Source organism: Hafnia sp., from assembly GCF_036648275.1.
GTDB lineage: Bacteria > Pseudomonadota > Gammaproteobacteria > Enterobacterales > Enterobacteriaceae > Hafnia > Hafnia alvei.
The window spans coordinates 1-57671 of sequence record NZ_JAVXIQ010000014.1 but is presented as its reverse complement, the minus strand read 5'-3'; the positions used below and the strand labels follow the sequence as shown (position 1 = coordinate 57671).

Sequence of the window (57671 nt, the reverse complement as noted above, 5' to 3'; positions counted from 1 at the left end):
GTTTAAGTTTTTATCGGGCGTTGAGCAATTTTTACCGCAAGAATCTGAAGGGGTTTATCCCTCGCATTGGCGTATTAGCCAGCAGGTGTTAACGCAGGTAAAAATGCTGATGGCAAAACTCGAACAAACACCGGCCAGTGAGCGAGCCGAGGATATTGCGTTACATGAAAGCGTCTTTATGCAGCTTATTGTGCAGCTTTGGCAGGGATGTTCTGCTCAGGTGGGAGACGATCAAGAAGGGCGTTTACGCCAGTTATTGGACTGGTTGCAGCATCACTACGCTGAATCTGTTGAATGGACGGAATTAGCTGACCGCTTCTCTTTGCCGCTTCGCACCTTGCACCGCCAGCTTAAAAACCATACCGGCATGACGCCGCAGCGCTATCTGACTCGCCTGCGACTTTTGCAAGCTCGTCACCAGCTTTGTCACAGTGATAGCAGCGTGACGGATATTGCCTATCAGTGCGGTTTTGGCGACAGCAATCATTTTTCTACGCTTTTCAAACGCGAGTTTGACCAATCTCCTCGAGCTTTGCGTTATCAGGGATAACCATCTAATCACGTTAACCCAAGTGACATTTTGTTACTTAACGGCGAAATACAATGTGCGGAATCGAGAAAGCCGTCAACGTAAAACCATGATGATTCTGTAATACTTTCTGGCTAAATAAGCGTGGGAGGCGGGGAATGCGAAAGCCGTTAGTGCTGGAGAATCGGGATTATTTCCCTTCAGAACAGATGCCGGTCGCGGTTGCGGATCGTTATCCACAGCAGGTTTTTGCCGAACATTCCCACCAGTTTTGCGAGATCGTGATCGTTTGGCGTGGCAACGGTTTGCACGTTCTCAACGATCGCCCATATCGGATAACCTGCGGCGATATTTTCTATATCAACGCCGAGGACTGTCATAGCTACGAATCGGTTAACGATCTGGTTCTCGACAATATTATCTATTGCCCCGAGCGCTTACGTTTAAACGCGCAATGGAACCTATTACTGCCGCCGTTTGATGAGACTACTCGACAAAATCATTGGCGTTTAAGCACCGGTGGTTTAGCGCAGGCGAGGCCGATTATTGCTCAGCTGGCGCAAGAGAGCCGCAAAACCGACGCACTTTCGATTCAGTTGACTGAAGCTCTGCTGTTGCAGTTAGCCATTGTGTTAAAACGTTATCGTTACACGGCGGATAGTGTCTATTTGCTACCGGCTGGCGAACAGCTTGATTTGCTGATGGCTTCGCTGCAAGGTGGACTCGACAGCCATTTTGATTTAGCGGCTTTCTGCGCAGAGCATCAGCTGATTGAACGCTCGCTGAAGCAGCTATTTCGCCAGCAAACAGGGATGTCGATCAGTCATTACCTGCGTCAGCTGCGTTTGTGTCAGGCTAAGCGATTGTTGAGGCGCAGCGACTATCGTATCAGTGAAATTGCGACGCGCTGTGGCTTTGAAGACAGCAACTATTTTTCCGTGGTGTTTACCCGTGATGCTGGGCTAACACCACGAGAGTATCGCCAGCGCTTTGTGACTGAACCAGAGCGAGCGATATAACCCCTTCATACTTGAAGCAGCTCCCATTATTTGGGGTATAAACTCGAGTATGACATTAAATTTTTTGCGGCGATTTTCGTCATCATAAATAGCGGTGGCCGTGATTCGGCACCGCTAACCAGATAGGGCAGTTTGATGAAACAAATTAAATTAGGTGGTTCTACCCTGCATGTTCCTGCCATTGTGGTGGGCTGCATGCGTATGGATGAGTTGAAAGCCGCAGAGGCCGAAACTTTTGTGCAAACCGCGCTGGATTTGGGCGCAAACTTCTTCGACCACGCAGATATCTATGGCGGCGGCGAATGTGAGCGTATTTTTGCTCGCGCAGCCAAACTCAATGATGACCGTCGTGAGAAGGTCTTCTTGCAGTCTAAATGTGGGATTCGTAAAGGGTTGTTCGATTTCTCTAAAGAGCACATTTTAAAATCAGTAGACGGCATCTTAGAACGTTTAGATACCGACTATCTCGATATGCTGCTGGTACATCGCCCCGATGCGCTAATGGAACCGGAAGAGGTGGCTGAGGCGTTTGATCACTTACTGAATACCGGCAAAGTGCGCCGTTTTGGTGTCTCAAACCAAAGCCCAATGCAGATGGCTTTACTGCAAAAGTTTATGAGCCAAAAGATCTTGGCGAATCAGCTTCAATTGAGTATTACCAATAGCGGTATGATCCGCAGTGGTATTAACGTCAATATGGAAAATGCGTCGAGTCTCGATCACGACGGTGAAGTATTGAATTATTGCCGTTTAAATGACGTGACTATTCAGGCATGGTCTCCGTTCCAATACGGTATGTTTGAAGGCGTATTCCTCGGCAATCCTAAGTTCCCAGAACTGAATCAGAAAATTGATGAGATTGCGGCGCGTTATGGCGTATCAAACACCACTATTACAACGGCGTGGATTTTGCGTCATCCAGCCAATATGCAGATGATTTCAGGCACGATGAGCACTTCGCGTCTCAAGCAAATATGTCAGGCGTGCGATATCACGTTAACGCGTGAAGAATGGTATGAAATTTATCGCGCAGCCGGTAACGAGCTGCCATAAGCCTTGACGCTATTATAGTTCTAGAACAGCCAGTTTTCTGGCTGTTCTCTCGAGACAACAAACATCCTCCTATTTTATTGCCACCTCTTATTACCACTTCTTATTGCCACTCCTTAACGCAACTTCGTTTAACGTTTCTCATTCTCTATTAATTATTAATACACGTATGTGGTGTTCTGGTGTGTATTAATTTTATAGGAAAAACTATATCTAAGTATTTTCCTATATTAAGAAATGGCGCGACTAGGATGATTCCAAATACTTCGCGAGATTAAAATAGTGTATATGGCATTGTTGCGAGTTTTAAATACGTACTTAAACCTCTTTTGCTGTAAGGCTTTTAACGATTAATGGGATTTGATAGCATTTTGTTCGTCCGATGGAGCAGGATAATAATTATGATAAACACATGGCGTCTTTAATTATTTAAAAGGATTTATACCAATAACACAGAGAGCTTCTATTGTCGCTTGGATTGCGTCCTGTGGCTTAAATGCTCTTTATCTTTTTTTAGGATATTTATATTACGCAGGAAATTTTTATGAAATTGAATAAAGTTGCTTTAGCCGTAGCATTTACCGCTGCTGTAAGTTCTATGTCTGTTCTGGCTGATACTACCAATGGCCAAATCCAATTCCAAGGTGAATTGGTGAATACTGCCTGCGGTTTATCACCTAATTCTAGCCCAGTATCTGTCGATTTTGGTCAGATCCCTGTTTCAGCTCTGGCTAACGGTGCTCATGCAGGTAACGTGCAGAAAAACATCGAATTGCAGGATTGCGATACTACCGTTGCGACCAGCGCCGTTGTTTCTTACACCCCAACTAGCGTAAGCCCAGCTGATGCAACTCTGGCTGCGTTCACTTCAGGCACTGCGTCTAATGCGGGTATCGGTCTGAAAGACAGCGCCAGCCAGGATGTGGTTTGGGGTCAGGGCACCACGGCTGTACAGCTGGTGAACGGTACTAACACCATTCCATTCGTTGCCTATGTGAAAGCAGACAGCGCGGATCAGACTGCAAACCCTGTAACCGCAGGTTCTTTCCAGTCAACCATCAACTTCCAGATCGCTTACCAGTAATCTCCTAGAAGTGGTGCATACGGGGGGCGTATATCCCCCGTTTTCTACCTGTGAAATATTCAGTAGGGATAGCGAGATGATGTCAGGAATAAAGAAAAAAATATCAGTGATGCTTTTTTTATATGCGCTGTTTTTTTCCGCTGACACGCTGGCATCCAGTATTACACCAGGGAAAGTCGAAATGTCTGGTGAGCTGATTGAAACTGCCTGTGGCATTGATCCTCTTTCACGTGAGATCTGGGTTGATTTTGGCGATGTATCTGCTCGTGACATTAATATGGATAGCGAAAGTCACCTAACAAAAGATTTTAATATTCATCTTACTGGGTGCAGAGTTATTAAAAATAAAGTGGCTGCTGATGACAGCTTTCCTTATGCCACTATCACATTTATTGGCAATTCTGATCCTCATGATCCGTCAGCGCTATTAGTTACTGGAGAAGGGGAAGGATTTGGTATTCATTTACGTAATCAGCATGGAAGTATGCTGACAATAGGGCAACCTTCTCCCGGCTATGATTTAAGTAACGGGAGTAATATTCTGAGATTTACCGCCTCGCTGGTTCCGGTTAATAAACATATTAAAGCCGGTGAGTTTTATGCTATTGCTCGTTTTTTTATTGATTATAACTAAAAAATTAACCAATGCCATTTGGGGTATTCGGCGTATTCCGTCGATTAATTCGGGATAAATTGTCATGTCGGTAACACTAAAAACAAAATTAAAAATAGTGGCCTTAAAGGTGATTATTTTCTGCTATGCCAATACGGTATATGCAGACGATCTCGTTGAGTTTAATACCGACGTATTGGATGCGTCCGATCGCACCCATGTTGATTTATCCCGTTTTGCTTCAGACAACTATGTTGCCGCAGGTGATTACCTGTTGGATATCAAAATTAACAGCCAGCCGATAGGCCAAGACAAGGTGCATTACGCGCTATTACCCGATGGTAAAAGTACGCAAGCCTGCATCAGTCAGGCCGTGCTGGATAAGCTGGCATTGAAGGAAGAAGCCAGACTCAAAGTTGAGCAGGTTTCAGAAAACTGTTTTGTTTTGCAGAGCCTGCCGGGGGCTAAGCTCAGCAACTATGCGGGAACACTGGATATTACGGTGCCGCAGGCGTGGATGAAATATAACGATCCCAATTGGACGCCACCAGAGCGCTGGGATAACGGTATTGCTGGCGTCATTTTTGACTACAGTCTGACGGGCCAACTCACTCATCAGCTCGATCACAGTGAAGATTACAACTCCTTGTCGGGCTATGGTCAGGCTGGGTTCAATGTGGCTGGTTGGCGTTTTCGCAGTGAGTATCAAACCAGCTACTACAACTCAACTCACCAATTTGATTTTGATTGGAACCAGATTTACGCCTACCGTCCGCTGCCTATGATGGCGGCCAAACTGACGCTGGGCGAAATCTACCTTAACTCGCAGGTCTTCGATACGTTGCGTTTCACCGGCGTCAATCTGTCCAGCGACGAGCGTATGCTGCCGCCAAGTCTACAAGGCTATGCGCCAGAGGTGCACGGCGTGGCACGCACTAGCGCTAAAGTAACGGTAAGCCAGAGCGGCCGAATAATCTATCAAACTACCGTGCCAGCCGGTCCATTCAACATTCAGGATCTGAGCAGCTCGGTGCGTGGAACGCTGGACGTTAAAGTTGAAGAGCAGGATGGTTCGGTATCCACCTTTCAGGTGAATACCGCCAATATTCCTTATCTCACGCGCCCAGGCTACGTGCGTTACAACATCGCCGCGGGGCAGCCTTCCCGCTATACCCACCAAACTCAAGGGCCCGGCTTTGTCTCGGGGGATTTCTCGTGGGGTATTTCCAACGCGTGGTCTCTGTACGGTGGTTTGCAAACGGCGGGTGAAGAGTACAACGCCATGTCGATGGGGATTGGGCGCGATCTCAGTATGTTTGGGGCTATCTCCGTGGATGCCACCGAATCATGGAGCCAAAACCGTGATGGCGAGCGCCTGAAAGGAACGTCGTACAAACTCAGCTACGCCAAAACCTTCGACGAATACAACAGTTCCATCACGTTTGCGGGCTATCGATTCTCGCAGCAAGACTTCCGCTCGATGGCGCAATACATGGATGAACGGTATCAGGATTACGACCATGTTGGGCGTGAGAAAGAGCTATACACCATCACCGGTAACAAAACGTTCTGGGCTGATGAGCCGAGCAAAACGCTGACCACGTTCCTGACCTATACCCACCAAAACTATTGGGATCGAAATAGCCAAGATCGCTATGGCGTGTCACTGGGACGAACTTTCCGCGTCGGTGAAATTAACGGTATTACGGCCAATCTCTCTGCGTATCGCACCGACTATAAAGATCGGCGTGATGACTCTATTGCAATTTCAATCTCTGTGCCAGTTGGTGATAGCCGCTGGGCCGGTTTGGATATGCAAACCAATAACGGCAAAACCAGTCCGATGATGTCGTACACCGACAATAGCGACAATAACAACCTATGGCGAGTGCGCGCAGGGGCCAGCCAAAGCGGCAACGCCAATATGGATGGTTATTACCAGCACCGTTCGCAGATGGCCGAAATCAACAGCAACCTCAGCTATCAGCAAAGCCATTATGTGGCGCTAAGCAGCACGCTGCGCGGTGGTTTCACGGCGACACGCCATGGTGCCGCACTGCATAACAGCGGAGCCACGCTTAATACGGCTCGCATGATGGTAGATACCAACGGTATTGCAGGTGTTCCGCTAAACGGAAGCAAATCGCGAACCAATCGATTTGGTATCGCGGTGGTGCCCGACGTTGTCAGCTACAACAGTTTTGATACCCGTGTTGATGTGGATGCGATGGACAGTGACATCGAGCCATCAAAAGCCATCAGCACGACCACGCTAACCGAAGGCGCTATCGGCTACCAGTCCTTCGGGATGGCAAAAGGGATGAAGATGATGGCAAACATTCGTCGCTCTGATAGCAGTACACCGCCATTCGGCGCTGAAGTCTTTAATGACGACGGTGTCAGCGTAGCGATGGTGCTTGATGACGGTCAGGCGTGGCTTGCCGGTGTTAATCCTGATGAGACGCTCAAGGTGGTCTGGAACGGAAAAACACAATGCAAGATCACTATTCCGGCAAAGGCGTCGAATTATTCGAATTCTGTTTTGCTGCCTTGCCATTAAGCGATGCGGCTAAATCGAAGCAACAAATCTATGACGAAGCAACAAATCCATTACTGTCATAAAAGGCTAAAAATGAGCATGAAGAAAAAAAGCGGATGCGGCTGGATAGCGGCGATGGCTCTGACGGTTCTGACCGGCTACGCACAGGCGGGCGTTTCACTGGATCGCACGCGGATCATTATTACCGAAAAAGAGAGCTCATCGAGCGCCAACCTGTCCAACACGAGCCCAGATATTCCTTTTTTGGCTCAGTCATGGGTAGAGGACGCGGAAGGTCACAAGATCACCTCGCCGTTAATGGTTTTACCGCCGCTACAGCGAATCAACGGTGGACAGAAGGGGATTGCCCGCGTGACCAAAACCGGTGCGATAAACACGCTGCCTCAGGATCGCGAAAGCCTGTTTTATCTCAACGTGCGTGAAATTCCGCCTAAACCGAATAAGCCCAACATGCTGCAACTCGCTATGCAGTCACGTATCAAGCTTTTCTATCGTCCGGCGGCAATTATCCCTGCCAGCAAAAATGAGATCTGGCAAAACCAAGTGGTGTTCCAGAAAAGCGGCAGCACGATGACGGCGCAAAACCCAACGCCGTACTACGTCACGATTATTGGTTTAACGAATAGCGCGGGCAGCAAAATAACTCGCTTCCCAGGAATTATGGTTGCCCCGAAATCGAGCCTTGATTTTGCGGTTACCGATGCGTCGGTGAGCGCGTTCTCCATGATGTATGTCAATGATTATGGCGGCCATCCGGAACTGAAGTTCAGCTGTTCAGGCAGCACCTGTAAAGCGTTGCCTAGCGCGCAGCAGGAATAACCATAAGGACCCGACAATGCAAAATCGATTAGCGTTATGCGCATTTCTGGCACTGGGTGTTGTGTTTCAGGCTCAGTCTACGGTGCCGTTGTTGCCACAACATCAAGATCGGGATCATGCCGGTGAAGATGGCGGCATTGTTCGGTTCCATGGTTCTGTGTATGCCTCTCCATGCGTGATGGCGGGGGAGAGCCGGATGCAAGACATCGATATGGGCGAAATGACGGCGCGTAGTTTTCATCGTGCTGGCGATCACAGCCAGCCGGTGCTGATCAAAATCTATCTACGCGATTGCCTAAAGGGGGCATCAATGGCGCGGAGTAGCTTGGCTTCTAAGACGACGGGAAGCGATTGGCGAGCCTATACCACCGGCGAGCAAGCCGTGCAGATGACCTTTATTGGTGAGTCCGATGTAGCCGACCCCGCGCTACTACACACTACCGGTATGGTGCAAGGTGCAGGTATTCGTTTGATGGATATGTCAGGCAATAAGCTGGCGATTAATCAGACCCAGACGCCTTCTTTAGTGAAATACGGCGATAGCGTATTGACCTTTATGGCCGCATTGGAATCGACGGGAAACTCGGTCACCGCCGGTGAATTCCAAGGATTGCTGCGCGTGAAAATGGAGTATTTGTAATGAAACTGTCTGGCCTATTCTCACGCCAAACGTGCGTTACGTGTGCGCTCGCTCTATCGCTACTTCCCGCTGGCGCGCAGGCCTATATCGATGGAGAAATTATTCCGGTCGGTGGCCCGCATCAATACAACATCGATGTGGGAAATCAGGATATTACCTCTAACGTGGCGGGGTCTCTGATTAGCTCTGAGTTCGCATTAGGTGGGCTTTATGCCGGGACAGCCTACTGCAATACGCCGATGACGAATCAGCCGGTATTTTTCACCTCGCGTGCGACGTTGGCTGAATCAGGCAATAACCCAGGCTATCTGCGTTTGAACGACTATATGGATGTCAAAATTGAAATCTACATCCGTGGTAACCGTCTCGAATACCTGCCAGTTCCCTTCAACAATGAAAGCAACCGCGCATATCAGAATACCTGTGCGCCGCCATCAGTGCAGTACACCGATTTTGAATCCGGGTCGAAGGGGCGTGTCACTTTTATGATCACGAAACCCATTATCAACGGGGTCAATCTGGTCGGGACGCAAATAGCTGAGTTATATGGCCGCATTGGCTCAACGGCCTCCGGTATTGGCTCAGTGCCGATGTCAGTGATTTATATCAACTCGGGTGTTCTTACCGTGCCAGATAAATGCGTGGTGAATCAGGGAACGCCTATCGTGGTGGATTTCGGCACCATTCCAGGTACGGGCAGCAAGCTCAATGGCAATAACTACAGCCATAACGTCCCTATTCACGTGAAGTGTGAAGGCGGAAGTTTTACCACCGGCAGCCTGAATATCAAACTGGCTATTCAGCAGGCCAGCCCAGCCAGCTTTAACAGTGATTATCTGGGAACCACCGGTTCGGGCGATCGTTCAAATTTGGGCATCAAGCTGACAGATCAAAGCGGTTCGACCATCACGCCGAATAGATTTTATAACGTCCCTGGTTTTAACAATAACGAGGGGGATTGGAACCTCATCGCAGCGCCGATTGCAAACGCCGGAACCAACATTGAAGAAGGTGATTTTCAGGCTTCCGCAACCGTTGTTGCAGAGTTCCAGTAAGGAGAAATTATGCGTCTGATGGAACTTGCTGTGCTAGCGACGCTGATGTTCAGCAGCGCGGTTGAAGCGACGGGAGAGCTGGTGGGGGGCGCGATGACCTTTAAAGGCGTGGTTGTTGCTCTGCCTTGTAGCATTGCTCCGGGATCGGAAAAAGTGCCGGTGGACTTTGGTGAGATTTCAACCAAGTCGCTTTATGCGACGGGGAAAACCACACCCATTGCGTTTTCGATTGTGTTAGAGGACTGCAACCCCAGCGTATTTGACTCGGTAACGGTCACCTTTGACGGCGACCGGAATTCGAATATGACCGATCGTTTGGCTATTAAATCCGTGGCACCAAGCGGCGCGAGCGGCGTAGGAATTGGCTTAGAAGAAAGCGATGGTTCACCAATTCGGCTCAATACGCCAACCAACGCAACGGCTATCACCGATACCGTAATGCAGTTGAACTTCCAAGCCTTCGTGGAAGGCGAACCACAGGCGTTAGCGAATGGAACGCTAACGACCGGTGCTTTCACTGCAACAGCTAACTACACGTTAAATTATCAGTGATTTGCTGAGAAGGTATTTATAAATGAATTATCAGTGCTTTTTCTTTGATAAAAATATCTTTTTCTCTCAAGGCTTGAAGTCCGTTATTCAGGATGCTTGTGATGACTCAATGCGAGTCCAATTTACCAGCTCTAATAATATACATCAGCTCGTTGAGGTGCTTAAACAGCAAAGGAATGAACGAGAACAGCGCTGGGTGATTTGTGATTTTGAAAGCTTTCCTCAGGGGCGGTTTAATGTGCTCAATATGATCAAGATGTACTACCGTCATCATCGACAGAAACTCGTTATTTTATTGAGCGAAAATAACATCCCGCTTTTTTTTGCGCTGCACTCGCTATTACCTGGTGCACATTGGCTATTAAAAAGTGAATCTAAACAGAATGTGAATCTATTTTTTAATGAGCTGAAGTGTAGCGAAATAGGACAAACTGTTTTTAGTCCCTCATTGGTGAGCTATACCCGAATGAAATGGTTAACCGCCGACGCAGGGTGTTATATCTCAAGCGATGAGTGGTGGCTCATGGAAGAGATATTTAAGGGTAAATCACTTTCGCAGATAGCGAACGAAGTCAATATTAACGTTCGAAGGTTGAGTTATTACAAACGACGTTTAATGAAGCGGCTTAATGTCACCAGCAATGTCGCTTTGTTCAATGTTTTTAAATGTATTGTGGCAACACCTCGGAATGACTGAGTTATCAACGATTTTTAAAGATTACTGGTGCAATGTTCATCGGTAGGTACATGCAATTCATTGCATATTTTTAATAAACTAAGGTAAGGATTATATATGAAACACATTAATGCAGCGGAAGCCGCACAGATCGTTGGTGGCAACTGCAAAACGTGTAGCAGCTCTTATGAAACCGTAGTCATTGGCGGCGTAGCATCTTGTAAGTTAGTGACAGTTTGCACTGACAAACATGGTTCAACGACCACCATGAAAGATGCCGATATGAACCTGTGCCGCGTGCCAAATCGTTAATCTCTCTAGTTTTCTAAATAAATAGTTACCAATACATGGAGAGTTACTCTCCATGTATTTATTCGACGATCAATTTTGGGGCATTAAAGTTATGCAGTTTAAACGCACGACGGTTATTAGCTATTCATTGCTGCTTGTCATTGTCTCATCTTTGATGACCGTGTTGTTTTACCATGTATTTGTGTTTAAGTCGTTTTCCAATGATAGCGATAATCAAACGTCGCCACAGAAAGAGTTAACTATTGCGCAGGCAGAGAAAAGCCCAATAAAAGAAAATAATAGCATTATTGAAGTGATGTCCTATGGCTGTCATTACTGCGCCGCGAATGAGGATAATGTGAGGGAGTTCGTTAAAAAACTGCCCGCCAGTGTGGTATTTGAATCAATACATATCAATACGGAAAAAAGTGGATTATCTGCCTTTGCCCCTATTTTTGCTACGCTGCAAGAAATGGGCGTAGAACCTGCCGTACGTGATAGTGCATATAACGCTATTATTGCCCGAGGTATTAACCTAACGGATACAGCAGAATTAGATAAATGGCTGGTTAAAAATAGCATCGATATTGCTGAATATAAAAAAGCACGAACTAGTGAAGCTGTTAAGCATCGATTAGATGAAATGTCAGCCATCACAGATTTTTACGATATTACGGCAACGCCGATTTTTATTATTAATAAGCGTTTTGTTGTCGCTCAAGATAGTTCTTTCCCTGAATTCTCAAAACGTATGTTGAATTTGCTCGGAAAGGATAAGTAATGGCGATGACCCGGTTTCTGCTGGTGTGGATCGTTTTCTGCACCAAAAATATTGGCGGATATTTGCATCAAGTGACTCATCGCTTACTTTCCGCGCTGAAAACATTCTTTTGCTGGGTGCTGCGTTTTTGTAACGTGCGCCTTGTGCTGGCTATCGCTCGCGGGCTCTGTTTTTTGGGCGTGCTTGGGCGTGAGTTTCGTCATCAGAATCCGGTTGCGACCCAGAACTTTCACTGCTTAACGGGGCAAAAAGGGCGCATCGATGCGTCATGGATTGCGGTTCGGCGCAAAATTCTAGAGGCCAGCGCAACGTGGGCACAAAACCCAAAGGTGCTACAGCAGCTAGCCGCCTGTACTCAACAGCTCGATGAGGCCGTGGCGCCGCTTCGCCTGCGAAAAAACGCGGTCATATTGGCGCCGCTGCACAGTATTTCTGATGTGCTCGCTGCGATGGTAGCCGCTGGCGTAACACCGGGGCGTGCCAGCGTTATCGTGTCTTCCAGCGCTGAACAGTACAACGCCCGCGCGCGTGCCTTAGGGGGCGTGAATCTTTCCTACTGCTCTATTCATCAAGATAGCAAACAACTGGCTTCCAGCCTGACTTCGTTGCTAAGCGACGTCGCGATGGGACAGCAAAACCTCATCATTTTTCCCGATATTACGCCGGACTATACCGTGCAAACCGAAGAAGCCGCATCGGGGAAACTACGCTGTCGGCTGTTTGGACGTGTTGCGGGGCTGCATAGCGGTATTGTGCGTTTGGCGCGGGCAGTTTCTGCTCAGGTGGTTTTCTACCATCTCTATGAGCAAGACGGGCTGCGTATCCATATTCATGAGCCGGTAAAAGCGCGCGATGTGGCGGAGAAACTGCCAGAAATTATCGAGCAGGCGCTGCACGAATATCCACATGATTGGCTGCTTTGGCATAGCCACTCTCTGTATTTTATCAATCAATAACTAATGATGATGAAACCAATAATACCCGATCTGATTTTTCAGGAAGAGACCAACGAATGTGGGCTGGCGTGCATTGCCATGCTGGCGCAAACGCAGGGACGAAAAACCGATCTGGACACGCTGAGAGCGCGTTTCCCCGCGTCGGACCATGGAACTTCACTGAACGATTTATCCACCATTCTGGCGAGTCTTGGCATTGCTTCGGCTCCCGTGCTTTTTGAGCACCATGAGCTCAGTGAATTGCCTCTACCTGCTATTTTGCACTATGGCGCGAGCCACTATGTCGTGTTGGCCTATCGCAAAGGTCAGCAGGTGTGTGTGATGAATCCCGCGATTGGCCAGCAATGGTTGCCCTTTGCCTCGCTGAAAACTGAAATCAGCGGCTATGCACTCATTCTCGATCCACAAACGCGGGTTACCGCGGAACAGAGCGCCGAAACAGGCACGACGAAAAGCGCATTGCCGCATGCGATGAGTTTGAAAGAAACGGCAGCGGTGCCCGGTATGTATGGGCTGATGTTGATAACGTTTTTGGTTTCTCTCACGTTATTCCTCATGCCTTCGATGGTCAGTAACGCCATCAATCAGGCATTTGCTGAGGTGGGTAACAGCCGCTTTCCTTACGGTTGGTTTATTGCTGCGTTTATTGCCTCAACGTTGCTGGCGTTAGGTGTACGCGTGATCAGCGAGCGCTTTATCAAGCGTTTTGTCCTGCTCAACAGCAGCGTGGGTTTTTCGCGGCTGCTCGCCAATCCGCTGCGGTTTTTTGAAAAACGCGCACCGGGCGACATCTTTAGCCGATTTATCGCTTGGCAGGGCGGGCTGTTGCAGAAAATCGAGCTGGATAACGGTTTGCGAAGTGACTGGGTTATCTGCCTTATCGCGTTGGGCATTATGTTTTGGATTGCTCCCGTGTTGGCGCTGATTTCAGGCGTTGGGGTGATAGCCATGGGGATGATCAGTATCTGGGCGGTGCTGCGCGATCGTTGGTATACCCAGCAGTTGCAGCTCAAAAGCGCAGTGCTCAATGACTTTTTCATGGAAACGTTGCAAGGCGTTTTAACCATCAAAACGGCCGGACTTGAGAGCCAGCGCAAGGCCCAGTTTGCATGGTTCAGCCGCGATTTGTTTGGCTGCTTGCAGCGGCAGAAGGTCTATCAGCAGGTCAAAGAGGGGCTGTATCAACTGGTGGGCAGCCTTGAGATGGTGGTTTTCATGCTGGTGGTTCTGCCCATGGTGAATAACAAGCAGATCTCTTTGGGCGATTTTTTTGCCTATAGCTTCCTACGCCAGATTTTTAGCTCTTATGTGACGCGTATTTTCTTTTCGATTATTCAAAAATCCCAGCTGCATGTGATTGATACCCGCGCTCACAGCCTATTTTCGGCCGATGAAGATCAACATGCGATACCGCAAAGCACCGAACTGAGTACGGTAGCGCCGCATGTGCGCTTCGAGCGGGTACGGTTCTATTACGATCCGGCGAAAACGATTTTCGCGGGTATTTCTCTCGATCTGCCTGCGGGATCGCAAATCGCGATTGTCGGCGAGTCGGGGGCGGGGAAAAGTACTTTATTGCGACTGATCGCGGGCTTGTTCTCCCCTCAAGAGGGGAACGTGTTGGTTGATGGAAACGCCGTTCTCGCTCAGCAACTGGCATCGTTAGTGTGTCTGCAAAGCCAAGAAGACATTCTGTTTAATGCGTCCGTTTTGGAAAATATCACCCTGTTCGACCCTCATTATCGCGACAGCGATCGCGGGCGTATTGAGGAATTACTCACCTCGCTGGCGCTGTATCCGGTGATCCATCAGTTGCCCGGCGGTATCAATGCGCTAATCCGTGAAAGCCATGCCGCGCTTTCGCTTGGACAGCGTCAGCGCTTGCTGCTGGCACGTTCGCTGTATAGCTCGCGGCCAATTTTGCTGCTGGATGAACCCACGGCCAATTTGGATAACGAAACGGCACGCACCGTTATGGCAGCGGTTCAGCAACATTGCCGTAAAACCGGCAAAACCTTGATTGTGGTCACTCACAGCCAGCACATTCTGCCGCAGTTTTCGCAGGTTTATCACCTGTCCGACGGCGAGCTAACGCCTATAGCGCCGGTTGAGACCAAATCGATGGTTAACGTGGAGCTTTTGGCATGAAGCAATGGCGCTCTTTTGTCACCTCGCGCTGGCTGCTCGCGTTGCTTGCCGGAGCGATCATATTGCTGACGGCGATCGGCCTGTCGCAGGGTTTTTCTGCGCCAGAACCGGTGATGACCGAGCAGGTTGACCGGGGCGACATTGAAAAAGTGGTTTTGGCGACCGGTACGCTTAAGCCATCTATGCAGGTCAATGTGGGAGCTCAGGTTAATGGGCAGCTACGAAAGCTGTATGTTCGTCAGGGCGACAAAGTCGAGAAAGGGCAGTTGCTGGCGGAGATCGACCCCACGCTGCAAGAGTCCGATCTGAGTAATGCAACGGCGCAGTTAGCCAGCGCTAAAGCGCAAAAACTGGCCTCGCAGGCTATGTTGGTGCGCTATCGCCAAGAACTGAACCGCCAGCAAGCCATGATGCGCGATGGTTCCGGCGTGCGAAGCGATGTGGAGCAGGCGCAGGCGCAATATGACGCTCAGCGTCAGCAGGTTGAGATGAATGATGCACAGATTGTGCAGGCCGAAATGGTTGTTAAAACTGCCAACGCGAACCTGAGCTATACCCGCATTGTTGCGCCTATCAGCGGCGAAGTGCTGGGCATTGTGACCAATGAAGGACAAACCATCGTGTCATCACAAACGGCTCCCACCATTCTGGTATTAGCCGTCCTCGACAAAATGCTGGTTCAAACGCGAATCTCAGAGGCAGATATTCAGAAAATACAGCCCGGTCAACCGCTGTGGTTTTATGTAATTGCCAACCCTGAGAAACGATACACCAGCCAAATGGGCTTTGTTCAGCCCGCTCCTCAAGAAGCTTTGGAAGAGCAGGCAAATGGGAATAGTGCGGCAAGCCAGCAGGCCAACGCGGTGTATTACAACGGCACGTTTGCCGTTGATAACGCTCAGCGCGAGCTGAAAACCTCTATGACTGCTCAGGTGTTTGTGCGCGTTGCCGAGGCGAAGAATGTGTTGCGTGTGCCGGTTTCAACGCTGGGGCGGGCGCTGAGCACCGACAGCTACCTGATTACCGTACTTGAAAACGGTAAGCCACAGCAGCGCAAGATCCGTATTGGCATCAACGATCGTCAGTTTGCTCAGGTGCTCGAGGGATTACAGCTGGGCGACCGCGTAGTGATGCCAGCGGATGGTGCACAGGGATGAGTGCGATGGCGAAGATGAACCCCATTATTGAGCTGCGCCACGTGTACCGCGAGTTTGTTGCCGGTAACCAAACCAACGTGGTGCTCAATGATATTACGCTGACGATTTCGCAAAGCGAGATGGTTGCCATTATTGGTGCCTCTGGCTCAGGAAAATCGACGCTGATGAACATCATTGGCTGCTTGGATAAATCCACGCGGGGCGAGGTTCTGATCAACGGGATCAGCGTTAACGAAACGGATAGCGATCGGCTTGCTGAGCTACGTAGCTGCTACCTTGGGTTTATATTCCAGCGCTATCACCTGATGCCTTATCTGACCGCAGAAGAAAACATCGCTATCCCTGCGTTGTATACCGCTATGCCCGAAAATGAACGCAAAGCGCGTATTCAAATGCTGGGGCAAAAATTGGGTTTGAAAAGCCGCTTGGGTTATCGCCCAGCGCAGCTTTCTGGCGGGCAGCAGCAGCGCGTAAGCATTTGCCGCGCGTTAATCAATGGCGCACAGGTGATCCTCGCGGATGAGCCGACTGGCGCTTTGGATAGCGTTAGCGGTAGGGCTTTGATGGGCGTTCTTCACCAGCTGCATGCGGATGGGCATACGGTCATTATTGTCACGCACGATCACGGCGTCGCTAAACAGGCGCAACGCATCGTTGAAATCAGCGATGGCCGCATTATTGCTGATGAAATCAATCAGTCCTGCCCAGAAGATCGTTTGGCGCAGCATATTCCTGTAGTTCGAGATAACGGGCGAGCTTCACTGTGGCGCAGCATTCATGAATCGATGCGTATGGCTTGGCGTTCCCTATTGGGGCATCGCATGCGCACTTTTTTATCCATGCTTGGCATCATCATTGGCATTTCATCGGTGGTGTCTTCAATGGCCGTGGGGGAAGGGGCGCGCCAGACCATCATGAATGAAATTGGCAAGTTAGGTAACACCACGCTAGAAATTCGGCCGGGTACTGGCTGGGGCAGTAAGCGGCCTGATATGGAACGTGCGTTGTCGCTCAATGACGTAGCGAGTCTGCAAAAGCAGCCGTGGGCTGAGGGGGTATCCCCGCAGGTGAGCAGCATGGCTACCGCAGTGCGCAAAGGTTATGACTCGTCAATGATGTTATCCGGCGTATCACAGGATTTTTTTGCGCTACAGGGCATTCGTTTTATTCAAGGCAATGGGTTTACCGCTCGTGATGTCGCCGAAGGTGAACCGGTTCTGGTGCTGGATGAAACCAGCCGCGACACCCTGTTTCAAGATGGCGAAGATCCGCTCGGCCAAATTGTGCAGATTGCTGGCGCATCATGGCGCGTGGTGGGCGTGGCGGTGAAACCTGGGCCAAAGGTAGTGGGCGGGTTTATGGCGGGATGGCTGCCTTATACTTCGCTGCAACAGCGTATTTCCGGTGATAAACCTTTAGAAGCCATCGTTCTACGCTTTCAAGAATCCTTAACGCCTCAGGGCGCGATGCAAACCGTTGAGCATCTGCTGACGAGTGAGCACGGGAAGAAAGACTTCTTTTCTCAGACCGACGATCAGCTCACCAAGGCGATGCAGAAAACATCCGATTCGATGTCGCTGTTGATCACCGCGATTGCCGCTATTTCACTGCTGGTGGGCGGCGTTGGGGTGATGAATATCATGTTGGTTTCCGTAACGGAAAGAACCCATGAAATTGGGATCCGGCTTTCGGTGGGCGCTCGTCCCTCCGACATCATGCACCAGTTTTTAATCGAAGCCGTGATGATTTGCACTTTAGGCGGCCTTGTTGGAGTGGGTGGCTCGTGGATTGCTGCTCAGATATTTGCCCTGATAACCGATGAGTTTTCGATGGCATTTACTTGGCTTCCGGTGGCGATCGCGTGCGCATTTTCTGCGCTCATCGGTTTGACCTTCGGCTATTTTCCAGCACGCAGTGCGGCGAAACTCAATCCCACTGAGGCACTGGCTCGCGAATGAAACTTCATTACGTTATCTCCATCATTTTGCTGTTATCTGGCTGTGGCAACCTGACGTGCAGTGACTATCAGCGCCCACAGATCTCTTATCCGACGCAGTGGCAGAAAAAAATGGCGCAAGATCCCAACGTGTTGGTTTCGGGCTCTGCAAACTGGTGGCAAGGGTTTAACGATCCGCGTCTGACGCGGGTGGTTAATCAAGTTCTCGCGAGCAATAACGATTTAGCCGCCGCGGCGATTACGCTTCAGCAGGCGCAGGTTGCTGCTGGACTCACCAACACCAATTTAACCCCAGACGTTTCGCTCGGAGGATCGGCCAGTAATAGTCAATCGGTGCGTCATCACTCGGCGGCGCAGGAGAGCTACGCGGCGTCTTTGTCGATCAATTATGAGCTGGATTTGTGGGGGAAATTAGCTCGGGTGCGTGAGCAAGGCGAGTGGCAGGCCACCGCGAGCGAGCAAGATTATCGGGCGACGGTGCTATCAACCATTGGCACAACCGCGCAAATTTACTGGACCATCGCGTTGCTCAATCAGCAGATCGGCAATTTGCGCGATAGTTTGGATATTGCCGAACAAACGCTGGCGCAGATTGAGTCTTGGCATGCGGTGGGCAAAGTCGGTTTGCTCGACGTATTGCAGGCGCGCCAAACGCGCTTAAGTCGCCAGAATTCATTGCGGGCGCTGTTGCAGCAGCGCGAAGCCTCTCGCAATGCGTTGGCACTGCTTCTTAACCGTCCCGCAGAACAGCATGCCGATGAACTCGCCACGCTTGATACCGATCAGCGGGTAGCTATTGCTGCGGTAACGCCGCTGGCGGTCATTAGCCAGCGTCCTGATATTCAGGCGGCCGAGTCTCGGTTACGTGCGGCGCTGGCGGGCTACGACGCCGCGCGTCTGAGTTTTTATCCTTCGCTCTCGTTGGACGCGACTATGAACGCTGGAAGTCAGGTTTTCAGCCAATGGTTTAACAATCCTACCCGCACCGTTGGCAGCTCTGTCGCCCTGCCATTTATTCAGTGGAACACCGTGCAGCTCACGATTGAGCAGTCGAATTTACAGATCAAGCAGGCGGCAGTGGCGTTTCGCCAGACTGCCTATACCGCGCTTTCTGAAGTGGATAACGCCATGGAGCAGCGGCTGAGTGCGGATGAGCAGCGTGGCCGTTTACAGCAATCGTTAGCGTTAGGTAAACAGCGTTTAGCGTTGACTGAAAGCCGTTATCGAGCAGGTGCCGTGGATTATCAAACTTTGCTCGATGCGCAGGATGTACAGCTCACATTGGAAAACAGCCTGACGCAGGCGCAGTACGACTATCTCTATGCCACGCTACAGCTATGGCTGGCACAGGGCGGTGGAAATTCGCAACCAAGGACAATCAAAAATGCAGCGTAATAATGAGATGAGACGCGTTGTGGTGACCGGCTATGGCGCAATCACACCGCTGGGCTCAAATGCGCAGGCCAGCTGGCAGGCCATTATGGATTATCAGTTGGGCTATCGCTACGTGGATAAAACCGAACTGGGTATCAAGGCGCATTTTCTGGGGCTTATCGCGGAAGAGCCAAGTTTAAAAGGCGTTCCAGCCGCGATCCGTCGGCGCTTGCCGCGTTTTGCTCGACTGACGCTAGGCGCTGCGCGTGAGGCGATGAGCATGGCATTTGGTGAAAACTCGCCGCTTGATTTTTACTCCCCCCTGATGTGTGGCGCCATTATGGGAACCGGCTGGGGTGGACTCGACGAAAGCTATTACGCTGCCAGAGAGTTTGCTCTACAGGGCGTGTCCTCTCCGTTCAACTGCTTTTACACCATGCCGAACGTGACGTCGGCTGCATGCAGCCAATATTGGAATCTGCGTGGCTACCAAAATACCGTTGTGGCCGCGTGCGCAACGGGAACAGTTGCTATTGGCGATGCATTCGAGGTTATCCGTAGTGGCCGCGCCAATATGATGTTGGCCGGTGCCGGTGAATCTCTAACAGGCGACGGTGCGGTGTGGAACATCGACGTGCTCGGCGCTCTGTGTCACGAGCCGAGCGATCTCCTGCGTGCAAGCTGCCCATTTAGCATCCAGCGTAACGGTTTTGTGCTTTCAGAAGGCGCCAGCGTGCTGTGTTTGGAAGAAAGAGAAAGCGCGTTGGCACGAGGGGCCACCATTTTAGGCGAAGTCACCGGATACGGTAATTTCTCCGATGCCTTTGATTTTACCTCTCCGGCGGAAGACTGCGTTGCCCGTGTGGCCACGATTAAGCATGCGTTAGAGCAAGCGGGTCTGGCACCTGAAGATCTGGACTATATCAATGCCCATGGCACCTCTACACCGCTTAACGATCTCAATGAAACCCAAGCGCTGAAACTGGCGTTAGGCCAAACGGCGTATTCGATCCCAACGTCGAGCACCAAATCATATTCAGGCCATTTGATTGCTGCCGCAGGCGCTTTTGAAGCCATTATCTGTTTACAGACGATGCAGCACCAGATTATGCCCGCAACCGCGAATCTCACTGAGCCTGATCCTTTGTGCGATCTCGATTATATCGCTGAAGGGCATCGCGCTGGGCGAGTGACGCGTGCGCTGAACCTGAGTTTTGGCTTCGGCGGCGCGAATGCGGCATTGATTCTGGAGCAACACGCGTGACTTCCGTTCAATACACTTTGGCAGATGCCAACCGTTGGGCCGAATTTTCCGGTGACTATAACCCGATTCATTTCGATCTTGAGCAGGCACGGCGGCGTGGTGAAGGTCTTCGGGTTCATGGGATGCGCGCACTGCTGGATATCAAGCAGGAGATTGCGCGTGCGGCGTTAGGCTTGGATGAGTCTGCGGCTTATCTACGCTGCGTCGCGCGATTACGTCAGCCGGTGTGGTGCGATACGCCCTATCAACTGATCAGTGCAGGACGAAAGGCTTCCATCGTTCATCCTGATTCAGGAACTGTGAGCATGTCATGTCAGGTGAGCGCGGTGCAGTCTTTGGTCGATGGTGATAATGGGGAAAGTGGAACACTTGAGGCTGTGGATATCATCCGTCACGGGCAGACGTTTTCTGCCTTACAGCCGCATGCCCAGCAGTGGCAATTTTTAGATGCGCTGCTGTTTCGTTACCTGATCCATGATAGCGGGCTGCTGCGCCAGCAGGTGCTTTGTCACTATTTTCCAGAGAACGCGCAGGCATCATTTGAGGCGATTTTTACCCAGTTTCCTGTGGTTCAGACTCATCAGGAACTGGTGTTCGATCGACGCTTGCTCGCGTCATGGGCAAATCCGATTTCACCTGAAGCGTTGGTCATCAATATTGAGCCCGCGTTACTCATCAACGATGCACCGGGAAGTGCGCTGGTGCGTATTGCCGCAAATACGCATTATCAAAATGCATTCATCAGCAATGCGATTACGTTAAAAATTGGCTAATTAGCCGCTGAATAATAAGGGAAAAAACATGAGCCAGTATGATGTTATCTATGAAAAAGTGAGTGACATGATTGCCGATGCCAAAGATTTAGAGTGCGAAGATATACAGGCCGATGCGCCCCTTGCTCTTCTTTCTCTGGATAGTTTGGACTACGTAGAATTGATCATCTTAGCTAAGCGAGAATTTGGTGTGACCTTAACCGCCGAACTCTTTATTCAGCATCCCAATATTACCTTGCGCGAAGTGTGTGAGTTTATTGATAAGGAGTCAGTGGCCTAACATGACGCAGAAATGGGTATTGATCACCGGCGGAAGCCGCGGAATCGGGCAGACGCTGGTCACTGAATTACTGCCGCGGTGGAATGTGGTGTTTACAGGGCGCAGCGCTGAAAGCTTGGTGGGAACGCAGAGACGAGCCGAAAATCTTCAAACTGATACATGGGTACAAGGCTATGCCTGCGATGGGAAAAATGAACAACAGGTTGCGCAGTTGGCTCAGCGATTAATCGATAAATTTGGCGCGCCGAGCGCTGTTATCCACAATGCTGGCGTGACGCGAGACGCATTGCATATCCATCAAGATGCTGAGATTTGGCGAGATGTGCTGGAGACGAATCTGGTGGCGATTATCAATTGGAACCGCGTATTGCTTCCGGCGATGATGCTGCAAGGGCAGGGGGCAATAGTATTGATGTCCTCAGTGAGCGCTATCAAGGGAAACCGTGGACAGACGGCCTATGCAGCGAGCAAAGCGGCGATGATGGGGCTTGCGCGTTCGTTGGCGTGCGAAGTAGGGCGTTTTGGGATTCGAGTCAACTGCTTGGCGCCAGGCCTTATCGATAGCGGTATGACTCAAGCTATTCCTGAATCTAAGCTAAAAGCAATGCGTCAGGAGATCCCGCTGCGCCGCTTGGGGCACCCGCACGAAGTCGCTAAAGCGGCAGAGTTTTTAATCGGTGAAAATAGCCATTATTTAACGGGACAAACGCTTATTCTCGATGGCGGGCTGTCCGCTTAATGGCCTGAGTAGATCGATTGATTAAGCCTGTTTTATTCATGCTTTTCGCGATTTAACGCGTGGTTAAGTTTATCGATATGTTGCACCAATGCGCGTCTTTCTCGCGTCGTTACCTGATAGATTTGCACTAACATGGCGGCATGATCGCTGGTTAGACGAAACAGGGCTGGCGAAATTTCATTGTGCCGTACGGCCAGTTTTAAATCTGCGATAAGCCCATGGGTAGACAGTTTTTTTTCTAGTACCAAAGCGGTTCGATGGCTGACGTATAAAATCTCTTGCTCGGCAGGGCCGCTTGCTCTTTCCTCTTTAGAGGATGACTGCATCATGCACCATTCAGCGATGTCACTCATACCTTCAATGGGCTGAAGTATCTCCCAAATATGCAGAGGGGAGTGCGGTGAACTTCGATCGAGACTGCCAATGTTGTGTAAAAAACCAGCGATTTCTGTTTTTAGGCACTGTGTGGGGGTAATACCCGATTCTTTCGCCAGATAACCGGCGAGGCGCCCTACAACCAGTGAATGGCAATCATCATCTTCGCTGAACTGATCGATGATAAATGCCAGTAAGTTCATGATATCGCGGAAGTTATGCAGCGAGATTGTATTGTTATGAATCCGAGGGATTTCTCTAATGTAATCAAGATAGTTAGAGGATTGAATGACAGACCAAAAAACATCACGCGCAGCGATTTTTGTAAAGGCTTGAATAAATTCAGGTTTATACAATACATTGATACCTTCCTGAATTTTCTTTGTTAGCACATCACGCAGAGCAAACAGATCTTGGTGGCGATATTGTGCCAGAAGCACATCAATACGATCGGCCAAGTAGATAATATGGCTTTCTTCGGGAACCTGCTCACCGTCAATAATGCTGCCGGTGCCGTAATCCCAGCAGGTGTGATGATAGCGGACAAAATCACTAAGCGGTTTGAATAGCGGAATATGAGCTAATAACAAACCACCTATAAGCGCATGATTGTTATGATCATTATCATAATAGCTGAGCGGCGCTAGCCTGGATTGCTCATTCAGGCCGCCGATATCATGTAATAGCGCAGCCAGCAGCGTTTGACGACAGCTTGCGGGTGAGAACGAAGCTTCTTTGGCTAAATGCCATGCGATGAATGCCGTTCGAACATGATGCATGTTCAGTTTTGGGTTTATCATATCAATGGTTTTAGATATGCAGGCTAATGTTTGTATTAGGTTTATATCCATGATTATTTTTATTTGAGGTGAGTGATTTTTAAAATATTACATTAAATAATAGTAACTTATCTTACATGGCAGCCATACTGAGGAAAAATTGAGTTACCGAATAGCATGACGCCATCATAAGATTTATTAATGTATATGATGCGATTTTTGTCACTGTTACTAAAAAAAAGGTCAGAGGCGGTATTATCATCAAGGTTATCGGAGTCGTACCGAGAGGTGTTTATCGCAGTAACTTTATAGAGGTGAAAGGTTTTATTGTAGGCTTTGTAGGTAATCTGGATGCTTCGCGAAATAATGTATCGCTCATTGTTGCGGGTTAATAAACCATCAATATTGATAAAGAGATAGTTTTGTGATGTCTCTATCGAGAGCATACCCGTTGAGACGGTATGCATATCGTTAATGTTTTGCTCAATAGAGAAGTCTGCGTCGCAGATAAAACTATCGGGTGCATGATATTTTAATACGGCCCATAAAATCACCACTGTAGAGCAGAGAAATATGATAGATATATAAATTTTCTTATGCATTTTTCTTTTCTCTATAATAGTGGCTTGTACACCTTTTCTTTTCTTCATCACATTCTGTAATGAAAATCTGGATGTTGGTTCCTAGAACACTATTTCGCTGTTTTTTATAAATGTAGAGCTTTTTCTTACTTGAACAGTCAAGTTTATCTAAGGACAAATGTCCCAACTGCCCATTATTCATCACATCATTAAACGGAAGGTTTGAAGGTATAAATATAATACAGCTTTCTTTCGTGAACTTTTTAATTTCTACCTCTTTATTGTTAGCAGCGAGTTTAATAATAACCGTGAGTAACAAAAAAAGAAGGGTGATTATTGTTGCTGATATTGGTATAGGGCGCAACCAAGAATTCGATTTTTCAGTTTTTTCTTGCTTTATTGGTGTAGGTGTAAAAAAAGAATTGTATTCTTGATCGCACGTAATGATCGCATCTTCAGCAATTTTAAAACCAATTCTTGGCACGGTAATGATGATGTTTTTTTGAATGCCGAGATGGCTCATATTTTTTCTTAACGTAGAGATATACTGGTTGAGATTGCTGTTAGATGCTCTTGCGCCATATTTATCAAATACGGACTGAAATATTTCCCCGCGAGAGAGAATATCACTACGGTGATGCAGTAACTCAGTAAGTAGACGATTAGAGGTTTGTGATAGTTCGATACAATCTCCGGTAATAATATTGACCAGTGACGCATCTTCAGTATCAAAGGTGACAAATCCCTCTATATCGAACCTCATGTTAATCTCCATACTAAATCAAGTTTTTTTAGCTTGGTTAGGTTTTTTATATAAAAAACACATAAATAGTGGGTAAAAATATCGTTATTATTGATTTTTTTGACTAATCTTGCTGCCTATACGGGCGAGAAGCATACTGGGGTTCATTTGATAACAAGGAGCTCGGCAAATGAAACTTGAATCTTATTCTTCTCATCCTTCTTTATTGTTCCAAGGACAACGTGTTCCACAGGATAATCTTAGAGTGTTGGCGGCAGCAATGAATTTAAGTAACCACATGATGGTTAGCGTGCCGGAACAGGGATTGATTCTCCGCTTATTAGAACGAGATAGAACAGGGGGGCTATCTACCAGGCAATTAGCCGAACTATGTGAAGTCTCGATTTATAGAGTCAGGCATTTGCTTCTTCCTTTGGAAAAAGAGGGGAGAATTGCTAGGGATAAAATGCAAAAACACCATCGGTGGTTTTTATCTGAAGAGTCTGTAGAAATTGCAAACGATTCTAACAAGGCGGTTTTTTGTTTGCAACAATGAAGGTTAACTCGGAATCATCACCTTAATATAAAAAAATTAAATAATAAAGATCTCGCAGGTTTACAAGAATGTTCTTATTTTATGATTTTTGCCATGTGGCGCAATGTCGCTAGTGTTTTTTAATCATGTTTAATATTGTCATTATGTGTTTTTTCTGAAATGTAAATATTAAAAGATGCCTTTTTTATTTTTTCATCAGTCGAGATGAGAATGAAAACTAGAATTTTCACTCTGTATTGATGTTTTACAGATTTCATTTGATGATTTTGATAAAAAACTAATATAGCTTTAATGTTAAAATTGCCAAGTGAGAGTTTGTTTAACTTTTATAACATTAGGCTAGTGAGAGGGATGCTTTTCTGACAAAAGATGAAATGTGCCCTTTTTTTATGGCAACGTGTGCCGTGAATATGACTGCCGCGCACGTTGTTATGAATTTTCTCACGCTGAGTGGTTGGTTAATGAACTGCTATAAGTTTAGGTGCAGAATTGTATATGCATCAGCCAGAGTTTAACTCTCTAGCTGTTTTGTATTTCACTTTCAAGCAAGGCGGCGTAGTATCTCCACCTTGATTGTTTTCTAACCACCATTTCATATGATTCAAATATTGCCGCTGTCTGAAGTTCCAGAACACTGTGAGCTGATAACTGATTGGTTATTCACGTCTTTCGGCAGTGAAAATAGCCGAGATTTTTTTGCCAGTATTGTGTGCAGCAGTCTGCGCGCTGAAGGCTTGCCGATAACCTTTGTGGCTTTGCAAGACAATCGGCCAGTGGGTACCGTGGGATTGTGGCGCTGTGATTTGATTAGCCGCCAAGACCTATTTCCATGGCTGGCCGCGCTCTACATTGATGAAGGGTGGCGTGGCCAAGGATTAAGCGTTCAGCTACAGCGTTATGTGGAGGACTTTAGCCGTCGAGCCGGATTTAAAGAACTTTATCTCTACGCGGCCTTTGCAGATTATTACGAACGTTTTGGCTGGCAGTATATTGGCGACGGGCTGGACTATCCTGACCAGCCCGTGCGTTTGTATCGGAAGGAGATCTAACTAAACGATTTTCCTGATCGTCTTTCTAAGCCGCCATGCCAAGGCCGACAATATTGGCTGCTAATATGATGATTAGGCAGCCAATACACAGTACGCTGACTGGCTTTTTGCTCTGGCACTTCCACTCTTTCAGCAACAACCCCACAATGCCGCCGCACAATACGTAGAAGCTCATGTGCAGCATCCAGCTCATATAGTCGTATTGGGCCGGAATTTTGGCGTGTCCCCAAGCATAGAAGAAGAATTGCAGATACCACATGGTACCGCCCAGCGTGGAAAACAACACGTTAACCACGATAAGCCTTTTCGCCAAAGAGAAGTCTGCTTTAATTGAGATGTTTTTCATGGTGGCTAAACGAATGAAGCAGTAGCCGAGGTTGATGACGGCTCCGCCACCCATAATGATTACATAGCTCGGCAATGCAACATAAAGAGAATCAATTCCCAATGCAGCTGCGGCCTCATGCATTGGCTTCGCAGCATCCATGGCAAACGACATCCCCGCAGAGAAAATCCCGCACATGACGGCGAGTATCAGGCCTTTTTTCAGATTGAACTCTTCAGCACGGATCCCTAAGGCACGTTCTTTGAGTAAGCCAGCATAGCTGACCGTTGCCACCCCAATCAGCGCAACTAACACGCCCAGCAACGTCATTCGTCCACCGGGCGTTCCGAATAGCACGTCGATACGGCCTTGAATAATCGGGGTCATCAAGGTGCCAATAATGAGCGTAATACCGATGGCAATGCCGATCCCCATCGACATGCCGAGGTAGCGCATCGTCAGGCCATAGTTGATGTTGCCGATGCCCCACATGGCGCCAAATAAAAAGACGGGAAGCAATACCGAGAAGCTAAACGATCCGTAATAAGCCCAGAAGTTAGGTAGCAGGATGTAGCTCACTAACCAAGGCAAGACCAGCCACGAGACAAACCCGCCGATGGACCACATGGTTTCCCACGACCAATTTTTTACCTGTTTAAACGGCGCATAAAAGCATGCGGCACTGGCCGCGCCAACCAGATGCCAGATGATTCCCAAAACAATAGAGTCGTTCATTCGTCCTATCCTTTTTGTTATAGATGAGAAGTGGCAATGGGAGGCATCAGTGTGTAGGGCGCCACTTCTCTGACGATAGGAGTCTAAATAGTGTGCAGATTTCACACCTTCAGATAGCTGCCGCACAAGGCTTAGGGATGGCAGAATTTAGCAGGTTGGACTGATGGCGATCACAAAAGCATTTAAAAGCAGAGGGTTATTACAGTGCGCATGGTAGCCAATGGAAATCGCCGCATATTGAAGGAATACTATGAAATATAAGAACTTTCTTATGAATATAAATTTCCTTAATCAAAATTAGCTTTTAGCTAATAAGCTATTTATGATTGCCAGCGTATACCTGCCATATTTCAAGCTGCATTTTGTTGGCTGGGGTCACACTCCCGAATCGCTGATGTGACACCTCAATGCAATTCGAATTATGTTAGGTACAATCTATTTTTTGGTGCGTCGGAAGCCATTAGGTATACTCTATGGCTAACCTGTCGAGGGATGAGAAACGCGATGTCTGATTTGGAAGTGCAACTGCGTAATTCGCTAGCGGCTTTGGATGATCTTAAAGAAAGCTTTGAGCAACAGCGTCTCGTATGGCAACAAGAATGCGAAGGAATACGCATGCAGCTCGAACAGGCGCGTCAGCGCGAAGCTGCTCTCCTGCTTAAAAATGAACAGCTGACACGCAAGCTGGTTGAAATGGGCTCTTTGCCAGAAAATAATCCGTTGTTAAAGCAGTTCAAGATGGTTGGAGCACATATCGAGGCTTTAGCTCAGGAGGCGACTGCATTTAATAATTATATTTCTTCGGTGTCGGCGCCAGAAACCCACTAAGGGAAATCCTGACTGACGTGATACCCAAGCCGCTCATCATGAGCGGCTTTTTACGTTATATCCCGCCCAAAAATGCTGCAGCTCGTGTGCCCATCGTCTATGGTTTATTACGATCGAGAGCGACGTATATGGATTAGAACTCGTTTAACTCTGTTACATATTCACATTGCTAATAGGGGCAAATTGGATATTAATAGACACATTATTACGAGCGTTTTTTAGTCAGTCGGTACTGCCGCCTGATGTATTCATTAAGAAGGTGTTTATGGAAGGTATCAGTATTACCAAATTGTTGGTGATTGCGGTTCTGGTTATTCTGCTGTTCGGTACAAACAAACTGCGCACTCTGGGCGGTGACCTAGGTGCTGCCCTGAAAGGCTTTAAGAAAGCCATGAATGACGACACAGCTAAACCAAGTGCGGATGCCGATAGCACCGCACCTCGCGTTGACCATAAAGACTAATTCGGTTTTTCAGCCTTCGCTGAGTGACCAATAAAAAAACCGTAGAGAGTGAGCCCTCTACGGTTTTTTCTGTTCTGTTTGCCAAGTATTGAGGTTGTAGTGAGTTTCACCGAGACCTCATAATTCTGGCTGTCAGTCTGTTCTCTTGTAAAAAAATATTTCTACGGAAACAGACTTATCTTTACTTAACTTCCACGCCCTTGGCCTGCAAATCAGCATGGTAAGAAGAGCGCACGAATGGACCACAGGCCGCATGGGTAAAGCCCATCGCCATCGCTTCGGCTTTCATCTCTTCAAACTCATCAGGGCTGACATAGCGTTGCACCGGTAAGTGGTGGCGGCTAGGTTGTAAATACTGGCCCAGCGTTAACATCGTCACGCCGTGCGCACGCAGATCGCGCATCACTTCAATGATTTCTGCATTGGTTTCACCTAAGCCAACCATCAGACCCGATTTGGTTGGGATCTCTGGGTGTGCAGCCTTAAAGTTTTCCAGCAGTTTCAGCGACCAGTTGTAGTCGGCACCCGGACGTACTTGGCGATAGATACGCGGTACGTTTTCAAGGTTATGGTTGAATACGTCCGGCGGTGTTTCCGTCAGGATATCCAATGCTCGTTCCATACGACCACGGAAATCAGGCACCAGCGTTTCAATGCGGATGGTTGGATTTTTAGCGCGTATAGCACGAATACAATCAGCAAAATGCTGAGCACCGCCGTCGCGCAGATCGTCGCGGTCAACGGAGGTAATCACCACGTAACGCAGGCCCATATCGGCAATGGTTTGTGCCAGCTTTTCGGGCTCGTTAGCGTCTGGCGTTACCGGTCGTCCATGTGCCACGTCGCAGAATGGGCAGCGACGGGTACAAATAGCGCCGAGGATCATAAAGGTTGCCGTGCCGTGGTTAAAGCATTCTGCCAAGTTAGGGCAGGAGGCTTCTTCACAGACCGAGTGCAGGCCATTTTTACGCATGGCCGCTTTAATGCCTTGAATACGACTGGAATCCGCAGGGAGCTTGATTTTCATCCACTCAGGTTTGCGCAGCAGTTGTTCTCTTTCGACGGCCACGGTTTTTACCGGAATCAGGGCCATTTTGTCTGCGTCACGGTATTTGACGCCGCGTTCCATCAGAATTGGTTTACTCATAATCTTGCGGGTTCCAGTTGCTTGACTCGACTGATTGATAGCCAAGTATTTGAATAAATTGCTCGACCAGCACCGGCTGTACATCTTCAAGCGTAACGCCGGGGTTGAGTGCGCTGATCTGTGTCATTTGCATGCCAGCATAACCGCACGGGTTAATTCGGCTAAACGGGTCGAGATCCATGGTGGTGTTCAGTGCAAGCCCGTGGAAAGAACAGCCTTTACGGATGCGTAATCCCAGCGAGCAAATTTTTTGTTCTCCAACGTAAACGCCTGGGGCGTCAGCTCTCGCATGAGCATCAATATCGAATTTCCCCAAGGTGTTAACCACGGTTTGTTCAATAGCCGTCACCAGTTGGCGCACGCCGAATTTGTTTCGTTTTAAATCGACAAGAACATACATAACCTGCTGACCGGGGCCGTGATAGGTGACTTGTCCTCCGCGATCGCTTTGGATCACGGGAATATCACCAGCGGCTAATACGTGCTCAGCTTTGCCAGCTTGGCCTTGGGTAAATACCGGATGATGTTGAACCAACCATAGCTCGTCGGGCGTGCTCTCCGTTCGCTGGTCGGTAAAGGTGTGCATAGCTTGTGATACGGGAACATAGGGTTGCAACCCCAGTTGACGCAGTATGATCTTGTCTTGTTGCAAACGAGTCATCATCCGGTTACAGAATTGGTAAAGCCATTATACCGAGATGAACCCTCAGCGACCAGTGCTGATCGTCCAAAAAAGAGCGGCCCGATAGGGCATTTGTGCCATATCGGGCCGTTTCTCCTTCATACTTGAAAGGAGGTAATCGTTAAAGAACTGTAATTACAATACCATACGGACGATTTCGATTTTGCCCAGTTCTTCGTACAGCGTTTCTACCTGCTCAATATGGGTCGCATTAATGGTGATGGCGACAGAGTGGTAGTTACCTTTGCTGCTTGGTTTAACCTGCGGCTGATAGTCGCCGGGTGCATGGCGCTGCACCACTTCGACCACCTGATCGACCAGCTCAGGCTGCGCTAAACCCATGACTCTATAGGTAAAAGAGCATGGAAAATCGAGCAGTTCATTCAGTTTAGTTTTCATGTTGCGCTCCAGCGTTTTACTTCAATCTATAAATTATAACTCCCGCCGAAGCGGGAGTTATTGTTATTCATTATATGGGGATGGATTTTCCCCATTTCAAGAGGCCGGATTAGCCGAACCAGCGATGGAACATCAGTTTGATGTGATCGACCATACGGCTGAAGAAACCACCTTCTTGAACTTCATTCAGAACCACCAATGGGCGCTGCTCGATGGTTTTGCCATCCAGTTGGAAGTTAATGGTGCCTACTACCTGATTTTTAGCTAAAGGCGCATCAAGTTCGGTTGAGTTCAGCGTGTAGCTTGCTTTCAGATCTTTCATGCGACCACGAGGGATAGTCAGATAAACATCTTTATCAACGCCCAACTGCGCACGATCGGTATCGCCGAACCAGACTGGCTCAGAGGCGAACTCGCGGCCTGCTTTCAGCGGAGAAACTGTCTCAAAGAAACGGAAGCCCCAGGTCAGCAGTTTTTTGCTTTCGCTTTCACGGCCTTTGCTGGTGTGTCCACCTAATACCGCAGAGATCAGACGCATCTGACCTTCGGTGGCGGAGGCAACTAAGTTGAAGCCAGCGGATTCAGTATGGCCGGTTTTGATGCCGTCAACGTTCATGCTGGTATCCCACAGCAGGCCGTTGCGGTTCATCTGGCGAATGTTGTTAAAGGTGAATTCTTTCTCTTTGTAGATAGAGTATTCATTTGGTACATCACGGATCAGCGCCTGACCAATCAACGCCATATCGCGCGCGGAGCTGTACTGACCATCGGCATCCAAACCGTGAACGGTCTGGAAGTGGGTGTTCTGAAGACCTAACGCTTTAACGTAGTTGTTCATCAGCCCCACAAAGGCGTCTTGGCTACCAGCAACGTAATCAGCCATCGCGACGCAGGCATCGTTACCAGATTGCAGGTTGATGCCACGGATCAGCAAGGAAACCGGTACGCGGTCGCCTGGTTTCAAGAACATCAGCGATGAACCTTTGAAAACAGGGTTGCCGGTTGCCCATGCATCTTGACCCACGGTCACAACATCTTGCTCGGTAAATTTACCGGCTTTCATTGCCTGACCGATAACATAGCTGGTCATCATTTTTGTCAGGCTAGCAGGATTACGGCGTGCATCGGCGTTAGATTCAGCCAGAACTTTGCCTGAGTTGTAGTCAATCAGAATATAGGCTTCCGCATCGATCTGCGGCACGCCTGGGATCATAGTCTTAAGGTTGATGTCATCAGCATGGGCAACATTGATCATGCCAATGGCGAGAAGGCTGCTGAGCGCAATACGTTTCATCGAACGGGAAGTGAGATTGTATTTCATGATAAGGACTACAACATCCGTGAATTAAGTGAAAAAAACGAGCCACACTATAACAGAAGCCGATTTACGGTTCATGCCAGAACGGCTACCAATCGAGTCTCTTTACATAAGGAATGTGTGACTAATTATTGCATAGCCCGCCATTTCGGCGGGCATTTGAGATTACTGCGCGCTAGCAATGAATGACTGTTGCTGTGCTTCGCTGGCTAAACGTTGCTGAAGTGCCGCAGCTTCTTGACGGCTTGCGAACGGCCCCAATTGCACACGGAACATAGCGCCGTTGGGTGATACTTTACCCGGCACACCAAATTGCTGGCTTAATTTCTGTTGCCATTGCTGAGCGCGAGTACCGTCGCTTACCGCACCTACCTGCACCACAAATTTTCCATTAGCTGATGCTGCCGGCGCTGAAGACGCTACCGGTGCAGCAACGGCTGCAGGGGCTGAAACAGGTGCAGGTGCTGCAACGGGTTCACTGCCTTCTAACACGCCGGTGCGTAACGGCTGTGGAGCACCAAGGAAGCCGCTGGCGTTACTGGCTGGCGCAGAAACCGGCATATCACCGTCTGATTCCAGCGCTGCTGGCGTTGGGTTCGCTACGGGGCGTACCGCAACCGGCATATCCGAAGGCGATGGGCTCATTGATACCTGCGTGGTTTCCTGTCCGATAGTTGGACGAGAAGGCAGCGCATAGCTCTGTTTGGCAATCGTGGTACCAATCGTTCCTGGCCCAGACATCGTGCCGTCTGGTGCAACGTTGATGAAGTCGATGCGAACTTTGGTGTTATTTGAGATGTTTAAGCGATCGGCTGCGGCGCGAGAAAGGTCAATTACTTTGCCGGAAGTGTAAGGGCCACGGTCGTTCAAACGTACCACGAGGCGACGCCCGTTAGCGAGGTTGGTGACGCGTACATAGCTTGGCAGAGGCAGCGTGGCGTGGGCCGCAGTCATCGCATTAGGATCAAACTGTTCGCCGATAGCGGTCATATTACCGCCGTTTTCTTCACCGTAGGACGTTGCATAGCCCACCTGTGAGAAGTTTGACGGGTCCTGCACCACTTTGTATTTCGTACCGTTAACGCTGTAATCCTGACTGGTTGCAGGATTAAAAGGTTCGTAGCGTGGTTCTGCACCGCTAATTTCTTCTACCGGGCCGTTATACGCAGGCTGCTGAGGAGCCGGGGTCTCGGTGGTTGTGGTGTTGGTACAGCCTGCCAAAAACAGACTGAGTAAACCAGCACTAAGCCATGATTTATGCGCCATTCGCATCGCGACCTCTATAGGTTCTTAGATAACATTTTTCTGTGAGTGTGGATCGACATAACGATACCAAACCCGGCCATGAGAACGATCAGGGCGGAACCGCCATAGCTGACCAGTGGCAAAGGTACGCCAACCACGGGCAAAATTCCACTGACCATACCGATATTCACAAAAACATAAACGAATAAAATCAACATTAAACCACCAACCATCACGCGGCCAAAGGTGGTCTGCGCTTTGGCTGCAATCATCAGCCCGCGCATGATGGTGAGCAGATACAGCCCCAGAAGTACCAAGACACCGACGAGGCCTAGTTCTTCCGCGAGTACGGCAAAGATAAAGTCAGTGTGGCGCTCAGGCAGGAATTCGAGCTGTGACTGGGTGCCGTGCAGCCAGCCTTTCCCACCAAAACCGCCGGAGCCAATGGCAATTTTAGACTGAATAATATGGTATCCCGCGCCCAGCGGGTCACTCTCAGGGTCCAGCAGCATCATAACGCGAGCCTGCTGATAATCGTGCATCAGGAAGAACCACAAGATGGGGATAAAGGCGGCAACCAGCACTACGGCGACCAAAATCAACCGCCAGCTTAGACCTGCTAGGAACAATATAAATAGCCCCGAAGCGGCAACCAGAATTGAGGTACCGAGGTCAGGCTGCGCGGCGACCAGCAGCGTTGGCATGAAGATTAAGATTAAGGCAATGCCGGTATTCTTTAGCGATGGCGGGCAGACGTCGCGGTTGATAAAACGTGCCACCATCAACGGCACCGCAATTTTGGCAATCTCAGAAGGCTGAAAACGGACAAAGCCCAAATCTAACCAGCGCTGCGCCCCTTTACTGATCTGACCGAAGGCATCAACCAGAATCAACAAGATAACGCAGAATACGTAAAGGTACGGCGCCCAGCTTTCATAGACGCGCGGGGGAATCTGTGCCATGACCAGCATGACGCACAGCCCCATGAAAATCTGGCCGATTTTACGTTCCATCATGCCAACGTCTTGGCCGCTGGCGCTCCACATAACGAAGGCGCTATAGGCTAAGATTGAAAGAATGCAGAGCAAAAAGGGCAGGTCGATATGCATCTTTGCCCAGATAGAACGTTTCTGTTGGTTGTCTGTCATGATTAACCTGTATGCCTCATCAGTCGCCTTCAACGCCCGGAGGCGGCGCATTTTCACTTGGGAGCGTCGTATTGTTATCGCCTAACATGATGTGGTCGAGGATCTGACGCACGATAGTCCCGACAGCGGGTCCTGCGCCACCATTCTCAAGAATGATGGCGACTGAAACCTGTGGGTTATCGTATGGCGCAAATGCTGTCATCAGTTTATGGTCGCGCAAGTGCTCGGCTAAAGTGTGGGCGTTGTAGGTCTCATATCCAAAGACCTGCGCGGTACCTGATTTAGCGGCAATCTTGTACGGTGCATTGGCGAAATACTTATGTGCCGTTCCGTTGGCGCGATTGGCGACGCCATACATTCCATCTTTGGCTATTTCCCAATAACCGGAATGTATATCACCAATCTGTACTGCATCCTGCTGTTTGTACGGTACCAACTGTCCGTTGATACGCGTGCTGTTCAGCAGGTGAGGAACTTTCATATTCCCGTCGTTGATCAGCGTGTTTAACGCTTTAGACATTTGGATTGGCGTTGCCGTCCAATAGCCCTGACCGATTCCGACTGGAATGGTATCACCCTGATACCACGGTTTTTTATAACGTTTTTGTTTCCATTCGCGCGTCGGCATCAGGCCTGAACGCTCTTCTGACAGATCGATGCCCGTGTATTGTCCGTAGCCGAATTTGCTCAGCCACTCAGACAGACGGTCGATGCCCATATCGTAGGCGACCTGATAGAAGAAGGTATCCGCAGATTCCTCTAGTGCTTTGGTGACATTCAGACGGCCATGGCCCCATTTTTTCCAGTCACGGAAGCGTTTTTCTGAGCCAGGCAACTGCCACCAACCGGGATCGAACAGGCTGTAGTTTTTGGTAATGACGCCCGCGCTAAGTGCTGAAACGGCGATATACGGCTTAACGGTTGAGGCCGGCGGGTAGAGACCTTGCGTGGCACGGTTTATCAACGGGCGATTCGGGTCATTCAGTAAACGCTGATATTCCTTACTAGAAATTCCGTCCACGAACAGGTTTGGGTCATAGCTTGGGTTTGACACCATCGCTAAAATCCCACCGGTACGCGGATCGCTCACCACCACGGCGGCACGGCTTCCCACGAGGAGCTGCTCAAGATAACGCTGGAGATTCAGATCCAGCGTTAGATAGATATCTTTACCCGCCTGCGGTGGCTGCTCATGCAACTGGCGGATCACGCGCCCACGGTTGTTCACTTCAACTTCTTCATAGCCCGTTTTGCCGTGCAGAACGTCTTCATAATAGCGTTCTATGCCCAGCTTTCCGATGTCATGGGTCGCAGCGTAGTTGGCCAGCTTGCCGTCTTTGTCTAAGCGGTCAGCGTCTTTTTCATTAATTTTAGAGACATAGCCAATGACGTGGGTAAGTGCCGAACCATAAGGATAGAAGCGGCGTTGGTAGCCTTTAACTTCAAAACCGGGAAAGCGGAATTGGTTAACGGCAAAGCGCGCGACCTGAACTTCGTTGAGCGCAGTTTTCACCGGAATAGAGGTAAATCGACGCGAGCGTTTGCGCTCTTTCTGGAAGTTATCAAGATCCTCGTCGGTGAGATCGACGATAGAACGTAAAGCATCAAGTTCTGCCTTCAAGTCATCGACTTTTTCTGGCATCACTTCAAGCTGATAAATTGTGCGGTTAAACGCAAGAGGTGTGCCGTTTCGGTCATAGATCATGCCGCGGCTAGGTGCAATGGGCACCAGTTTGATACGGTTCTCGTTGGAGCGGGTTTTGTAATCCTCAAAGCGCAGGATCTGAAGATGGTACAGATTAAAGACCAAGACGCCAGACAGAATCAATATGCCGAGAAATGCAACGAGAGCACGGCGTATAAACAGGGCGGACTCTGCTGAATAATCACGAAAAGGGTTACGGTCTATTTTCATTCCATTCCGTCGTGTTCTGGGTGATTGCTTGGATAAATAAGAGAGCTCAACGGCGAAGCTTGTGGCTAGCGCCGTTGATACTGGCTATTCACGATGATACGGATGGTTCGTCGTGATGCTCCATGCGCGATACAGGCTTTCTGCAACCAGAACGCGCACCAGTGGATGCGGCATCGTCAACGTGGATAGTGACCAGCTTTGCTCGGCGGCAGCCTTACACGCCGGCGCTAATCCCTCAGGACCGCCGATGAGAAGGCTAACATCACGGCCATCTTGCTTCCAGCGTTCTAGCTGCGAAGCAAGCTCTGGCGTATCCCACGGTTTTCCTGGGATATCGAGCGTGACGATACGGTTTCCTTTACCCACGGCGGCTAACATCATCTCGCCTTCTTTTTCCAGAATGCGTTTGATGTCGGCATTTTTACCGCGTTTCCCTGCCGGAACTTCAATCAGTTCGAACGGCATATCCTTAGGAAAACGTTTGAGGTAATCGGTAAATCCCGTTTGTACCCAGTCTGGCATTTTGGTACCCACGGCGACCAGTTGCAGCTTCACCGATTAACTCCAGAGCTTTTCCAGTTCGTACAGGCGACGACTTTCTTCCTGTAAAACGTGAACAATTACGTCGCCCAGATCGACCACGATCCACTCAGCGCCGTTTTCGCCTTCGATACGCGGAGGCAACAGGCCAGCCATACGTGCTTCTTGTACTACGTGAGTAGCAATAGAGTGAACATGGCGGCTAGAAGTACCGGTGCATACGATCATGCAATCGGTGATGCTTGATTTGCCAGCGACATCAATAGCGACGATATCCTGAGCTTTCAAATCATCAATTTTATCAATAATAAATTCTTGGAGCGCTTTACCTTGCAAAGGTTCCCCCTCGGGTTGGAGCAGTATTGCTCGGAATAACGTTTTCAAATCAAATCGTTTATTCGGGCAATCAAATCTTTAAAGTTAGAACCACGACATATCACGTAACGAAATGGATTCGGTTGTGATATCGGTTCTGCGAAAATAGGCCGCGGAGTATAACACGCGACCAGAGCTAACGGTACAGCCCCTGTAATTCGATATAGCGTTGAACCGCACGTGGGAGTAAATCATCACAGCTGATGCCTTGATGGCGGCGCTGACGAATATCCGTTGCTGAAATAGCAAGTAGAGGCGTATCAGCAAGATAAATACAGCCGTGGGGCCGTTGGCTGAGTTGCGCCGCATCGTAAACGCGATGTTGCTCGAGCCAGTTTTGCAGTTCAGGTGTATCAAGACGATCGGAATATCCCGGACGCGCGCATACCAGCAAGTGGCAGTAATGCAGGATTTCTTCCCAACGATGCCATTTATGCAGCGTCAACAAAGAGTCTTGGCCGATGATAAAGGCTAACGGCGCAGCAGCGCCTCGCTCTTGGCGAACTTCAATCAATGTATCAATGGTGTAGGAGGGCGTCGTGCGGTGCAGCTCTCGTTCATCAACCGAAAACAGCGGATTGCCGGCGATAGCCAACTCAACCATCGTTAAGCGTTGCTGCGCATTGGCCTCTGGCTGAGGACGATGCGGAGGAACATGATTGGGCAACAAAGTGACATTTTGCAGGCCAACTTCCTGCGCCATCGCGGTGACCGGCTTAAGATGCCCATAATGAATGGGATCAAAAGTACCGCCAAAGAGCGCGGTTAAGCGATGTTTAGCGGTAGCCTGCAGATGTTCATTCGGCATTGAGCATACTCTCCGGCAACGATTTTCCGCAAAGTAGCAGCGTTAGCGACTCCAGCTCACTCCATACGGATTGGCCGTAGTCTTGTTTGAGAATGACTTCAATGTGTGACAGCAGTGCGATGGCCTGATGAAGTTGCTGAAGACTAAGAAGCTGTAACGCCTGAGTTATCGCCGGCCTACGATTCTGCCAAACCTTGTGCTGATCAAACAGATTGCGCAGCGGCGTATGGCTCATCTGGCTTTTTAGCGTCATCAGCAGCAAAACTTCCCGTTGCACGGTGCGCAGTAAGATCATGGGCTCCATGTCTTCTTGGCGTAGCTGCTGCAAAATATGCCATGCACGTTTGCTTTTACCGGCAAGAATAGCGTCCACCCAGTGGAATGGCGAAAAATGAGCCGCATCACTAACGGCTTCCTCAACGCGAGGCAGCGTTAATTTTCCGTCAGGGTAGAGCAATGAAAGACGCTCTAAAGCCTGAGATAGCGCTAATAAATTGCCTTCATAGCAGTAACAAATTAGCTGGTTGGCCGCTTCGTCTAACTGCAAGTTCATCTGTTTGGCGCGGGTGGCAACCCAGCGCGGTAGCTGTGCTTGCTCTGGCGTTTGGCAACTGACCATAACTGCATTTTGGCTAAGGGTTTTAAACCATCCGGCATTTTCTTGTGCTTTGGTTGGTTTATTGCCACGGATAATCAGCAGCAGGTCGGAATGCAGCAAGGTAGACAGCTTGGTCAGCTGTTCGCCCATTGCGGCATTAGCGCCGTTTTCTGGCAACGTCAGGGAGATAATTTGGCGGCTGGCAAATAGGCTCATGGCCTGAGAAAGGCTAAAGATGCTTTCCCAATCGGTATGAGCATCAAGCGCGAAGGTGAAATATTCAGTAAAGCCATGTTCTTGCGCCTGCTGGCGAATGAGATCAAGGCTTTCCTGTAAGAGCAACGGTTCGTTGCCCATAACTAAATAACAAGCGCGCAGCCCCTCACGGAGCTGCGCGGCAAGTTGTTCAGGATAAACGCGAGTCATTGTGCGCTAATACTGCCTGTAGATTTAATCGCGGTGGTTGGCACAGTGGCACCGGTGTTGACTGAGTTAAAGTCATTGGCGCTTTGCACTTTTGGCGCAGCCACTTCTGCATTCATGCGATTGTCGTTGTTTTGCAACTCAGCAGCATGAACAGAGAGCAGTTTACGAACCAGCTGTTGTGCCGCCTGATCGCGCATTTCCTGACGGATCATCTCCTGCTCGGCATCTTTCGCCAGCGCAGTTAACGGGTTGTCGAAGAACGAGCGATAAACGCGCACGGTCAATGGATAGAGATCGTGTCCACGCACTAACACCTGTGCGTTTACATTCAGCACCATCTGGTATTCAGCCGTTTTACCATCTTTAAAGATCGACACGGTTTCTTTGGACTCGCTGTTACCAACAATACGCAGTGATGGCAGTTTATCTGAACCATCAGCCGGTTTTGCTGCGGTCGCAGAGTTATCCACGATGCTAGCGCTGTTAGTTGTTGTAGAGCCTGTCGTTTTCGAGTCGTCAGCTTTAGGATCGACGATAGTAATACCGCTTAGGCGGAGCTGTTCACGAATAGAACGTGACAGTGGGCCATACGGGTCGCTAGTGTCAAACGTGATTTTCTGGAATTCGGTTGGCACCGACGTGTTACCACGCAGATGGAAACCACAACCGGCGGTAAGTACCGCCAGCCCCAGAACAGCAACTTTTAACAACGACGTCATAGTACGATGTCGCACAATTCCTCCTCGGCTCAACCTACAACTAGGTTCAGCAGTTTACCCGGAACGTAAATCACTTTACGAATGGTCACGCCGTCGAGATATTTGGCGACCTGAGCTTCTTGACCTGCAAGTTCGCGAACCTGTTGTTCAGTGGCATCAGCCGCAACGGTTACCTTGCCACGGACTTTACCATTAACCTGAACCACGATCAGCTTAGAATCTTCTACCATCGCTTTTTCGTCGGCTTGTGGCCATGGAGCAACGTCGATATCGCCTTCGCCGCCCAACGCTGTCCACATTTCGAAGCTGGCGTGCGGGGTGAACGGATACAGCATACGAACCACGGCCAGCAGAGCTTCCTGCATCAGCGCACGATCTTGCTCGCTCTCTTGTGGAGCACGAGCCAGCTTGTTCATCAGTTCCATAATAGCCGCGATAGCGGTGTTAAAGGTCTGACGACGGCCAATATCATCGCTGACTTTAGCAATGGTTTTGTGCAGATCGCGACGCAGCGCTTTCTGATCTTCGTTCAGGTTTGCAGCGTTCAGCTCAGCGCATGCGCCTTTCTGTGAATGTTCGTAAACCAGTTTCCAAACACGTTTCAGGAAGCGGTTAGCACCTTCAACGCCTGATTCCTGCCATTCCAGCGTCATTTCAGCCGGAGAAGCAAACATCATGAACAGACGAACGGTATCTGCGCCGTAACGCTCAACCATGACCTGAGGGTCGATGCCGTTGTTTTTAGACTTGGACATCTTGCTCATGCCAGCATAAATAACTTCGCGGCCTTCGTTATCAACGGCTTTGGTGATGCGACCTTTTTCATCGCGCTCAACGGTAACGTCAACAGGGGAAACCCAGTTACGCTCGCCGTTTACGCCGGTGTAATAGAAGGCATCAGCCAGAACCATACCCTGACACAGCAGACGTTTAGCGGGCTCATCAGAGTTGACCAAACCAGCATCGCGCATCAGTTTATGGAAGAAGCGGAAGTACATCAGATGCATGATGGCATGTTCGATACCACCGACATACTGATCAACCGGCAGCCAGTAGTTAGCGGCTTCTGGATTCAGCATGCCTTCATTGTACTGAGGGCAGGTGTAGCGTGCGTAATACCACGATGATTCCATGAAGGTATCAAAGGTATCCGTTTCGCGCAGCGCTGGCTGGCCGTTAACGGTGGTTTTTGCCCAGTTTGGATCGGCTTTGATTGGGCTTGTGATCCCATCCATCACCACATCTTCAGGCAAAATAACCGGCAGTTGATCTTCAGGCGTTGGAATGACGGTACCGTCTTCTAGAGTGACCATTGGGATTGGCGCACCCCAGTAACGCTGACGAGAAACACCCCAGTCGCGCAGACGATAGTTCACTTTACGCTCACCAACGCCTTTTTCGACCAGCTTGTCTGCGATGGCGTTAAAGCCAGCTTCGTGGCTCAAACCGTCAAATTCACCAGAATTGAACAGCGCGCCTTTATCGGTCATGGCTTCTGCATGAACGTCAGGCTGGCTACCGTCCAGATTCAGGATCACTGGCTTAATCTGCAAACCGTATTTGGTAGCGAACTCCCAGTCACGCTGATCGTGAGCAGGAACGGCCATCACGGCGCCGGTGCCGTATTCCATCAGAACGAAGTTTGCTACCCAAACTGGCAGTTTTTCGCCCGTCAGTGGGTGAATCGCAAACAGGCCGGTGGCCATGCCTTTTTTCTCCATGGTTGCCATTTCTGCTTCGGCAACTTTGGTATTACGGCATTCGTCGATGAATTGAACCAGTTCAGGGTTGTTAATCGCGCCAAGCTGAGCCAGAGGATGACCCGCAGCGACGGCAACGTAAGTTGCACCCATGAAGGTATCTGGACGCGTAGTATAAACGGTCACTTTCTCATCGTTGTCTGCGACGTCGAAAGTAATCTCGACGCCTTCAGAACGGCCGATCCAGTTACGCTGCATGGTTTTGACCTGCTCAGGCCAGTTTTCCAGCGTATCAAGATCGTTTAGCAGTTGGTCTGCATAAGCGGTGATTTTGATGAACCACTGTGGGATCTCTTTACGCTCGACTTTGGTGTCGCAACGCCAGCAGCACCCGTCAATAACCTGTTCGTTGGCCAGTACGGTCTGGTCATTTGGGCACCAGTTAACGGCTGAGGTTTTCTTATAAACCATGCCTTTTTCGTACAGCTTAGTGAAGAACCACTGTTCCCAACGGTAGTAATCAGGATCGCAGGTCGCGATTTCACGGCTCCAATCGTAGCCGAAGCCCAGCAGTTTAAGCTGGTTCTTCATGTATTCGATGTTGTCGTAAGTCCACGGAGCAGGTGCTGTTTTATTCTTAACCGCAGCGCCTTCTGCTGGCAGACCGAATGCATCCCAACCGATTGGTTGGAGAACGTTTTTACCCAGCATGCGTTGGTAACGGGAAATCACATCACCGATAGTGTAGTTACGCACGTGACCCATGTGGAGTCGGCCGGATGGATACGGGAGCATAGAGAGGCAGTAATATTTCTCTTTACTTGCATCTTCGGTAACCTGGAAGGTTTTCTTTTCATCCCAATGGCGCTGGACGTGTGATTCTATGTCCTCTGGACGATATTGCTCTTGCATGGCAGCTGGGGGTCCTGTTGGTTAAAAACAGCAATACCTCTTCTCTTTCGGGGTCAGCGCTGTTGGCTGTTACCGAAAGACGTTGGGTATACGACTGTGATCTTTAAAAAAACGTTTTTTTATGAAGTTTGGCTTTAGTACCGATCGCCATAGAATAGCCGATAAGCGCGGCGTGCAACAACCAAGAAGCGTCAACAAGAGGGCAATTCTTTGTGATTAAGGACAAAAGCGTTGTGTTGCGATGCCGATCACAGCCTAAACATCGTAGAGACTCAGGTATTTACGTCTAAAATGATTGTAGGTTAGGTTAAGGGTACGAATCAGATCACATTCACGTCACGCGGAGGTTTGGTATGAACAAGGTTGCTCAGTATTACCGTCAATGGGTCGCGGCATTAACCGAACGATTGAAAAACGGCGAGCGTGACATTGATGCGCTGATTGAGAGCGCGGAAAAGCACTTAAATAAGGCTGAAGATCTCACGCATGATGAAGTGGAGCAGATAAAACTCGCTGTGCGACGCGATCTGGAAGAGTTCGCCCGCAGCTACCAAGAAAGCAAAGATGAGCTGACCGATAGCGTATTTATGCGCGTCATCAAAGAGAGTTTATGGCAGGAACTCGCCGATATCACCGACAAAACTCAGCTCGAATGGCGTGAGGTTTTCAAAGATGTCAGCCATCACGGCGTTTATCACAGTGGGGAAGTGGTTGGGCTTGGGCATCTCGTCTGCGAAAAATGCCACTACACGCTTGATTTCTATACCCCTGAAGTTTTACCGCTGTGCCCAAAATGCGGCCATGACCAGTTCCACCGCAAGCCTTTCCAGCCATAGGTTTTGGGAAACGTCATCCCCATTTTTCTGGGGATGACGAATAGTCAAACATCAATATAGCGAAACCCGTTCCATCAAGAGTTTCACAAATCCTTTTCGATCTACGCTGAGCAATACTTCGGTATTTGGCGCATTTCCCGTTAGGTTATAGACGTCTGCCACGGTCATACCCGTGGTGTATTTCCCCTGTGTTTCTACGCCAACCCAGTAGTGTGCCGAGGTGAATAAGTCAGGTTTAAGCAACCATGCTACGACGCAGGGATCGTGCATCGCTGCGCCTGGCAATTTACGTGGTCCGCTAAGATAGAGTGGCAGATAGAAATCAAGCATCTCGGCCACGGCCTTCGCCACTGGATTATTTATTGCGCGAATTTGTTCGACTTCATCCGCCATCACCAACGCTTGATGGGTCATATTTAATCCAGCCATCACTAATGGCACGCCCGATTGCAACACAATTTCAGCGGCTTCGGGGTCAACAATGATATTGAATTCTGCTGCCGGAGTGGCGTTACCGCCGTCGATGCCGCCGCCCATGAAGACGATGCGTGAAATTTTGGATTTCAACTCCGAGTACTGTGAAAGCAATAATGCGGCGTTGGTCATTGGCCCTGTGACCACTAGCGTTATCGGCGTATCAGACTCACGAAGAATTTTTGCCATCAGTTCAACGGCATTGGGATGGTGTGGCTGAATGGTGGCGGTTGGGAGCTTGGTGGTTCCCATTCCGGTTTCGCCATGCACGTGGTCAGCAATCATTAATTTGCGCATTAGCGGCTGGTGCGCGCCGCCTGCTACCGGAATATCGGTACGCTGCATGAGCGTGAGTAACCCCAACGCGTTGTGCAGCGTTTTCTCTGGGGTCTGGTTACCCGCTGAGGTAGTGACTGCCTTGATATCCAACTCTGGGGAATGTAAGGCCATCGCCAGTGCAATTGCATCGTCAAGGCCCGGATCGCAGTCAAAAATGATAGGGGTTGGCATCGGTTTTTCCTCCGTTAGCGCAGATTGGCGTAGGCGGTGCCGACGCGTTCAACCAGTAAATCGACGAATGCCTGACGATCGATATCCATCATCACCGTGGTATTCGGAGCGTTGTTGGTCAGGCCGTAGTAATCCACCACGGTCATTCCTTGTGTGTATTTACCTTGCGTTTCAACACCGACCCAGCGTTCAACACAGGTAAACATCGATGGCTTAATCAGCCATGCGATGGTGCAAGGATCGTGTAGCGGAGCGCCTTGGAATCCCCATTTTTCCTGTTTGTGATATTCCATGAAGAAATCCAGCAGGTCAGCGACTACCGCGGCAACGGGATTACCCAACAGACGGAAACGTTCAATATCTTCGCTCATGATTTGGGCCCGATGGGTGACATCAAGTCCGGCCATAACAATCGGTAGCCCTGATTGGAATACGATTTCAGCGGCTTCAGGATCGACATAAATATTGAACTCAGCGGCTGGCGTCCAGTTGCCGAGGTCAGCGGCACCGCCCATGATCACGATGCGCGCAATTTTGGGCTTTAATTCGGCATGTGAGGTGAGGAGTAATGCAATATTGGTAAGTGGCCCGGTCGCAACAATGGTCACCGGTTCTGCGCTCTCACGTAGGGTTTTGGCGATAAGCTCAACGGCATTGCATTGCTGTGGTGCGAAGCTGGGTTCTGGAAGCTCAGGGCCGTCTAAACCGCTTTCACCATGCACGTTGTCGGCGATGATCAGCTCGCGCATCAGAGGTTTTACTGCGCCGCCGGCCACCGGAATATCGCTTCTTTGCAGCAGCGTTAAAATGCGCAGAGCATTACGCAGCGTTTTCTCTGGCGTTTGGTTGCCTGCGGAGGTGGTAACGGCTTTGAGTTCGAGCTCTGGTGAGGCAAGGGCAAGGATGAGCGCAATAGCGTCATCGTGGCCGGGATCGCAATCAAGGATAATAGGTAAAGACATTCAAGAAGACTCCTGTCATTAGCGGGTTTTATTGTTTGAGCTTTTTTGTATGAAAATGATTATTGAAGCTGATTGTTTGAAAATGGTTGTTTGAAAACTATTGTGTGACCAGCTTAACGCGCAGAAGAAATTTGGAATAGAAAAGGGAGTGGAAAGCGTGAGGTAATGCGCAATCCCACGCGATTGTGGGAATTGCGCACGAAAACATTAATGAATGATTTTTGCGAGGAAATCTTTGGCGCGATCGGATTCTGGATTATTGAAGAAGTCGTCTTTATTGCGATCTTCCACAATTTTGCCTTCATCCATAAAGATCACGCGGTTGGCCACTTTACGCGCAAAGCCCATTTCATGTGTCACCACCATCATGGTCATGCCTTCTTTTGCCAGCTCAACCATAACATCCAGCACTTCGTTGATCATTTCAGGATCGAGCGCCGAGGTTGGCTCATCAAATAGCATGGCGACAGGGTCCATACACAACGCACGTGCAATAGCCACGCGCTGTTGCTGCCCACCAGAAAGCTGGCTAGGGAATTTGTCAGCATGAGAGCTAAGCCCTACGCGCTCCAGCAATTTTAGCCCTTTGCTTTTTGCCGCCGCTTTTTCGCGGCCTAGCACTTTCACCTGGGCTAGCGTGAGGTTTTCGATAATCGATAAATGTGGAAACAGTTCAAAGTGCTGAAAAACCATGCCCACTTTCGAGCGTAGCTTGGCTAAATCCGTGCGCTTATCGTTAACCTGAATTCCGTTCACCGTGATCTCGCCTTTTTGAATCGGCTCCAAACCATTAACGGTTTTAATCAGCGTTGATTTACCTGAACCAGAAGGGCCGCATACCACCACCACTTCGCCTTTTTTCACTTCCGTGGAGCAGTCTGCCAGCACCTGAAAGTGACCATACCACTTAGAAACATTTTTCAGGGAAATCATCAAACAGTCCTTTTTTTCAAGTAATTAACCAGCGCCGAAGCGGCTAGGCTGATAATAAAATAGACAAAACCGGCAAACAGAATCATTTCTACCTGCGTTCCATCACGTTCCCCAATGGTTGACGCGGTGCGGAAGAAATCGGCCAAGCTGAGCACGTACACCAGCGAAGTATCTTGGAAGAGTACAATTCCCTGAGTGAGCAGCAGCGGCACCATGGCGCGGAATGCCTGAGGCAGGATCACCAAACGCATCGATTGCCAGTGGGTCATTCCTAACGCCAGTGAAGCGCCGGACTGCCCCTTGGATACGCTTTGGATGCCCGCACGAATGATTTCTGAGTAATAGGCAGCTTCGAATAGAGAAAACGCTACCATGGCTGAGATAAGCCGAATATCGTTTTTTGGTGATAGGCCTAGAACTTGTTGTAATAAGCTTGGAACAACAAGATAGAACCAAAGTAAAACCATCACCAATGGTACGGAGCGGAACAGGTTGACGTAGAGCGTGGCAAACCAGCTAATCGGTTTGAACGACGATAAACGCATGACGGCTAAAACCGTGCCCCAGATAATGCCAAAGACCACGGCGATGACCGTAATTTTTAGCGTAATCACCATCCCATTCATCAGATAGGGCAGGCTGGGAACAATAGAACTCCAATCAAATTCGTACATTATTTGCTCCCCATATTCCCTGGTAGCTGAATCTTGCGCTCGACGAAGTGCATGATCAGCATGATCACCGCGTTGATGGCAATATAGGCCAGCGTGATGGCGGTAAAGGATTCGTAGGCATGAGCAGAATAATCGAGCAGCTTGCCTGCTTGAGCGGCCATGTCGACCAGTCCAATGGTTGATGCGATAGCCGAGTTCTTAACTAAGTTAAGCATTTCGGAAGTCATTGGTGGAACGATCACGCGATAGGCATTAGGCAGCAAGACATAACGATAGGTTTGCGGCAGCGTGAGCCCCATGGCTAAACCGGCACTTTTTTGCCCACGTGGCAGCGATTGGATCCCTGAACGAACCTGTTCACACACGCGTGCAGCGGTGAATAATCCCAGACATAGCATCGAGGAAACGAAGAACTGGATGTTGGGATCGAGCTCGCTCTTAAACCACATGCCGATATCGGCGGGCAATAATTCGGGGATCACCAGATACCACGTAAAGAATTGCACAATCAGCGGAACGTTGCGGAAAAGCTCGACGTAACACATGCCGAGGCTTGAGAGAAAACGGTTAGGAACGGTACGTAGGATGCCGAAAATAGAACCGACGAAAAACGCGATGATCCAAGCGCAGATAGACAGGGCTACCGTGACCTGAAAACCAGACCAGATCCACCCCAGATACGTTGTGTTGCCGAAAGGTGCCTGTTGCAAAAAGATGCCCCAGTTCCAGTCAATAGACATAGATAGCTCCCTAAAGTGGGATGCGGTAATAACCTATTCAGATGTCAGGCTGGGTTGATAACCGCACACACGAAAATTGATGACAGTCACTTTTGAATTGGAGACAAGACAACTGCGACGAGAAAAAGGGGGAGGGAACGATCTCCCCCAATCCCGTCTGCCTAAAGTTTTGTCAGCAATCTAGCGCCTTTGCGTAACTCTAATGACAATGGCGATTGTCTCCGTCTCCTTAATTTTTACATCGTGCGGAGACTAGGATTTATTTAGCGATTTGGTCGTTAGGGGCTTTGAACAGCGCTTTCATGTCATCAGAAAGAGCAAAGTTCATATTCATATTTTTTGGTGGAATTGGTTGATTGAACCAACGTTCAAACCATTTAGCGGATTCGCCGGAGGTTTGCGCTTTAGCAATGGTTTCATCCATCAGCTTTTTAAAGGCTGGATCATCCTTACGCAGCATACAGCCGTAGGCTTCATGCGACTGAGGTGTGCCAACGATTTCCCACTGATCGGGTTTCTTCGCTTTAGCACGCTCACCGGCCAATAAGGCGTCATCCATCATAAAGGCCACTGCGCGACCGCTTTCCAGAGTACGGAATGAGTCACCGTGATCTTTGGCGCTGATGATGCGCATTTTCATATTGTCTTTTTCGTTCAGCTTATTGAGCAGGATCTCAGAGGTGGTACCTGATGTGACCACGACTGGTTTGCCCGCCAGATCTTTGAAATCTTTAATATCGCCGCCTTTTTTCACTAGCAGACGAGTACCAACGACGAAGATAGAGTTAGAGAAAGCTGCTTGCTGCTGGCGTTCTGCGTTATTGGTGGTGGAACCACATTCAAAATCAAAGGTTCCGTTTTGCAACAGTGGGATTCGGTTCTGCGAGGTGATAGGCAACATTTTTACCTGCAGATTGGGCATGTTCAGCTGCTTTTTAACCGCATCAACGATTTGATTAGAATAGTCTTGGGAATAACCCACCACTTTCTGCGAGTTATCATAATAAGAGAAAGGTACAGAAGATTCGCGATGACCAACGACGATAACGCCGCTGCTTTTAATCTTTTGTAATGTGTCTGCAGAGGCTTCAGCTTTCTGGGCGTCTGCTGCTTTTGCTTCATCTGCGGCGTGAGCCACGGTGCCAGACATACCGATTAGCAGCATTGATAACGCCAGTTTGCGCATTTGCATTCGCGTACTCCTTTGATTGTTGTATTACAAGTTTCACATTTAATTGTTATATAAAGCTTTTGTTACTGCTTTTTATCCGTTCGCACGTGGGTGCCGGAACGATGGCACCGCTGCACGTTTACCCATTGTCGAAATTGGTTGTCTCTTATTTGGCGTGCAAAAAACGTCTGCACTTGATAGCAAAATAGCCTAATGTAACCAAATTGATATCTTTATGTTTATATTTTGAGACATAAACCGCACCATTTAGTGGCATAAAATTCTCGATGCACAAAAACAATGCAGCTAATGCCTCAAGTTTGTGCAGCGTTTTTATGGATTAATGCCAACGCATGGTTTTCGGTCGTTATGAAGAAAATATTGCAAGAGGTGTGCCAGAAATTGAGCTCCGCGAGGGAGCTCATGGCGATATTAGGCTTGAGAGGCTGCTTGAGATAGTGCGATATGGGCGCGGACAATTTCCATGATAGATGGCAGTGACTTAGGATCAAGCTGGCGTTCAGCGTCCCATAAGCCCCCAAAGGTCACGGCTCTGCCACAGTGGATAAAGGCTTCTTCAACGTTAATCACCAGCACGCTACGAGCGGCATTTTCTTGCACATTGAAGCGCTGGCATAATTCAGGATCGACGCTGATTTGTGCGCTGCCGTTCACACGAAAGGCTTCACTCCAACCTGGGATTAAAAACAGCAGCCCGATGGTGGGATTATTCAGCAGATTACGAATGCCGTCTAAGCGGTTGTTACCCGGTAAGTCGGGCAGCAACAGCGTCTTTTCATCTTCAACCACAACAAAGCCCGCATCTCCGCCTTTGGGAGAGCAGTCCATTCCGTTTTCACCAACCGTTGAAATCACGACAAATGAAGAAGACGCGATCAGCTGGCGGGCGTAGCTATCAATGTGATCAATTTGCTTCTGCAGCACCATCTTATTGGGCTGAGCATAGTGTTCACGCAATTTTTGCTCATCGGCAATGATAAATTCAGGATTTAGCTGCATCACTTTCTCATTAATGACTAGGGAAATTGCGGGCACATTAACAGCAGTGAGTATGATTCGCAATCGCGAAAATAACCCTGTTTCATATGGGGGAAGGGGTTTTGGGATATTGATAAGCACCTCCCCCTTCTCGGGGGAGGTGGTGCCGGATTAACGACGTTTACGTCCGGCAATCAGCGCAAGACCGGCCATGACAAAGGTAATAATCCATAGTGGAATAGAACCAAAGCGGGCGTAAGGCGTGATGCCAGTTGTCGGTGCAACGTTAACTTCGAGCACCTTGCGTTCGAACTGGGGAATTTCTGCAATCACATTGCCTGAAGCATCAACCGCGGCGGTAACGCCGTTGTTGGTGCTGCGTAGCAGTGGACGACCTAGTTCTAACGCACGCATCCGTGCCATTTGGAAATGCTGCCACGGGCCAATGGAGTGGCCGAACCACGCATCGTTAGACACGGTGAGCAAGAAGTTAGTGTCTGGGCGGAAGTTAGCACGTACCTGTTCGCCAAGCACGATTTCATAGCAAATAGCCGCGGTTAGGTTATATCCCTGCACGCTGAGCTGTGGCTGGATATAGTCTCCACGGCTAAAGGCTGACATCGGCAGATTAAAGAACGGCGCTAGAGGGCGCAGCAAATCTTCCATCGGCACAAATTCGCCAAAGGGAACCAGATGATGCTTGTTGTAGCGATTTTTGCTTGGATAAACGTACGGTTCTTTCTCACCCAAGACGATCACGGTGTTGTAGTAGCGTGGGCCATATTCGCCCATGCGGTCATCAACAATACCGGTAATCAGGCTGCTGTGGTGTGAGCGGAACAGGCTGTCGAGCATGGTTAAGAACTGATTCTGATTCTTCTCGGTATCTGGGATTGCGGATTCCGGCCAAATAATAATTGGCGCTTTCCCCAGATAAGGACGTGATTCATCCAGATAGGTTTGTAGCGTGGTGATCAGCGCGTTTGGATCCCACTTCATGGATTGCTCAATGTTGCCCTGAACCATTGCCACGTTAACCGCTTTGTCTGTTTGGTTCTGATACCACTGAATGCCGCGTAGCGGCCAAGGTAATAACAGCAGCGCGAGAGCAACAATCGCGGGGACAATTTTGCGCAGGCAGACGGAAAGCACAACCAATCCACTGATAATCATCAGCAAATAGGTGATGGTGTCCATACCAGCAATGGGTGCAATGCCTTTCAGCGGGCCGTTGATCTGGCTATAGCCAAACTGAAGCCACGGGAAGCCAGTTAATACCCAGCCGCGCAGGAATTCAGTCAATTGCCAAAGCGCTGGAGCCGCAATAACCAAACGCCAAACGTTCGCCTTAGGCCAAAAACGATTGAGCACACCGGCAAAAAGCATCGGGTACAGCGCAAGATAGGCCGCCAGCAGCACCACCAGTGACATGCTCACCGGCGTTGGCATGCCGCCAAACTGTTCAATACTGACGTAAACCCAGTTGATTCCTGTTCCGAATAACCCCATCCCCCACAGAAAACCCAAACCGATGGCTTGTTTCGTGGTGCGGTTAAGCGTAACGGCAAGCAGGCCAATCAGTGAAACGAGAGCGGCGGGCCAGAAATCATAGGGAGAGAAAGAGAGGGTGCCAGCGGCACCCAAGATAAGCGCCAGCAGGGCGCGAACCCACTGGCGTTGAAGTAATGAACACATGTTGTTATTAATCTTCCAGATCCAATTTCGGTTGAGGGGACTCATCCGGGATTTTGACATGAACCTGTATAATGCGTCGACTATCGGCCATGGCTACTTTGAATTGGTAACCATCAATGTCAATGGTTTCGCCGCGTGCCGGGAGATGGCCAAAGGCTTGCATTACCAAGCCACCCACAGTATCCACTTCTTCGTCGCTGAAATGAGTACCGAAGGCTTCGTTAAAGTCTTCAATTTGAGTCAGCGCACGCACGGTATACATGTGGCGGCTGATTTGGCGCACATCGCGATCTTCAACTTCGTCATATTCATCGTCGATCTCACCCACGATAAGCTCGAGGATATCTTCGATGGTGACTAGACCAGAAACGCCACCGAATTCATCGATAACGATCGCCATGTGATAGCGCTGTGAACGGAACTCTTTGAGCATACGGTCAACACGTTTGCTCTCTGGAACAACCACGGCCGCGCGCAGCACTCTGTCGATGCTGAACGGCTCAGAATCGCTGCGCATGAACGGCAGCAAATCTTTCGCCATCAGGATCCCTTCGATGTGATCTTTATCTTCGCTAATCACCGGGAAACGAGAGTGGGCAGAATCAACAATCACGTCCAGACACTCTTCCAGCGTCTGATTACGTTTCAAGGTGACCATTTGGCTACGTGGGATCATGATATCGCGAACGCGCTGCTCTGCGATATCCATCACGCCTTCCAGCATGTCACGGGTATCGGGATCGATCAGATCGTTTTGTTCGGAATCACGGATCAGTTCAACTAAATCTCCACGGTTTTTAGGTTCTCCGTGGAACAGCTGATTGAGAATCAGAGAGAAAAAACCCTTTTTGGGACTGGGGCTATCGTTGTTTTGTGAATGGTCGTCGCTCATGGCGTTAGTGTGTGGTTACTCATATAAGTGGTCAATAATTCACGTCATACGGCGCGATTAGGGGCCGCATGACGCAATATTTAATCGGATTCTTTTTCCGCCGCGTAGGGATCGGGATACCCGAGCTCCTGCATGATTTCGGCTTCTAAAGCTTCCATTTCTTCTGCTTCTTCATCGATGATGTGGTCATACCCTAGCAGATGTAGACTGCCGTGAACAACCATATGCGCCCAATGTGAGAGCAGGGAAATCTCTTGCTCTTTTGCTTCTGCTTCAACTACCTGCCGACAGATAATCATATCACCCAGCAGAGGAAGCTCAATGCCCGGAGGCGCTTCGAACGGGAAGGATAACACGTTGGTCGGTTTATCCTTACCACGATAGGTCATATTGAGCTCGTGACTCTCTGCTTCATCAACCAAACGAATGGTGACTTCCGCTTCTTCTTGAAACTTAGGTAGCACCGCTTCAAGCCATTGACGGAAATCGGCCTCAGTTGGCAACCCCTCCGTGTTTTCGCAGGCGACTTGCAGATCTAATATTACATTGCTCATAATGTGTTGCTCATAATACTTCCAGCTTAGTGTGATTCTTGCCCTGAGGCTGACGTTTGGGCTTCGCGCTTACGCTGTTCCGCCAACTCATCTTTACGCTTTTGCTCTGCCAGTTCCCACGCTTCATAGGCCATAACGACCTGCGCAACGACTGGATGACGTACCACGTCTTCGCTGGTCAGGAAGTTGAAGCTTATCTCTTCAACGGAAGACAACACTTCAATGGCATGGCGTAATCCCGACTTCTGCGCGCGAGGTAAGTCGATCTGGGTGACGTCACCGGTAATCACCGCTTTCGAGTTAAAACCGATACGCGTCAGGAACATCTTCATCTGTTCGATGGTGGTGTTTTGGCTTTCATCCAGAATGATAAACGCGTCATTCAGCGTGCGTCCGCGCATGTAAGCAAGCGGGGCAACTTCGATGACGTTGCGTTCCATTAGCTTTTCTACGCGCTCAAAGCCGAGCATTTCGAACAACGCATCATACAAGGGACGCAGGTAAGGATCGACTTTTTGGCTCAGGTCACCGGGTAAAAAGCCCAGCTTTTCGCCGGCTTCAACCGCAGGGCGGGTGAGCAAAATACGTCGGATCTCTTGGCGCTCTAAGGCATCAATCGCGGCAGCAACGGCAAGATAAGTTTTACCGGTACCGGCAGGACCAACGCCAAAGGTAATATCGTGATCTAATACGTTAGCGATGTACTGCGCCTGATTTGGCGTGCGCGGTTTGATTACCCCGCGCTTAGTTTTGATATTAACGGCTTTGCCATATTCAGGCACATGGTCAGACACCTGTTCCAAAATGCCACTTTCTTTGATGGCCAGATGGATTTGTTCAGGAATAATATCCGGGATATGACCGCGCATTGGCGCCGTATCAACATACAGATGGCGCAGGATATCTTTGGCGGCATTGACGCAGGCCGCTTTACCCACCAGTTTGAACTGGTTATCGCGATGGCTGATTTCGATACCTAAACGGCGCTGTAGTTGCTTAATATTGTCATCAAACGGGCCACACAGGCTGTTTAGTCGCTGATTATCCGCCGGTTCTAATGCAAGTTCTTCAGTGATAATGTTCAAACTATTCCTCTGAGCTTATACCCATAACTAATAGCGTAAATGATACATGGCATTACGCCATTATTCTTCATCTGCGGGCTATTGTGACCAGAATTGCCAATACGCTTCGCAATTTCTCATTATTCAATGGGGGAGGAAGTGCATAATTTCAACCCATTTTGTTTTTCATGTTAACTGAAATGCATTATAGAGCCGCCAGCAGGGATGCTGGTGGCAGGTTGAAGGCACACAGGATGTGTGCTCTGAAACCGGTCGGCCAAACGGCTCGGTAAACGCGCGCGGGTATTGGGCGCGCGCGCTGGCGCACCCAATTCGGTCGCCGATAGCCGTGTCTGCATAGGAATGCACATACTTAATAGGCGAACGAAATGTTACACCGCTCGCCCATTAATCTGCGAAATGTAAGAGCATCAAGCACTAGGGCTGATAACTCCCCACCCCCAACGCATCCTCTTTACGGGTGCGTGCAATAACTGACTCCGGTGACTCATGAACGCGCAAATCCATCTGATCTTCGGTACGCACTAACACACCACGCAGCGAGTTGGTTCTGACTTCGGTAATTTCTACATCAACGAAGGTGCCTACCAGATCCGGAGAACCTTCGAAGTTCACCACGCGGTTATTTTCAGTGCGGCCTGAGATTTCCATGACGTTTTTGCGTGATACTCCTTCCACCAAAATGCGCTGCACGGAGCCAACCATTTTACGGCTGTAGCTCTGCGCCTGCTGATTGATGCGATCTTGCAAAATATACAGGCGCTGTTTTTTCTCTTCTTCAGAAACATCGTCAACCATGTCGGCGGCTGGCGTGCCTGGGCGCGGTGAGAAAACAAAGCTGTAGCTCACGTCGAAGTTGATTTCAGCTATCAGCTTCATAGTTTGCTCAAAATCTTCCTGCGTTTCACCGGGGAAGCCGACGATAAAGTCTGAACTGATAAGAATATCGGGTCGCGCCTTGCGCAGTTTGCGAATGATGGATTTGTATTCAAGTACCGTATGGGTACGTTTCATCATATTCAGAACTCGGTCTGAACCACTTTGTACCGGCAGATGCAGGAAGCTAACGAGCTCAGGCGTGTCTTCATACACGGCGATGATATCGTCGGTAAATTCAATAGGATGGCTGGTGGTAAAACGAATTCGGTCGATTCCATCGATGGCGGCAACCAAGCGCAGCAGCTCGGCGAAAGTACAAATATCGCCGTCGAACGAAGGTCCGCGATAGGCATTCACATTTTGTCCAAGCAGGTTGACTTCGCGCACGCCTTGGGCTGCAAGCTGAGCAATTTCGAATAGCACGTCGTCGCATGGGCGACTGACTTCCTCGCCGCGGGTATAAGGCACTACGCAGTACGTGCAGTATTTATTACAGCCTTCCATGATGGAGACAAAGGCGCTTGGGCCATCGGCACGCGGCTCGGGAAGCCGGTCAAATTTTTCGATTTCAGGAAAGCTCACGTCCACGATAGGGCTTTTGCTACCGCGAACCTTATTAATCATTTCTGGCAAACGATGTAACGTTTGTGGGCCAAAAACGATATCAACATAGTGGGCGCGTTGGCGCAGCAGTTTGCCTTCCTGCGAGGCCACGCAGCCCCCAACGCCGATAATAACGTTTGGATTCGCTTCTTTGAGTAACTTCCAGCGACCAAGCTGGTGGAAAACCTTCTCTTGTGCTTTTTCTCGAATCGAGCAGGTATTTAGCAGCAAGACATCTGCCTCTTCGGCATTTTCAGTCAGTTCGAAACCGTGCGTGCTGCCCAGTAAATCTGCCATTTTAGATGAGTCATACTCATTCATCTGGCAGCCCCAGGTTTTAATATGCAGTTTTTGTGTCATCGATTTGCCATTGCTTTATGCAGGTGGATTTCGGACAGACCGGCACTGTTATCTAAAGCGGATAAAGCATCGGGTGAAAATCGCCATAGATATTAAAAGGTAGAGGTGTCGGAACAAGCCCATACGCAGGTCGGCTATTGTAATCTTTGCCTCAAGTCATGACTACCCTATAACCTCACGCTTTGTGGACGGAATCAAAGGTAAAATCCGGTACAATGGCGAAATATATAAGCGGGAGGATTTATGGCCGAGCATAAAAGTGATGTTGTCGTTATCGGTGGCGGCATGGTAGGCGCTGCCGCCGCGTTGGGATTGGCTCAGGCCGGTTTTACTGTCACGGTTGTGGAAAACCGTAAGCCTCGCCCATTCGATGCGTCGCAGCCACCTGATTTGCGGATATCGGCTATCAGTGCTTCATCGGTGGCGTTGCTAGAGAGCTTAGGCGTATGGAAAACCGTACGTCATATGCGTAGTGCGGCCTATCGTGGTTTAGAAACCTGGGAGTGGGAAGCATCCCGCGTCAGTTTCAGCGCCCAAGAACTGGGTATTCCAGAGCTCGGCTATATGCTAGAAAACGAAGTGCTGCAGCTTGCGCTATGGCAGCATTTAGAGCAGATGCCTAATATTTCGCTGATGGTTCCTGCCGAATTAAAAACCATCGCACAAGTCCAAAACGTGTGGAACGTGGAATTGAGCGACGGGCGTGAAATTGAAACCAAGCTGGTTTTAGGTGCTGATGGCGCGAACTCTCTGGTGCGCGCTCAGGCGGGCATAGGCGTGCGTGGCTGGCAATATCGTCAATCTTGCATGTTGATAACCGTTCAAACGCAGGAAGACCCCTTAGACGTCACGTGGCAGCAGTTTACGCCGCAGGGCCCGCGCGCTTTTCTACCTCTGTGGGATAACTGGGCTTCGCTGGTCTGGTATGACAGTCCGGCTCGGATCCGTCAGCTTATGGCATTACCTATGTCGCAGCTTACGCAAGAAATCAAACACACGTTCCCCGCACGTTTGGGTGATGTGACGGCAATAGCCGCTGGATCTTTCCCTCTGGTGCGTCGCCATGCGAATAGTTACGTGCAAAGTGGTTTAGCTTTGCTTGGCGATGCGGCGCACACCATTAATCCATTGGCAGGGCAGGGTGTTAATCTGGGATATCGCGACGTAGATGCGCTGTTGGATGTGGTGATCAATGCGCGTCAGCAGGGGGAAATTTGGTACAGCGAAGAAATCCTGAAACGTTATCAGCACCGCCGTCGTCCAGATAATTTATTAATGCAGGCCGGTATGGATCTGTTTTATAGCGCTTTCAGCAATGAGCTTAAGCCGTTACAGCTGGTGCGAAATTTAGGATTGATGGCAGCGGAGCGCTCAGGGGAGTTAAAAAAACGTGCTTTGAAGTATGCGTTGGGGTTGTAGATCGTAGAATTACCCCCTCCCAGCCTCCCCCTTAGTCAGGGGGAGGAGCGCACCGAGATCTCAGTAACGTACTGTACGATGATTTTCTTGGTTGCGTGGGTGGGTAAATTCAAGACGAAAAAAAGCTCGCTAAAAGCGAGCTCTTTTTATTGGCTGGGGTACGAGGATTCGAACCTCGGAATGCTGGTATCAGAAACCAGAGC

56 protein-coding genes (1 of these 56 running past the window's edge) are annotated in these 57671 nt (G+C 49.3%); 28 read left to right on the top strand and 28 right to left on the bottom strand.

What is annotated here, in order from left to right:
• The 22 genes from rhaS to RSC70_RS13480 all read left to right on the top strand — a co-directional run.
• On the top strand, positions 1–550 hold the 3' portion of the coding sequence (gene rhaS / locus RSC70_RS13585) for an HTH-type transcriptional activator RhaS (protein WP_040045641.1). Its footprint begins 272 nt before the window's first position; the window shows 550 of its 822 coding nt (coding positions 273–822); its start codon lies off the left edge, out of view; the stop codon is at positions 548–550.
• Positions 551–687: 137 nt separating this feature from the next.
• Positions 688–1548, top strand: a complete 861-nt coding sequence (gene rhaR, locus RSC70_RS13580) for an HTH-type transcriptional activator RhaR (protein ID WP_103009159.1) — start codon at positions 688–690, stop codon at positions 1546–1548.
• Positions 1549–1683: 135 nt separating this feature from the next.
• Entirely contained in the window at positions 1684–2601 is a 918-nt protein-coding gene (locus RSC70_RS13575; protein ID WP_040045643.1) for an aldo/keto reductase, read from the top strand.
• 541 nt (positions 2602–3142) lie between these two features.
• On the top strand, positions 3143–3682 hold the full coding sequence (locus tag RSC70_RS13570; RefSeq protein ID WP_025800615.1) for a fimbrial protein: 540 nt from the start codon (positions 3143–3145) through the stop codon (positions 3680–3682).
• 76 nt (positions 3683–3758) lie between these two features.
• Positions 3759–4316, top strand: coding sequence for a fimbrial protein (locus RSC70_RS13565; RefSeq protein ID WP_103009161.1), 558 nt, complete (start codon positions 3759–3761; stop codon positions 4314–4316).
• A gap of 64 nt (positions 4317–4380) precedes the next feature.
• Positions 4381–6855, top strand: coding sequence for a fimbria/pilus outer membrane usher protein (locus tag RSC70_RS13560; protein ID WP_332542745.1), 2475 nt, complete (start codon positions 4381–4383; stop codon positions 6853–6855).
• A gap of 78 nt (positions 6856–6933) precedes the next feature.
• Complete coding sequence (locus tag RSC70_RS13555; RefSeq protein WP_410471292.1) at positions 6934–7674, top strand: fimbrial biogenesis chaperone; 741 nt, start codon at positions 6934–6936, stop codon at positions 7672–7674.
• Between the two features lie 16 nt (positions 7675–7690).
• Positions 7691–8314 carry a fimbrial protein gene (locus RSC70_RS13550; protein WP_040045647.1) on the top strand — a complete coding sequence of 208 codons (624 nt, stop codon included), beginning with the start codon at positions 7691–7693 and terminating at the stop codon, positions 8312–8314.
• Positions 8314–9369: a fimbrial protein gene (locus RSC70_RS13545; RefSeq protein WP_063585683.1), complete on the top strand. Its 1056-nt coding sequence runs from the start codon at positions 8314–8316 to the stop codon at positions 9367–9369. The genes RSC70_RS13550 and RSC70_RS13545 overlap by 1 nt, the downstream gene beginning before the upstream one ends.
• A 9-nt stretch (positions 9370–9378) precedes the next feature.
• Positions 9379–9921, top strand: coding sequence for a fimbrial protein (locus tag RSC70_RS13540; RefSeq protein WP_332542744.1), 543 nt, complete (start codon positions 9379–9381; stop codon positions 9919–9921).
• 22 nt (positions 9922–9943) lie between these two features.
• The gene (locus RSC70_RS13535; protein WP_025800622.1) at positions 9944–10618 is read left to right on the top strand and encodes a LuxR C-terminal-related transcriptional regulator; all 675 of its coding nucleotides are present in this window, start codon (positions 9944–9946) and stop codon (positions 10616–10618) included.
• Positions 10619–10714: 96 nt separating this feature from the next.
• On the top strand, positions 10715–10909 hold the full coding sequence (locus RSC70_RS13530) for a DUF4762 domain-containing protein (RefSeq protein ID WP_025800623.1): 195 nt from the start codon (positions 10715–10717) through the stop codon (positions 10907–10909).
• Between the two features lie 91 nt (positions 10910–11000).
• Positions 11001–11669, top strand: a complete 669-nt coding sequence (locus RSC70_RS13525) for a DsbA family protein (RefSeq protein ID WP_332542772.1) — start codon at positions 11001–11003, stop codon at positions 11667–11669.
• Between the two features lie 5 nt (positions 11670–11674).
• Positions 11675–12625 (top strand): ABC transporter, encoded by a 951-nt coding sequence (locus RSC70_RS13520; RefSeq protein ID WP_332542771.1) that lies wholly within the window; start codon positions 11675–11677, stop codon positions 12623–12625.
• Positions 12626–12634: 9 nt separating this feature from the next.
• Positions 12635–14773 (top strand): peptidase domain-containing ABC transporter, encoded by a 2139-nt coding sequence (locus tag RSC70_RS13515; protein WP_332542770.1) that lies wholly within the window; start codon positions 12635–12637, stop codon positions 14771–14773.
• Complete coding sequence (locus RSC70_RS13510) at positions 14770–15930, top strand: efflux RND transporter periplasmic adaptor subunit (RefSeq protein ID WP_332542743.1); 1161 nt, start codon at positions 14770–14772, stop codon at positions 15928–15930. Before RSC70_RS13515 ends, RSC70_RS13510 begins: the two co-directional genes overlap by 4 nt.
• Before the next feature lie 14 nt (positions 15931–15944).
• Complete coding sequence (locus RSC70_RS13505) at positions 15945–17888, top strand: ABC transporter permease (protein WP_332542769.1); 1944 nt, start codon at positions 15945–15947, stop codon at positions 17886–17888.
• Positions 17885–19282: a TolC family protein gene (locus RSC70_RS13500; RefSeq protein ID WP_332542742.1), complete on the top strand. Its 1398-nt coding sequence runs from the start codon at positions 17885–17887 to the stop codon at positions 19280–19282. The genes RSC70_RS13505 and RSC70_RS13500 overlap by 4 nt, the downstream gene beginning before the upstream one ends.
• Positions 19272–20525 (top strand): beta-ketoacyl-[acyl-carrier-protein] synthase family protein, encoded by a 1254-nt coding sequence (locus RSC70_RS13495; protein WP_332542740.1) that lies wholly within the window; start codon positions 19272–19274, stop codon positions 20523–20525. Before RSC70_RS13500 ends, RSC70_RS13495 begins: the two co-directional genes overlap by 11 nt.
• Positions 20522–21298 carry a protein dehydratase gene (locus tag RSC70_RS13490; RefSeq protein WP_332542739.1) on the top strand — a complete coding sequence of 259 codons (777 nt, stop codon included), beginning with the start codon at positions 20522–20524 and terminating at the stop codon, positions 21296–21298. The genes RSC70_RS13495 and RSC70_RS13490 overlap by 4 nt, the downstream gene beginning before the upstream one ends.
• 28 nt (positions 21299–21326) lie before the next feature.
• Positions 21327–21578 (top strand): phosphopantetheine-binding protein, encoded by a 252-nt coding sequence (locus RSC70_RS13485; RefSeq protein WP_103009171.1) that lies wholly within the window; start codon positions 21327–21329, stop codon positions 21576–21578.
• A gap of 1 nt (position 21579) precedes the next feature.
• Entirely contained in the window at positions 21580–22317 is a 738-nt protein-coding gene (locus tag RSC70_RS13480; protein ID WP_025800632.1) for an SDR family oxidoreductase, read from the top strand.
• A gap of 32 nt (positions 22318–22349) precedes the next feature.
• Here RSC70_RS13480 and RSC70_RS13475 read toward each other — a convergent pair whose 3' ends face one another.
• Both RSC70_RS13475 and RSC70_RS13470 read right to left on the bottom strand, forming a co-directional pair.
• The gene (locus RSC70_RS13475; RefSeq protein WP_227740643.1) at positions 22350–23492 is read right to left on the bottom strand and encodes an HD domain-containing protein; all 1143 of its coding nucleotides are present in this window, start codon (positions 23490–23492) and stop codon (positions 22350–22352) included.
• A 573-nt stretch (positions 23493–24065) separates the two neighbouring features.
• Positions 24066–24815 (bottom strand): winged helix-turn-helix domain-containing protein, encoded by a 750-nt coding sequence (locus tag RSC70_RS13470; protein ID WP_282807736.1) that lies wholly within the window; start codon positions 24813–24815, stop codon positions 24066–24068.
• A gap of 169 nt (positions 24816–24984) precedes the next feature.
• Here RSC70_RS13470 and RSC70_RS13465 point away from each other — a divergent pair, with 169 nt between their 5' ends.
• Both RSC70_RS13465 and RSC70_RS13460 read left to right on the top strand, forming a co-directional pair.
• Positions 24985–25350: a FaeA/PapI family transcriptional regulator gene (locus RSC70_RS13465; protein WP_025800636.1), complete on the top strand. Its 366-nt coding sequence runs from the start codon at positions 24985–24987 to the stop codon at positions 25348–25350.
• Positions 25351–25946: 596 nt separating this feature from the next.
• Positions 25947–26399, top strand: coding sequence for a GNAT family N-acetyltransferase (locus RSC70_RS13460; protein WP_332542736.1), 453 nt, complete (start codon positions 25947–25949; stop codon positions 26397–26399).
• A gap of 25 nt (positions 26400–26424) precedes the next feature.
• On the opposite strand, the gene rhaT is transcribed toward RSC70_RS13460, so the two are convergent.
• Positions 26425–27459 carry an L-rhamnose/proton symporter RhaT gene (gene rhaT / locus RSC70_RS13455; protein WP_304185908.1) on the bottom strand — a complete coding sequence of 345 codons (1035 nt, stop codon included), beginning with the start codon at positions 27457–27459 and terminating at the stop codon, positions 26425–26427.
• 504 nt (positions 27460–27963) lie between these two features.
• Between rhaT and RSC70_RS13450 the strand changes: the two genes are divergently transcribed.
• Both RSC70_RS13450 and tatE read left to right on the top strand, forming a co-directional pair.
• Entirely contained in the window at positions 27964–28287 is a 324-nt protein-coding gene (locus RSC70_RS13450; RefSeq protein WP_025800639.1) for a hypothetical protein, read from the top strand.
• Positions 28288–28552: 265 nt separating this feature from the next.
• Positions 28553–28750 carry a twin-arginine translocase subunit TatE gene (gene tatE, locus RSC70_RS13445; RefSeq protein ID WP_040045659.1) on the top strand — a complete coding sequence of 66 codons (198 nt, stop codon included), beginning with the start codon at positions 28553–28555 and terminating at the stop codon, positions 28748–28750.
• A gap of 181 nt (positions 28751–28931) precedes the next feature.
• On the opposite strand, the gene lipA is transcribed toward tatE, so the two are convergent.
• The 13 genes from lipA to leuS form a co-directional block, all read right to left on the bottom strand.
• The gene (gene lipA, locus RSC70_RS13440) at positions 28932–29897 is read right to left on the bottom strand and encodes a lipoyl synthase (RefSeq protein ID WP_046458574.1); all 966 of its coding nucleotides are present in this window, start codon (positions 29895–29897) and stop codon (positions 28932–28934) included.
• Positions 29890–30561 (bottom strand): lipoyl(octanoyl) transferase LipB, encoded by a 672-nt coding sequence (gene lipB, locus RSC70_RS13435; protein WP_040045661.1) that lies wholly within the window; start codon positions 30559–30561, stop codon positions 29890–29892. The genes lipA and lipB overlap by 8 nt, the downstream gene beginning before the upstream one ends.
• A gap of 153 nt (positions 30562–30714) precedes the next feature.
• Complete coding sequence (ybeD, locus tag RSC70_RS13430; RefSeq protein WP_025800645.1) at positions 30715–30978, bottom strand: DUF493 family protein YbeD; 264 nt, start codon at positions 30976–30978, stop codon at positions 30715–30717.
• A 109-nt stretch (positions 30979–31087) separates the two neighbouring features.
• On the bottom strand, positions 31088–32299 hold the full coding sequence (gene dacA, locus RSC70_RS13425) for a D-alanyl-D-alanine carboxypeptidase DacA (protein ID WP_115103352.1): 1212 nt from the start codon (positions 32297–32299) through the stop codon (positions 31088–31090).
• Between the two features lie 162 nt (positions 32300–32461).
• On the bottom strand, positions 32462–33568 hold the full coding sequence (rlpA, locus tag RSC70_RS13420; protein WP_234619130.1) for an endolytic peptidoglycan transglycosylase RlpA: 1107 nt from the start codon (positions 33566–33568) through the stop codon (positions 32462–32464).
• Between the two features lie 8 nt (positions 33569–33576).
• Positions 33577–34689, bottom strand: a complete 1113-nt coding sequence (gene mrdB, locus RSC70_RS13415) for a peptidoglycan glycosyltransferase MrdB (protein WP_025800648.1) — start codon at positions 34687–34689, stop codon at positions 33577–33579.
• A gap of 19 nt (positions 34690–34708) precedes the next feature.
• Positions 34709–36604 (bottom strand): peptidoglycan DD-transpeptidase MrdA, encoded by a 1896-nt coding sequence (gene mrdA / locus RSC70_RS13410; RefSeq protein WP_040045664.1) that lies wholly within the window; start codon positions 36602–36604, stop codon positions 34709–34711.
• Positions 36605–36688: 84 nt separating this feature from the next.
• Positions 36689–37159: a 23S rRNA (pseudouridine(1915)-N(3))-methyltransferase RlmH gene (gene rlmH, locus RSC70_RS13405; protein ID WP_004096425.1), complete on the bottom strand. Its 471-nt coding sequence runs from the start codon at positions 37157–37159 to the stop codon at positions 36689–36691.
• A gap of 3 nt (positions 37160–37162) precedes the next feature.
• On the bottom strand, positions 37163–37480 hold the full coding sequence (rsfS, locus tag RSC70_RS13400; RefSeq protein WP_025800650.1) for a ribosome silencing factor: 318 nt from the start codon (positions 37478–37480) through the stop codon (positions 37163–37165).
• A gap of 175 nt (positions 37481–37655) precedes the next feature.
• Positions 37656–38327 carry a nicotinate-nucleotide adenylyltransferase gene (gene nadD, locus RSC70_RS13395; protein ID WP_103009175.1) on the bottom strand — a complete coding sequence of 224 codons (672 nt, stop codon included), beginning with the start codon at positions 38325–38327 and terminating at the stop codon, positions 37656–37658.
• On the bottom strand, positions 38317–39351 hold the full coding sequence (gene holA, locus RSC70_RS13390) for a DNA polymerase III subunit delta (RefSeq protein WP_332542734.1): 1035 nt from the start codon (positions 39349–39351) through the stop codon (positions 38317–38319). Before holA ends, nadD begins: the two co-directional genes overlap by 11 nt.
• On the bottom strand, positions 39348–40085 hold the full coding sequence (gene lptE / locus RSC70_RS13385) for an LPS assembly lipoprotein LptE (RefSeq protein WP_040045667.1): 738 nt from the start codon (positions 40083–40085) through the stop codon (positions 39348–39350). Before lptE ends, holA begins: the two co-directional genes overlap by 4 nt.
• Positions 40086–40099: 14 nt before the next feature.
• On the bottom strand, positions 40100–42682 hold the full coding sequence (gene leuS, locus RSC70_RS13380; RefSeq protein ID WP_332542733.1) for a leucine--tRNA ligase: 2583 nt from the start codon (positions 42680–42682) through the stop codon (positions 40100–40102).
• 353 nt (positions 42683–43035) lie between these two features.
• Between leuS and RSC70_RS13375 the strand changes: the two genes are divergently transcribed.
• Complete coding sequence (locus RSC70_RS13375) at positions 43036–43518, top strand: zinc ribbon-containing protein (protein WP_025800655.1); 483 nt, start codon at positions 43036–43038, stop codon at positions 43516–43518.
• A 51-nt stretch (positions 43519–43569) separates the two neighbouring features.
• Here the strand turns inward: RSC70_RS13375 and rihA (RSC70_RS13370) are convergent, their stop codons facing one another.
• The 12 genes from rihA (RSC70_RS13370) to miaB form a co-directional block, all read right to left on the bottom strand.
• Positions 43570–44502, bottom strand: coding sequence for a pyrimidine-specific ribonucleoside hydrolase RihA (gene rihA / locus RSC70_RS13370; protein ID WP_332542732.1), 933 nt, complete (start codon positions 44500–44502; stop codon positions 43570–43572).
• 14 nt (positions 44503–44516) lie between these two features.
• A complete protein-coding gene (gene rihA, locus RSC70_RS13365) occupies positions 44517–45464 on the bottom strand; it encodes a pyrimidine-specific ribonucleoside hydrolase RihA (protein ID WP_332542730.1) in 948 nt (315 codons plus the stop codon).
• Positions 45465–45671: 207 nt separating this feature from the next.
• Positions 45672–46397 carry an amino acid ABC transporter ATP-binding protein gene (locus RSC70_RS13360; protein WP_025800658.1) on the bottom strand — a complete coding sequence of 242 codons (726 nt, stop codon included), beginning with the start codon at positions 46395–46397 and terminating at the stop codon, positions 45672–45674.
• Complete coding sequence (gltK, locus tag RSC70_RS13355) at positions 46397–47071, bottom strand: glutamate/aspartate ABC transporter permease GltK (RefSeq protein WP_025800659.1); 675 nt, start codon at positions 47069–47071, stop codon at positions 46397–46399. Before gltK ends, RSC70_RS13360 begins: the two co-directional genes overlap by 1 nt.
• Positions 47071–47811: an amino acid ABC transporter permease gene (locus RSC70_RS13350; protein ID WP_025800660.1), complete on the bottom strand. Its 741-nt coding sequence runs from the start codon at positions 47809–47811 to the stop codon at positions 47071–47073. The genes gltK and RSC70_RS13350 overlap by 1 nt, the downstream gene beginning before the upstream one ends.
• 259 nt (positions 47812–48070) lie before the next feature.
• A complete protein-coding gene (locus RSC70_RS13345) occupies positions 48071–49003 on the bottom strand; it encodes a glutamate/aspartate ABC transporter substrate-binding protein (RefSeq protein ID WP_234619125.1) in 933 nt (310 codons plus the stop codon).
• Between the two features lie 411 nt (positions 49004–49414).
• Positions 49415–50002, bottom strand: a complete 588-nt coding sequence (locus RSC70_RS13340; protein WP_130997907.1) for an MSMEG_1061 family FMN-dependent PPOX-type flavoprotein — start codon at positions 50000–50002, stop codon at positions 49415–49417.
• 150 nt (positions 50003–50152) lie between these two features.
• Positions 50153–51676, bottom strand: coding sequence for an apolipoprotein N-acyltransferase (gene lnt, locus RSC70_RS13335; RefSeq protein WP_040045674.1), 1524 nt, complete (start codon positions 51674–51676; stop codon positions 50153–50155).
• Positions 51677–51683: 7 nt separating this feature from the next.
• Complete coding sequence (gene corC / locus RSC70_RS13330) at positions 51684–52568, bottom strand: CNNM family magnesium/cobalt transport protein CorC (RefSeq protein WP_004096455.1); 885 nt, start codon at positions 52566–52568, stop codon at positions 51684–51686.
• 80 nt (positions 52569–52648) lie between these two features.
• Positions 52649–53122, bottom strand: coding sequence for an rRNA maturation RNase YbeY (ybeY, locus tag RSC70_RS13325; protein ID WP_282813930.1), 474 nt, complete (start codon positions 53120–53122; stop codon positions 52649–52651).
• A 26-nt stretch (positions 53123–53148) separates the two neighbouring features.
• Positions 53149–54207, bottom strand: coding sequence for a PhoH family protein (locus RSC70_RS13320; RefSeq protein WP_332542728.1), 1059 nt, complete (start codon positions 54205–54207; stop codon positions 53149–53151).
• Between the two features lie 417 nt (positions 54208–54624).
• Complete coding sequence (gene miaB, locus RSC70_RS13315; protein WP_332542727.1) at positions 54625–56049, bottom strand: tRNA (N6-isopentenyl adenosine(37)-C2)-methylthiotransferase MiaB; 1425 nt, start codon at positions 56047–56049, stop codon at positions 54625–54627.
• A 243-nt stretch (positions 56050–56292) separates the two neighbouring features.
• Here miaB and ubiF point away from each other — a divergent pair, with 243 nt between their 5' ends.
• Positions 56293–57468, top strand: a complete 1176-nt coding sequence (gene ubiF, locus RSC70_RS13310; RefSeq protein WP_332542726.1) for a 3-demethoxyubiquinol 3-hydroxylase — start codon at positions 56293–56295, stop codon at positions 57466–57468.
• Positions 57469–57671: the final 203 nt, after the last annotated feature.

Excerpts from the sequence above, each read along its gene's own strand:
- miaB (WP_332542727.1), bottom strand. The coding sequence starts at position 56,049 with ATGACACAAAAACTGCATATTAAAACCTGGGGCTGCCAGATGAATGAG.
- RSC70_RS13550 (WP_040045647.1), top strand. The coding sequence starts at position 7,691 with ATGCAAAATCGATTAGCGTTATGCGCATTTCTGGCACTGGGTGTTGTG.
- gltK (WP_025800659.1), bottom strand. The coding sequence starts at position 47,071 with ATGTACGAATTTGATTGGAGTTCTATTGTTCCCAGCCTGCCCTATCTG.
- mrdB (WP_025800648.1), bottom strand. The coding sequence starts at position 34,689 with ATGACAGACAACCAACAGAAACGTTCTATCTGGGCAAAGATGCATATC.
- rihA (WP_332542730.1), bottom strand. The coding sequence starts at position 45,464 with ATGTCTTTACCTATTATCCTTGATTGCGATCCCGGCCACGATGACGCT.
- RSC70_RS13480 (WP_025800632.1), top strand. The coding sequence starts at position 21,580 with ATGACGCAGAAATGGGTATTGATCACCGGCGGAAGCCGCGGAATCGGG.
- RSC70_RS13555 (WP_410471292.1), top strand. The coding sequence starts at position 6,934 with ATGAAGAAAAAAAGCGGATGCGGCTGGATAGCGGCGATGGCTCTGACG.
- nadD (WP_103009175.1), bottom strand. The coding sequence starts at position 38,327 with ATGCCGAATGAACATCTGCAGGCTACCGCTAAACATCGCTTAACCGCG.
- RSC70_RS13485 (WP_103009171.1), top strand. The coding sequence starts at position 21,327 with ATGAGCCAGTATGATGTTATCTATGAAAAAGTGAGTGACATGATTGCC.
- ybeD (WP_025800645.1), bottom strand. The coding sequence starts at position 30,978 with ATGAAAACTAAACTGAATGAACTGCTCGATTTTCCATGCTCTTTTACC.
- leuS (WP_332542733.1), bottom strand. The coding sequence starts at position 42,682 with ATGCAAGAGCAATATCGTCCAGAGGACATAGAATCACACGTCCAGCGC.
- RSC70_RS13505 (WP_332542769.1), top strand. The coding sequence starts at position 15,945 with ATGAACCCCATTATTGAGCTGCGCCACGTGTACCGCGAGTTTGTTGCC.
- RSC70_RS13525 (WP_332542772.1), top strand. The coding sequence starts at position 11,001 with ATGCAGTTTAAACGCACGACGGTTATTAGCTATTCATTGCTGCTTGTC.
- mrdA (WP_040045664.1), bottom strand. The coding sequence starts at position 36,604 with ATGAAAATAGACCGTAACCCTTTTCGTGATTATTCAGCAGAGTCCGCC.
- RSC70_RS13500 (WP_332542742.1), top strand. The coding sequence starts at position 17,885 with ATGAAACTTCATTACGTTATCTCCATCATTTTGCTGTTATCTGGCTGT.
- RSC70_RS13570 (WP_025800615.1), top strand. The coding sequence starts at position 3,143 with ATGAAATTGAATAAAGTTGCTTTAGCCGTAGCATTTACCGCTGCTGTA.
- RSC70_RS13530 (WP_025800623.1), top strand. The coding sequence starts at position 10,715 with ATGAAACACATTAATGCAGCGGAAGCCGCACAGATCGTTGGTGGCAAC.
- lipB (WP_040045661.1), bottom strand. The coding sequence starts at position 30,561 with ATGATGACTCGTTTGCAACAAGACAAGATCATACTGCGTCAACTGGGG.
- RSC70_RS13350 (WP_025800660.1), bottom strand. The coding sequence starts at position 47,811 with ATGTCTATTGACTGGAACTGGGGCATCTTTTTGCAACAGGCACCTTTC.
- RSC70_RS13375 (WP_025800655.1), top strand. The coding sequence starts at position 43,036 with ATGAACAAGGTTGCTCAGTATTACCGTCAATGGGTCGCGGCATTAACC.
- rhaR (WP_103009159.1), top strand. The coding sequence starts at position 688 with ATGCGAAAGCCGTTAGTGCTGGAGAATCGGGATTATTTCCCTTCAGAA.
- lipA (WP_046458574.1), bottom strand. The coding sequence starts at position 29,897 with ATGAGTAAACCAATTCTGATGGAACGCGGCGTCAAATACCGTGACGCA.
- holA (WP_332542734.1), bottom strand. The coding sequence starts at position 39,351 with ATGACTCGCGTTTATCCTGAACAACTTGCCGCGCAGCTCCGTGAGGGG.
- RSC70_RS13465 (WP_025800636.1), top strand. The coding sequence starts at position 24,985 with ATGAAACTTGAATCTTATTCTTCTCATCCTTCTTTATTGTTCCAAGGA.
- RSC70_RS13515 (WP_332542770.1), top strand. The coding sequence starts at position 12,635 with ATGAAACCAATAATACCCGATCTGATTTTTCAGGAAGAGACCAACGAA.
- lnt (WP_040045674.1), bottom strand. The coding sequence starts at position 51,676 with ATGTGTTCATTACTTCAACGCCAGTGGGTTCGCGCCCTGCTGGCGCTT.
- RSC70_RS13510 (WP_332542743.1), top strand. The coding sequence starts at position 14,770 with ATGAAGCAATGGCGCTCTTTTGTCACCTCGCGCTGGCTGCTCGCGTTG.
- RSC70_RS13450 (WP_025800639.1), top strand. The coding sequence starts at position 27,964 with ATGTCTGATTTGGAAGTGCAACTGCGTAATTCGCTAGCGGCTTTGGAT.
- ybeY (WP_282813930.1), bottom strand. The coding sequence starts at position 53,122 with ATGAGCAATGTAATATTAGATCTGCAAGTCGCCTGCGAAAACACGGAG.
- RSC70_RS13540 (WP_332542744.1), top strand. The coding sequence starts at position 9,379 with ATGCGTCTGATGGAACTTGCTGTGCTAGCGACGCTGATGTTCAGCAGC.
- rhaT (WP_304185908.1), bottom strand. The coding sequence starts at position 27,459 with ATGAACGACTCTATTGTTTTGGGAATCATCTGGCATCTGGTTGGCGCG.
- corC (WP_004096455.1), bottom strand. The coding sequence starts at position 52,568 with ATGAGCGACGACCATTCACAAAACAACGATAGCCCCAGTCCCAAAAAG.
- RSC70_RS13345 (WP_234619125.1), bottom strand. The coding sequence starts at position 49,003 with ATGCAAATGCGCAAACTGGCGTTATCAATGCTGCTAATCGGTATGTCT.
- RSC70_RS13470 (WP_282807736.1), bottom strand. The coding sequence starts at position 24,815 with ATGAGGTTCGATATAGAGGGATTTGTCACCTTTGATACTGAAGATGCG.
- RSC70_RS13475 (WP_227740643.1), bottom strand. The coding sequence starts at position 23,492 with ATGATAAACCCAAAACTGAACATGCATCATGTTCGAACGGCATTCATC.
- rihA (WP_332542732.1), bottom strand. The coding sequence starts at position 44,502 with ATGCCAACCCCTATCATTTTTGACTGCGATCCGGGCCTTGACGATGCA.
- RSC70_RS13535 (WP_025800622.1), top strand. The coding sequence starts at position 9,944 with ATGAATTATCAGTGCTTTTTCTTTGATAAAAATATCTTTTTCTCTCAA.
- tatE (WP_040045659.1), top strand. The coding sequence starts at position 28,553 with ATGGAAGGTATCAGTATTACCAAATTGTTGGTGATTGCGGTTCTGGTT.
- RSC70_RS13545 (WP_063585683.1), top strand. The coding sequence starts at position 8,314 with ATGAAACTGTCTGGCCTATTCTCACGCCAAACGTGCGTTACGTGTGCG.
- dacA (WP_115103352.1), bottom strand. The coding sequence starts at position 32,299 with ATGAAATACAATCTCACTTCCCGTTCGATGAAACGTATTGCGCTCAGC.
- RSC70_RS13460 (WP_332542736.1), top strand. The coding sequence starts at position 25,947 with ATGATTCAAATATTGCCGCTGTCTGAAGTTCCAGAACACTGTGAGCTG.
- RSC70_RS13560 (WP_332542745.1), top strand. The coding sequence starts at position 4,381 with ATGTCGGTAACACTAAAAACAAAATTAAAAATAGTGGCCTTAAAGGTG.
- RSC70_RS13565 (WP_103009161.1), top strand. The coding sequence starts at position 3,759 with ATGATGTCAGGAATAAAGAAAAAAATATCAGTGATGCTTTTTTTATAT.
- RSC70_RS13495 (WP_332542740.1), top strand. The coding sequence starts at position 19,272 with ATGCAGCGTAATAATGAGATGAGACGCGTTGTGGTGACCGGCTATGGC.
- RSC70_RS13360 (WP_025800658.1), bottom strand. The coding sequence starts at position 46,397 with ATGATTTCCCTGAAAAATGTTTCTAAGTGGTATGGTCACTTTCAGGTG.
- RSC70_RS13575 (WP_040045643.1), top strand. The coding sequence starts at position 1,684 with ATGAAACAAATTAAATTAGGTGGTTCTACCCTGCATGTTCCTGCCATT.
- ubiF (WP_332542726.1), top strand. The coding sequence starts at position 56,293 with ATGGCCGAGCATAAAAGTGATGTTGTCGTTATCGGTGGCGGCATGGTA.
- rlpA (WP_234619130.1), bottom strand. The coding sequence starts at position 33,568 with ATGCGAATGGCGCATAAATCATGGCTTAGTGCTGGTTTACTCAGTCTG.
- RSC70_RS13520 (WP_332542771.1), top strand. The coding sequence starts at position 11,675 with ATGACCCGGTTTCTGCTGGTGTGGATCGTTTTCTGCACCAAAAATATT.
- RSC70_RS13340 (WP_130997907.1), bottom strand. The coding sequence starts at position 50,002 with ATGCAGCTAAATCCTGAATTTATCATTGCCGATGAGCAAAAATTGCGT.